General features: G+C 59.6%; 45 protein-coding genes and 1 tRNA gene. 10 read left to right on the plus strand and 36 right to left on the minus strand.

Annotated features, from left to right (window positions below):
• Nucleotides 1-117 precede the first annotated feature (117 nt).
• The 6 genes from CQ018_RS19050 to CQ018_RS19075 form a co-directional block, all read right to left on the minus strand.
• The gene (locus CQ018_RS19050; protein ID WP_181150015.1) at nucleotides 118-1,914 is read right to left on the minus strand and encodes a DEAD/DEAH box helicase; all 1,797 of its coding nucleotides are present in this window, start codon (nucleotides 1,912-1,914) and stop codon (nucleotides 118-120) included.
• Nucleotides 1,915-1,996: 82 nt separating this feature from the next.
• Nucleotides 1,997-2,293, minus strand: coding sequence for a DUF3039 domain-containing protein (locus CQ018_RS19055; protein ID WP_105551597.1), 297 nt, complete (start codon nucleotides 2,291-2,293; stop codon nucleotides 1,997-1,999).
• 123 nt (nucleotides 2,294-2,416) lie between these two features.
• Entirely contained in the window at nucleotides 2,417-3,985 is a 1,569-nt protein-coding gene (locus CQ018_RS19060; protein WP_105551598.1) for a transporter, read from the minus strand.
• Entirely contained in the window at nucleotides 3,967-4,746 is a 780-nt protein-coding gene (locus CQ018_RS19065) for an ABC transporter ATP-binding protein (protein WP_105551599.1), read from the minus strand. The genes CQ018_RS19060 and CQ018_RS19065 overlap by 19 nt, the downstream gene beginning before the upstream one ends.
• A 335-nt stretch (nucleotides 4,747-5,081) precedes the next feature.
• Entirely contained in the window at nucleotides 5,082-6,005 is a 924-nt protein-coding gene (locus CQ018_RS19070; protein ID WP_258142769.1) for a tetratricopeptide repeat protein, read from the minus strand.
• A gap of 169 nt (nucleotides 6,006-6,174) precedes the next feature.
• Nucleotides 6,175-7,884, minus strand: coding sequence for a hypothetical protein (locus CQ018_RS19075; RefSeq protein WP_105551600.1), 1,710 nt, complete (start codon nucleotides 7,882-7,884; stop codon nucleotides 6,175-6,177).
• 224 nt (nucleotides 7,885-8,108) lie between these two features.
• Between CQ018_RS19075 and CQ018_RS19080 the strand changes: the two genes are divergently transcribed.
• Nucleotides 8,109-9,479 (plus strand): AI-2E family transporter, encoded by a 1,371-nt coding sequence (locus CQ018_RS19080; RefSeq protein WP_374954223.1) that lies wholly within the window; start codon nucleotides 8,109-8,111, stop codon nucleotides 9,477-9,479.
• Between the two features lie 109 nt (nucleotides 9,480-9,588).
• On the opposite strand, the gene CQ018_RS19085 is transcribed toward CQ018_RS19080, so the two are convergent.
• Nucleotides 9,589-9,939: a hypothetical protein gene (locus CQ018_RS19085; RefSeq protein ID WP_105551602.1), complete on the minus strand. Its 351-nt coding sequence runs from the start codon at nucleotides 9,937-9,939 to the stop codon at nucleotides 9,589-9,591.
• 142 nt (nucleotides 9,940-10,081) lie between these two features.
• Between CQ018_RS19085 and nucS the strand changes: the two genes are divergently transcribed.
• The 3 genes from nucS (at nucleotide 10,082) to CQ018_RS19100 (ending at nucleotide 12,655) form a co-directional block, all read left to right on the plus strand.
• Entirely contained in the window at nucleotides 10,082-10,777 is a 696-nt protein-coding gene (nucS, locus tag CQ018_RS19090) for an endonuclease NucS (protein ID WP_105551639.1), read from the plus strand.
• Between the two features lie 227 nt (nucleotides 10,778-11,004).
• A complete protein-coding gene (nagA, locus tag CQ018_RS19095; RefSeq protein ID WP_105551603.1) occupies nucleotides 11,005-12,240 on the plus strand; it encodes an N-acetylglucosamine-6-phosphate deacetylase in 1,236 nt (411 codons plus the stop codon).
• A 211-nt stretch (nucleotides 12,241-12,451) separates the two neighbouring features.
• Nucleotides 12,452-12,655: a cold-shock protein gene (locus CQ018_RS19100; protein WP_068735141.1), complete on the plus strand. Its 204-nt coding sequence runs from the start codon at nucleotides 12,452-12,454 to the stop codon at nucleotides 12,653-12,655.
• 147 nt (nucleotides 12,656-12,802) lie between these two features.
• Here the strand turns inward: CQ018_RS19100 and CQ018_RS19105 are convergent, their stop codons facing one another.
• The 21 genes from CQ018_RS19105 to argS all read right to left on the minus strand — a co-directional run bounded on the left by CQ018_RS19105 (nucleotide 12,803) and on the right by argS (nucleotide 34,760).
• Nucleotides 12,803-13,240, minus strand: coding sequence for a DUF2550 domain-containing protein (locus CQ018_RS19105; RefSeq protein ID WP_258142772.1), 438 nt, complete (start codon nucleotides 13,238-13,240; stop codon nucleotides 12,803-12,805).
• Nucleotides 13,241-13,247: 7 nt separating this feature from the next.
• Nucleotides 13,248-13,532, minus strand: coding sequence for a F0F1 ATP synthase subunit epsilon (locus tag CQ018_RS19110; RefSeq protein WP_105551604.1), 285 nt, complete (start codon nucleotides 13,530-13,532; stop codon nucleotides 13,248-13,250).
• 2 nt (nucleotides 13,533-13,534) lie between these two features.
• A complete protein-coding gene (gene atpD, locus CQ018_RS19115; RefSeq protein WP_105551605.1) occupies nucleotides 13,535-14,992 on the minus strand; it encodes a F0F1 ATP synthase subunit beta in 1,458 nt (485 codons plus the stop codon).
• 60 nt (nucleotides 14,993-15,052) lie between these two features.
• A complete protein-coding gene (locus tag CQ018_RS19120; protein ID WP_105551606.1) occupies nucleotides 15,053-15,946 on the minus strand; it encodes a F0F1 ATP synthase subunit gamma in 894 nt (297 codons plus the stop codon).
• A 78-nt stretch (nucleotides 15,947-16,024) separates the two neighbouring features.
• Nucleotides 16,025-17,662 carry a F0F1 ATP synthase subunit alpha gene (atpA, locus tag CQ018_RS19125; RefSeq protein ID WP_105551607.1) on the minus strand — a complete coding sequence of 546 codons (1,638 nt, stop codon included), beginning with the start codon at nucleotides 17,660-17,662 and terminating at the stop codon, nucleotides 16,025-16,027.
• Nucleotides 17,663-17,777: 115 nt separating this feature from the next.
• The gene (locus tag CQ018_RS19130; RefSeq protein ID WP_105551608.1) at nucleotides 17,778-18,590 is read right to left on the minus strand and encodes a F0F1 ATP synthase subunit delta; all 813 of its coding nucleotides are present in this window, start codon (nucleotides 18,588-18,590) and stop codon (nucleotides 17,778-17,780) included.
• Nucleotides 18,590-19,144 (minus strand): F0F1 ATP synthase subunit B, encoded by a 555-nt coding sequence (locus tag CQ018_RS19135; protein ID WP_105551609.1) that lies wholly within the window; start codon nucleotides 19,142-19,144, stop codon nucleotides 18,590-18,592. The genes CQ018_RS19130 and CQ018_RS19135 overlap by 1 nt, the downstream gene beginning before the upstream one ends.
• Nucleotides 19,145-19,219: 75 nt before the next feature.
• Nucleotides 19,220-19,435 carry an ATP synthase F0 subunit C gene (locus tag CQ018_RS19140; protein WP_105551610.1) on the minus strand — a complete coding sequence of 72 codons (216 nt, stop codon included), beginning with the start codon at nucleotides 19,433-19,435 and terminating at the stop codon, nucleotides 19,220-19,222.
• Nucleotides 19,436-19,525: 90 nt separating this feature from the next.
• Nucleotides 19,526-20,332 (minus strand): F0F1 ATP synthase subunit A, encoded by an 807-nt coding sequence (gene atpB / locus CQ018_RS19145; protein ID WP_105551611.1) that lies wholly within the window; start codon nucleotides 20,330-20,332, stop codon nucleotides 19,526-19,528.
• 91 nt (nucleotides 20,333-20,423) lie between these two features.
• Nucleotides 20,424-20,657: an AtpZ/AtpI family protein gene (locus CQ018_RS19150; RefSeq protein ID WP_105551612.1), complete on the minus strand. Its 234-nt coding sequence runs from the start codon at nucleotides 20,655-20,657 to the stop codon at nucleotides 20,424-20,426.
• Nucleotide 20,658: 1 nt separating this feature from the next.
• Nucleotides 20,659-21,222 (minus strand): hypothetical protein, encoded by a 564-nt coding sequence (locus CQ018_RS19155; RefSeq protein WP_105551613.1) that lies wholly within the window; start codon nucleotides 21,220-21,222, stop codon nucleotides 20,659-20,661.
• Nucleotides 21,223-21,287: 65 nt separating this feature from the next.
• Nucleotides 21,288-22,421 (minus strand): MraY family glycosyltransferase, encoded by a 1,134-nt coding sequence (locus tag CQ018_RS19160; RefSeq protein ID WP_105551614.1) that lies wholly within the window; start codon nucleotides 22,419-22,421, stop codon nucleotides 21,288-21,290.
• Nucleotides 22,418-23,287, minus strand: coding sequence for an L-threonylcarbamoyladenylate synthase (locus tag CQ018_RS19165; protein WP_105551615.1), 870 nt, complete (start codon nucleotides 23,285-23,287; stop codon nucleotides 22,418-22,420). The genes CQ018_RS19160 and CQ018_RS19165 overlap by 4 nt, the downstream gene beginning before the upstream one ends.
• Nucleotides 23,288-23,372: 85 nt before the next feature.
• Nucleotides 23,373-24,245 carry a peptide chain release factor N(5)-glutamine methyltransferase gene (gene prmC, locus CQ018_RS19170; protein WP_105551616.1) on the minus strand — a complete coding sequence of 291 codons (873 nt, stop codon included), beginning with the start codon at nucleotides 24,243-24,245 and terminating at the stop codon, nucleotides 23,373-23,375.
• An 8-nt stretch (nucleotides 24,246-24,253) separates the two neighbouring features.
• Nucleotides 24,254-25,336, minus strand: a complete 1,083-nt coding sequence (prfA, locus tag CQ018_RS19175) for a peptide chain release factor 1 (RefSeq protein WP_105551617.1) — start codon at nucleotides 25,334-25,336, stop codon at nucleotides 24,254-24,256.
• 134 nt (nucleotides 25,337-25,470) lie between these two features.
• On the minus strand, nucleotides 25,471-27,813 hold the full coding sequence (gene rho, locus CQ018_RS19180; RefSeq protein ID WP_105551618.1) for a transcription termination factor Rho: 2,343 nt from the start codon (nucleotides 27,811-27,813) through the stop codon (nucleotides 25,471-25,473).
• 344 nt (nucleotides 27,814-28,157) lie between these two features.
• A complete protein-coding gene (gene thrB / locus CQ018_RS19185; protein ID WP_105551619.1) occupies nucleotides 28,158-29,132 on the minus strand; it encodes a homoserine kinase in 975 nt (324 codons plus the stop codon).
• A gap of 166 nt (nucleotides 29,133-29,298) precedes the next feature.
• Nucleotides 29,299-30,399: a threonine synthase gene (gene thrC, locus CQ018_RS19190; protein ID WP_105551620.1), complete on the minus strand. Its 1,101-nt coding sequence runs from the start codon at nucleotides 30,397-30,399 to the stop codon at nucleotides 29,299-29,301.
• A complete protein-coding gene (locus CQ018_RS19195) occupies nucleotides 30,400-31,686 on the minus strand; it encodes a homoserine dehydrogenase (protein WP_105551621.1) in 1,287 nt (428 codons plus the stop codon). It lies immediately after the preceding gene.
• Between the two features lie 8 nt (nucleotides 31,687-31,694).
• A complete protein-coding gene (lysA, locus tag CQ018_RS19200) occupies nucleotides 31,695-33,116 on the minus strand; it encodes a diaminopimelate decarboxylase (protein ID WP_105551622.1) in 1,422 nt (473 codons plus the stop codon).
• A 3-nt stretch (nucleotides 33,117-33,119) separates the two neighbouring features.
• Nucleotides 33,120-34,760 carry an arginine--tRNA ligase gene (argS, locus tag CQ018_RS19205; protein WP_105551623.1) on the minus strand — a complete coding sequence of 547 codons (1,641 nt, stop codon included), beginning with the start codon at nucleotides 34,758-34,760 and terminating at the stop codon, nucleotides 33,120-33,122.
• A 290-nt stretch (nucleotides 34,761-35,050) separates the two neighbouring features.
• Here argS and CQ018_RS19210 point away from each other — a divergent pair, with 290 nt between their 5' ends.
• Nucleotides 35,051-35,878: a slipin family protein gene (locus tag CQ018_RS19210; protein WP_105551624.1), complete on the plus strand. Its 828-nt coding sequence runs from the start codon at nucleotides 35,051-35,053 to the stop codon at nucleotides 35,876-35,878.
• A 139-nt stretch (nucleotides 35,879-36,017) separates the two neighbouring features.
• On the opposite strand, the gene CQ018_RS19215 is transcribed toward CQ018_RS19210, so the two are convergent.
• The 3 genes from CQ018_RS19215 to CQ018_RS19225 all read right to left on the minus strand — a co-directional run bounded on the left by CQ018_RS19215 (nucleotide 36,018) and on the right by CQ018_RS19225 (nucleotide 38,619).
• A tRNA-Arg gene (locus CQ018_RS19215) sits at nucleotides 36,018-36,093 on the minus strand.
• Nucleotides 36,094-36,440: 347 nt separating this feature from the next.
• Nucleotides 36,441-37,124 (minus strand): response regulator transcription factor, encoded by a 684-nt coding sequence (locus CQ018_RS19220; protein ID WP_258142777.1) that lies wholly within the window; start codon nucleotides 37,122-37,124, stop codon nucleotides 36,441-36,443.
• A 67-nt stretch (nucleotides 37,125-37,191) separates the two neighbouring features.
• Nucleotides 37,192-38,619, minus strand: a complete 1,428-nt coding sequence (locus CQ018_RS19225; RefSeq protein WP_181150017.1) for a sensor histidine kinase — start codon at nucleotides 38,617-38,619, stop codon at nucleotides 37,192-37,194.
• Between the two features lie 361 nt (nucleotides 38,620-38,980).
• Here CQ018_RS19225 and CQ018_RS19230 point away from each other — a divergent pair, with 361 nt between their 5' ends.
• The 3 genes from CQ018_RS19230 to cls all read left to right on the plus strand — a co-directional run bounded on the left by CQ018_RS19230 (nucleotide 38,981) and on the right by cls (nucleotide 42,842).
• Nucleotides 38,981-39,502, plus strand: coding sequence for a D-alanyl-D-alanine carboxypeptidase family protein (locus CQ018_RS19230; RefSeq protein WP_181150019.1), 522 nt, complete (start codon nucleotides 38,981-38,983; stop codon nucleotides 39,500-39,502).
• Nucleotides 39,503-39,620: 118 nt separating this feature from the next.
• A complete protein-coding gene (locus CQ018_RS19235; protein WP_105551628.1) occupies nucleotides 39,621-41,093 on the plus strand; it encodes a carboxylesterase/lipase family protein in 1,473 nt (490 codons plus the stop codon).
• Between the two features lie 225 nt (nucleotides 41,094-41,318).
• The gene (gene cls / locus CQ018_RS19240; protein WP_105551629.1) at nucleotides 41,319-42,842 is read left to right on the plus strand and encodes a cardiolipin synthase; all 1,524 of its coding nucleotides are present in this window, start codon (nucleotides 41,319-41,321) and stop codon (nucleotides 42,840-42,842) included.
• A gap of 184 nt (nucleotides 42,843-43,026) precedes the next feature.
• On the opposite strand, the gene CQ018_RS19245 is transcribed toward cls, so the two are convergent.
• The 3 genes from CQ018_RS19245 to CQ018_RS19255 all read right to left on the minus strand — a co-directional run bounded on the left by CQ018_RS19245 (nucleotide 43,027) and on the right by CQ018_RS19255 (nucleotide 45,859).
• On the minus strand, nucleotides 43,027-43,818 hold the full coding sequence (locus tag CQ018_RS19245; protein ID WP_105551630.1) for an ABC transporter ATP-binding protein: 792 nt from the start codon (nucleotides 43,816-43,818) through the stop codon (nucleotides 43,027-43,029).
• A complete protein-coding gene (locus tag CQ018_RS19250; RefSeq protein WP_105551631.1) occupies nucleotides 43,811-44,728 on the minus strand; it encodes an ABC transporter permease in 918 nt (305 codons plus the stop codon). Before CQ018_RS19250 ends, CQ018_RS19245 begins: the two co-directional genes overlap by 8 nt.
• A gap of 108 nt (nucleotides 44,729-44,836) precedes the next feature.
• Nucleotides 44,837-45,859, minus strand: coding sequence for an ABC transporter substrate-binding protein (locus tag CQ018_RS19255; protein ID WP_105551632.1), 1,023 nt, complete (start codon nucleotides 45,857-45,859; stop codon nucleotides 44,837-44,839).
• Between the two features lie 922 nt (nucleotides 45,860-46,781).
• Between CQ018_RS19255 and hrpA the strand changes: the two genes are divergently transcribed.
• Both hrpA and CQ018_RS19270 read left to right on the plus strand, forming a co-directional pair.
• Nucleotides 46,782-50,753: an ATP-dependent RNA helicase HrpA gene (gene hrpA / locus CQ018_RS19265; protein ID WP_105551634.1), complete on the plus strand. Its 3,972-nt coding sequence runs from the start codon at nucleotides 46,782-46,784 to the stop codon at nucleotides 50,751-50,753.
• Nucleotides 50,754-50,859: 106 nt separating this feature from the next.
• Nucleotides 50,860-51,096, plus strand: a complete 237-nt coding sequence (locus tag CQ018_RS19270; protein ID WP_105551635.1) for a hypothetical protein — start codon at nucleotides 50,860-50,862, stop codon at nucleotides 51,094-51,096.
• 89 nt (nucleotides 51,097-51,185) lie between these two features.
• On the opposite strand, the gene CQ018_RS19275 is transcribed toward CQ018_RS19270, so the two are convergent.
• Complete coding sequence (locus CQ018_RS19275) at nucleotides 51,186-51,614, minus strand: HIT family protein (RefSeq protein ID WP_105551636.1); 429 nt, start codon at nucleotides 51,612-51,614, stop codon at nucleotides 51,186-51,188.
• The coding region (locus tag CQ018_RS19280) for a zinc-binding dehydrogenase (RefSeq protein ID WP_146111961.1) at nucleotides 51,611-52,160 on the minus strand (550 nt) is incomplete at its 5' end. The genes CQ018_RS19275 and CQ018_RS19280, both read right to left, overlap by 4 nt.

The raw sequence follows: 52,160 nt of genomic DNA on the forward strand, positions 1-52,160 counted from the left end.
GAACTACTTTTACGCATGAAAAACTCCCCGAAAGTAAGGAACTGAATTAGTCAGTCCAACTTTCGGGGAGCAGTTCAAATAGTGTTCCTTTAGCGCCAACCCCCTTCGGCCAGTGAACTACTTCTTACCGATGAACCAGCCCTGCAGCTTGTTCAGGCGCGTTTGCAGCTGTTCGGCATTTGCCTGGGCCACGGCCGGCCCACCGCACACCTCACGCAACTTAGTGTGAATAACACCGTGCGGGGTTCCGGTTCGCGCACTCCACGCCGAAACGTTGCGGGAGAGCTGCGAACGCATGTCAAGCAACGCTCGGTGATCAATCACCGGTGCCTCGGGCGCAGCTTCCGCGTCCTTGCGCACCTTACGTCGGGTCACCTGATCGGCCTGCCGCTGACGCAACAGCACACCCACCTGCTCGGCATCTAGCAGCCCCGGGATCCCCAGGAAGTCTTGTTCTTCCTCGGAGCCCACCGCACCACCGGTGCCAAATTCGCCACCGTCAAAGAGCACCCGGTCAAAGGAGGCCTGCGAGTGCAGTGCCTCAAACTTTTGTTTGGTCAGCTCATCGCTGGCCTTTTCCTCCCGATTGGCCTCAGCCATCAGGTCCTCTTCCGGGTTGTAATCCGGGTCATCGAGGTGCTTCTCGGGCCGATCAAGCGCGTGGTCGCGTTCGGCTTCCATCTCATTGGCCAACGCCATCAAGATTGGCACCGAAGGCAGGAATACGCTGGCGACTTCGCCGCGCTTACGGCTTCGCACATAACGGCCGATGGCCTGGGCGAAAAACAGCGGGGTGGAAGTGGAGGTCGCGTATACGCCAACGCACAAACGCGGGACGTCAACGCCTTCGGACACCATGCGCACCGCTACCATCCAGCGCGAATCACCGGCGGAAAAATCATCAATCTTTTTTGATGCTCCGGAGTCATCGGAGAGGATAGTTGTCACCTTTTCCCCGGTGATCTTCTCCAGCTGGGCGGCATAACCGCGTGCGTCCTCGTGGTCGGTGGCGATCACCAGCCCACCGGCATCGGGCACCGTGCGGCGGACCTGAGTCAGCCGTTTATCGGCGGCGGCAAGTACCGAGGGAATCCAGTCTCCCCCGGGGTCGAGCGCGGTACGCCAAGCGTGCGCCGTAACGTCCTTGGTGAAACCCTCGCCCAGCTGGGCTTCCATTTCTTCACCGCTGCTGGTCTTCCAACGCATATTGCCCGAGTACGCCATGAAAAGCACCGGTCGCACCACATGGTCTTTGAGCGCATTGCCGTAACCGTAGGTGTAATCGGCCTTGGAACGACGAATCCCATCGGCCCCTTCGGCGTATTCGACAAAGGGAATCGCCGCGGTATCGGAACGGAACGGGGTGCCGGTCAGCGCCAAGCGGCGGGTCGCCGGCTCAAAGGCCTCACGGATTCCATCGCCCCAGCTCAAAGCGTCACCACCGTGGTGGATCTCATCGAGGATTACCAACGTGCGGGCGGCCTCGGTCTTGGCGCGGTGCAGGATGGGCTTGGAGGCCACCTGAGCGTAGGTGAGCACCACGCCGATGTAGCCATCGCCGTGACGTCCATCGGCGTTCTTAAAGTTCGGGTCAATCGCAAGCCCGACGCGGCCCGCGGCATCGGCCCACTGCTTTTTCAGGTGGTCGGTGGGGGCCACTACGATGATGCGATTGACGGTTTTGGCGTCGACTAGCATTTTGGCCAGGCGTAGCGCGAAGGTTGTTTTACCTGCACCGGGGGTTGCCACGGCCAAGAAGTCCCGCGGCTGGGTGGCAAAATATTTATCCAGCGCTTCTGCCTGCCAGGCACGTAGCTTGGGCCCGGTACCCCAAGCGGCTCGTTCGGGGTACGCCGGAGGAAGTCGATCCTCCATGGGCAGCTTGTCTCCCAAGGAGAACAATGTATCGGTCATGCACACACCCTTCGTGGCGCTCGAAAAGCAACACCCCGCGCGCAGGCACGGGGGTAGCTAGGAACTTGGTTGGTGTGTTGTATTACTTCTTGCCCTTGTCTCCGCCACCGGAAAGGGATTCGTAAATCTCCTTGCACTCGGGGCAGACCGGGAACTTGTTTGGATCGCGGCCAGGTACCCAGACCTTGCCGCACAGCGCGATCACTGCGTCGCCGGTAAAGGCGGACTCCATGATCTTTTCTTTTTGCACGTAGTGGGCAAAGCGTTCGTGGTCGCCGGCCTCTACTTCTTGGGCCAGTTCGGTGCGCTCCAAGGTGGTGGCACCGCCACCGGAAGTTGTGCGCGGGTCATCTGTGAACGGATCAAGGGGCATGCTCATAGCTCCAAGTCTAACAACCATCGCAAACAAACGGTGGGCGAATCTGAGGTGCGGTAAGTCGCACCCAAATCCGCCCACCGGCTCTGGCTCAATTGCCCGCCATGGGGTAGAGCCACACAAGAGCTACTTATTAACCATGACCGCTTGCATCAATTCCGGCATCCGGTTTTCCATCCAGCGTCCACCTAAGCGGATACCGATGAGCAAAAATACGCTTCCCAGTACGATGCCAACACCCAGCGCCAGCCAGCCAAAGAGCTCATTACCGGTCACCATCTGCGCAATGGCGAGTCCTATCACGGGAATCAGCAGCACAAACATGATCCCGAAGGTCGCCAACTGGGTTACCGCCATGCGGGCACCGGCACCGGGAGGCGTCTTGAACGGGCTTTCTCCGGGCAGCGGCACCGAGTAGGTGAAACGTGCCGAGGCCACCGAGGAAACTCCGAGCCCGCCGAGTAGCGCGCATAGCGAGATACCAAGCAGCAGGGGCAGCATGTACATTCGGTCGAGGAATACCGGTGGCAGAATTGCTGCCAAGAGCGTGACCGGCAGGGCGATGAGCCCACAGGCAATCACGCGTCCGGTCCTGTCGGCAACACCGCTGACCCCGGTCAGCACGTGAAGCGAGAAAGCCGTTGAGTCATAGGAAATATCGGCCGAGATTGAGAACGCCATCAGGATCGCCAGCATCGGCCCAAGCCACATCATGATTATGGTGCTGCCGGTATTGACCGAAGCAAAGTAGATGATCACCGGTAGCAGCGGAACAATCACGATGCTCGCCGCATAGCGCGGGTCCTTGAGCCAGTAGGTCATGGTACGTGCAGCCACCGCACCGGTGGGCGTCGAGGGGAAAATATTGAACATTCCCATGCCCACGGCCTTGGCACTGGTCTTCGGTGCCATCGGGTTTTCCATGGCCTTGTGCAGCCCGCGTTCCCATGCCCACACCACCAGTGCCAAGTAACCAAGTCCAAGTACGAAGCGTGCAAGCCCTACCAGCAGCGCACCGCTTGCAAGGTCTCCGGGAACCGCAGCAAAGGCACCCAGTGGGGTCCACCCCAGCACCGCGGAAACCGTCGGTAGCCAGTCGAGTGCAGATTCAAATCCACCCATAGAGGTGCTGATGATCGGGCCCAGCAGAATCAGTGGAATGATCGCGATGATCCCGGCAACGTCCTTGAATTTACGTGATCCGGTCAGCTGCGTCATCGAGGTTGTCGACCAGCGCGCCAGCGCCAAGCACATCAGTGCACTGAGCAAACCACAGATCACGGCAGCCACCATGGCCGCAATATTCGCGCGCCAGGCCAGTGTCTGGCCAAGGAGCAGTAGCAGCGTCAAGACACCGGGGATTCCGATGAATCCGGAAAGCAAAAGCCCGGTAGCAAGCTTGGGCCGCGAGAGCGTAAAGGTTGTAAAGCGTGCCGGGTCTAGCGTCAGGTCAACGCCGAAGGCGACAAGCGGGATAACCGTCCAACCAAGGGTAATCAGCGAAACCGCAAGCACCAGGTACATGGCAATTTCGTTTGGTTCCCGGGTGCCTAGGTAGAAGAGTCCAACGCCGAGCATCGCGATGACACCCAACCCGTAGAGCCCACCGATAATGACCCCAACCAGCTGCCAGGGACTGCGTTTGAAGGAGTTGCGCAGCAGGAGAAGTTTGAGTTTTAGGAGGTGTGCAACCATGACAAGCCCTCATTTGTGCCGCGTCCGCCCACCAGATCGACGAAGCGATCTTCGAGCGACTGGTCCCCGCGGACCTCATCGACGGATCCGGCTGCCAGCAAGTTGCCATTGGCGATCACCGCAACGTGCGAACACATGCGTTGGACCAGATCCATGACGTGGGAAGAAACGATGACGGTGCCACCGTGCGAGACATAATCGGAGAGAATGTCACGAATATTTGCTGCGGAGACCGGGTCTACTGCCTCGAATGGTTCATCGAGCACCAGCACGCGTGGCGAGTGGATCAGCGCGGTGGCCAAGGCAATCTTCTTGGTCATACCCGCCGAGTAGTCAACGACGAGCTTGCTTCCGGCATCATCTAGGTCAAGGACGCGCAAGAGATCTTCGGTTCGCTCATCGACCGTCGCCCGGTCCATGCCGCGTAACAGTCCGGAATAGGTGACAAGTTGGCGTCCCGAAAGCCGATCAAAGAGCCGTACCCCATCGGCGAGCACACCAAGTGAGGCCTTGGCCCTCATGGGTTCTGCCCACACGTCGATTCCATGGATCCACGCTTGACCAGCGTCGGGGCGCATCAGCCCGGTCGCCATCGATAAGGCCGTCGTTTTGCCGGCGCCATTTGGCCCCACCAATCCAAAAAATGAACCGCTGGGCACGTCAAGTGAAATGCCGTTGACTGCGACCTTTTCACCAAAGCGCTTGCCCAGGGAGCGAATCGACAAGGCTGCCGTGCTGGGGTCTAGATAAGAGTTGCTCATACGTAAAAAATATCAGCGCACTTGGGCAAAAGTAGTCATCATAACGGACTAATCTGCACCGCTAAGCTCAAACTTTTGCCTCCGCTGGTTCAGCCCTAGGGCACGAATTCGCTCCGCTCACGTGGCCAGCTCCCCGGGCGGTTCCCCCGGAATTGCGCCGGAACCGTTGCCCGGGCTTGCCGAGGTGCTAACCCACCCATGGCAAGGGGCACCATCTCGCCTCGGTCAACTTCAACATGCGGCCAAGACTCGTCGCAGTCTCAAAGCACATTGGGTTCACCTGAGATGAGATGACGCCCCAAAAAACTCATTGCCACATGGGCACGGGACGTGGATTAGAAGAGCACCCGAGCCAGCTTCTGCCGCGAAGCTACAACTCGTTCATCGTTGGTGCCAACAATCGAGTACAGCTCCACCAGACGCGCCCGTGCAGCCTCACGCTCATCACCAAAGTTTCGCCCGATGAAGTTCACCAGACGGCCGAAGGCGTCCTCGACGTGTCCGCCCATGACATCCATGTCGGCAACGGCAAGCTGCGCGTTGAGATCATCGGGATTCTGCGCACCCGTGGCGCGCACCGCAGCAAGATCCTGGTCCTGGGTGCGGATCAGCAAACGCACCTGATTCAGCCCGATGGCGGCATCGGTATCATTTGGCTTCTCATTAAGCGCGTGCTTGTAGGCGATTTCCGCCGCCGTGTAATCTCCGGCTTCGATGGCCTCGAGCGCGGCCTGGTGCAGCGGAGGCAACGGTACCTCGGCCGGAGCCTGGGACCCGGTGCTAAATGGTGGCACGGTGCCTGCAACCCCATGCTGGGCACCCAGGGATAGCAGCTCATCGAGAAGCGACTGAATCTGACTGACCTCGGCACTGCCCTGGAACATCGGCACCGGCTGGCCGTTGATCAGCGCGATGACCGAGGGCACCTGCGTGACCTGGAAGGCCTGCGCAATTTGCGGTTCAGCCTCAGCATCGACGGTTGCCAGCACCGCGGTACCCGCCTTGGCGTTGATCACGACGGCTAACAGCTCATCTAGTTGGACCGAGGCCGGGGACCGCGGGCTACCCAAGGACACGATCACGGGGACCTGCTGCGAGAGCGCAACAATCTCCGGGAAGAGTTCCTGATCAATCTTCCGGACCCAGCTGGGGGTACCGGCGGTGGTTTCAATTGGCTCGGGTGCGTTCTTTTTCAGGGCGCCCAGGTCGATGGCGCCGCGCGAGGAAGGTGCTGTGGGTTCAGGCATGCTGGTGGTCATGCTTCTACTTTAGGCCGAGCCACCCCCGGGGGCGAAAACTCGCAGGTACGCAGAAGGCGGGATTTCGCGAATTTGATAATCGCTAAATCCCGCCCTAGCTCATTGCTACTTGCCGCGCTTGAGAACTGCTGCGGCGCTCAGGTTCTTCACACGCCCTTGGGCACCGTGCCTATTTCAGCAGCTTGGCGCCCTTGGTAATGACCTCGGCAGCAACAACACTGATCTTGTCCTTTGAATCCGCCGCCGGGATGAAGATCAGCATCGGCTCTCCGTAGCTGATCTCAATCCCCTTCGTGGTTTCCTTCTCACCGGTGATCTTCGCCGTCACGTCATCTAGTCCGATGGTGCCACCGGTTTCCTTCGGCTTTGCGGTTGTCACGGCCGTGAAGTTACCTGAAACGAGGGCTCCACCACCGGGCACTGAAAGCACTACAGTGTCCTTCTCGTTGACGGTGCGCTTGAAGGTGATCTTTGCATCCTTGTTCTTGCTCACCAGATCCGTTTGACCCTTGGCGCTCAAGGTCAGGAATGCCGACTTGGTGAAATCATCGCTGTTCTTTGACTTCGCATCGTCCATCACACCGGCAAGTCGGCTCAAGGCCTCTTTCGGGGCGACGCTCAGGCCCGACGCATCGGCCTTTGACATCTGCACATCGGGGTCTCCCACGGCAATGCCCGGGAAGGTGGACCCTGGGAGCATCGGGGTTGCAAACACGAGCTTGTAGTTATCTCGGGGGTTTTCCTGAGTCAGCGTCAACGCCATCGGGATGGTTGTGGCTTCGGTGTCCTTGGCGGTTACCACCATGATGGAGCGTGGGAATTCGGCGTTCTCTTGGGCGGGAACGGCCGCGGAACGGATCACCGAGGTATCGATCCCCAGCGGTCCATCTAGTTTGACGCCATCGGCGCGCAACTTGTAATTTTCGCTGCGCAAGACCTTCAAAGCACCGGCCGTGCGGTCTGCGAGATCGGCTTCCTTGGTGGATTTATCAGCAGCTGTCACCGAATTTGCCGTCGCCTCAAGGATGCGTTCAAGCTGCGTTTGCAACACTACCGGGAACACTTGAGGTGTTTCGCCCGGTGAGTCCGATGCCGCGGGACTGGCCGGGGTTTCACTTGCGGCAGCAAATGCTGGGCCCGAAGGAAGCGCGACCATGGCAAGCACGCCGAGGGTTGCAACGCTCTTTTTCAAGGTGCCCGGGTTCTTTGGCTCGGCTACCTGTGGCAGGGAGCCGGTGTCGGTACCCGGTGCCCGGCCTGCGGCGCGGCGACCGGTCCCGGATCCCCCGCGTGGACGTACCGCTGCAGCGGCCAAACCGGCAATGAGCAATAAGGCGCCGATGATCATCAGCGGCATCGAGTAGGGGGTTGCGGTATCCCCGGCCCACGTCACCGAGATATCGGTGGGGGCTGCCGCCTTACCATCGGCAGCCAAAAGTAGCGTCCAAGACCCGTTGTCTGGGTTGGTCCAGTGGTAGGTCATTTCCTGATCGGCTTTCTCGGTGGCCTCAAAGATGTCCCCGCCCACCGGGTTTGGCACGCTTTCCTCACCGGTGACTGCCTGAGCGTCGAGCACCTGGTCAGTTGCGTTGACCCCTGTGATGTTGGTGTGGGCGGCCTTGCCAACCCACGCTTGTGCATCGGAAGACCGGATCAAAGAGGCGCTAAATTCGCCCTCGCCCTTGATGGAGATTGTCGATGGCTGACCATTAACGGCACCGACACCTGCCTGGATGAGCGTCACGGGAGCGGGCGCTGGAGGCTGGGAGAAGGAAGCGGTCAGCGTCTCGGGCGGAGCCCAGATGGTTCGCTGACCGATGCCCACTACCAGGGCTGCAAGCCCTAGAATGATCGCGATCGCTGAAAAGATCTTTCGCACAATTACACCTAACGGAACGGGGGTCGAGATTCGGCCTCAGTGTGCCAACGGATTCACATTCCAGATGTCGGCACGCATTCAGTCTAACGAGTCCACCTAACAAAGTGTTCCGATCTGTTAGCAGAACCACCATCTTTTATGCACTAAAGCTTAATCACATTACTTATCGGCGACTATGCCCGATGTGCACCGGTAATGTCGGGCACTCGTATTATGCTCGGGCTGTGACTACAGACAATGGCGATGAAACACGAGAACCGGGGCCAGCAGGTGGGCCCGCGGAAGGTACAGCTGCCGGGGATATAGAAATTCCCGGGAAACTCACGGGCAAGGAATCTGTGAAAGGTTCGCTTCCCGCTGCCGATGCCGCACGGGCTGCTGCCGCTGCCCAGCGAAATTCCGCACCCCAGCAACGCTCATCTAGCACTCCCCTCTGGCGCAAGCTCGTGGGCCGCACGCAGCGTAGCTTCGATCTGCGCATCAAGCCGCCGGCCGACTTCGGCTTCCCGCCGGTCCCCCCGCACGATCCAACCCAAGAACCGGTGCCGGCAGCATCCGGACCGCAGGCACATCCCGTGGCCTTCGGCTTCCTCTTTACGGTGGGTGTTGGGCTAGCACTACTTGGCTACTTCCTGCTGACAAATGTTGGATCCCTCGTCATCTGGATTGCCGTGGCACTGTTCATTGCTCTGGGCCTTGACCCGATTGTGCGGTTCTTTATTGCTCGCGGGCTGTCACGCACCGTCGGTGTGCTGATCACCATCGTCCTGCTGCTGGGCGTTGCCGGCGGGCTCATCGGCACCATCATCCCCACCATCGTCACCCAAACCTCACAATTTATTGAGCGCGCCCCAGAAATTGTTGATGGATTTTTGAAATCCGAGTTCTTTGTCAATCTCGACAAGCAATATCAGGTCTCCGATCGCATCAGCGAGGAAATCACCAAGTTCTTTTCCGATACAGGTGCCGTCGGTGGCATTTTCGGCGGCGTGCTGGGTGTGGGCTCAGTGGTGGCTCAGGGCATGTTTGGCGCACTGATCGTCCTGGTCCTTGCGATCTACTTCCTGGCTTCGCTACCGGCGCTCAAAGCCTTCGGTTATCGGCTGGCTCCGCGCTCTAAACGCGAAAGTGTACAAAAGCTCGGCGACACGATCACCCGATCGGTGGGTAACTACGTGATGGGTCAGGCCTTTGTTGCACTGCTCAATGCCGCAGTTGCGCTGACCTTGATGAGCATCCTCAAGGTGCCATTCGCCGCGCTGCTGACCATGTTCGTGGCCATCTTGGCCTTCATCCCGTTGGTAGGCGCCGTCATCGCCGGCATCCTCGTGTCGCTGATTTCCTTGACATTGGGCTGGCAGAGCGCTGTCATCTACGCCGCCTGTTACTTCTCCTACCTACAGCTTGAGGCGTATTTTGTCTCCCCTCGGGTCATGCAAAAGGCTGTATCGGTGCCCGGCGCCGTCGCGGTGATTTCGGTCATTGCTGGCGGAACGCTGCTAGGTGTTGCCGGCGCGTTAATGGCAATTCCCACGGCTGCCGCTGCAATGCTCATCTTGCGCGAGGTATTCATCACCCGACAAGATCAACGTTGAGCCCCCGAGGGCAACGCTTAGGGCCGCACACACGGCCCGGAGCGTTGCCCCAGGCCGTAGTTGACGCGCGCGGCCACTAGTCGTTAGCGACCGCCTCAAAAGTAGCCAATCAGTACTTATAGGAACGGGAATCCCAGCACTTGGGATGCCAATGCCGACGCGCCTGAGCCGAGGCATCGTCACCCGACCAATGATCGGCACGCCACGCAACAAGATGTTCGATGCCCGGCTTGATAAATTGTCCGCACCCCGGGCACTTGTACGTCTTGGCGGCACTCGTTGCCGAAATTTTACGCACATGCCATTGTCCATCGGGTGCGTCCTGCAAGCGCTGGACGCCGTAGCGTGCCTTTTCCAACCATGGTTCATCGGCGTCAAGACTCGGACGGGTCCACTTATTGGTCCGTCCCCCACGGGTTGCCGGGGTACTTGAGCGACGGGGACGGTTCGAACGGGCCATATGATCAATTCTCCCTCACATTTTCCATGCCCGCGTCAGCGTACGCTTCCGCGGCGTGCTCCCCCTCCTTAACCGCGATGCCGCAGCACCGAAAGGATGGCACAAGAATCTTCCCTCGGTAAAAACCGGTAGAGTGCTCGTTGTGCGTTTAGTGATTGCCAAGTGTTCAGTTGATTATGAGGGCCGCCTGCGAGCCCACCTCCCCCTAGCGACCCGTCTGTTGATGGTCAAGGCCGATGGTTCGGTGCTGGTGCACTCCGACGGCGGCTCCTACAAGCCGCTGAACTGGATGAGCCCGCCCGCCGTGATGCGCGTGGTGGAACCCGATGAGGAGCAGGCAGCCGAGGGTGATATTGAGCTCTGGCATGTTGCCCATCAAAAGTCAGATGACCGATTGATCGTGCACATCCATGAGATCATTCACGACACCGAGCACAACTTGGGTACCGACCCCGGGCTCATCAAGGACGGCGCCGAGGCCGATCTGCAGCGCCTGTTGGCCGACCAGATTGAAACAGTTGGCACCGGCTACACGTTGATCCGCCGCGAGTACATGACGGCCATCGGCCCGGTCGACATTCTTGCCCGCGATGCAGGTGGCGCCACGGTGGCCATCGAGCTGAAGCGCAATGGCGATATCGACGGCGTCGAGCAGCTCACGCGCTACCTTGAACTGCTCAACCGTGACCCACTGCTCAAGCCGGTGCGCGGCATCTTTGCAGCACAAAAGATCAAGCCGCAGGCCCGCACGCTGGCCACTGATCGCGGCATCGACTGCCTGATTCTTGATTACGATGCAATGCGCGGGGTCGATGACAGCGCCTCACGCCTGTTCTAACCTCACCACCGGTCATCGATGGCCCCACCCCCGTTGACCGGTGGTGGGCCCCTCATTGGCTGCGGTGCTAGTGGACTGGGCCGTTGAGCACGAAACCGGCCGAGCGAACATGACTACGTCTCCAATGCTCTCTGCCGGGTTGCGATAAGGCGGATCCGATGGGGCACCTGCGCAACATCTTCGCCAGCTTAGGGCCCTATGTGCCGTGCCCCACTAGACTGGGGTCTATGAACTCCACAGCTTCCCCCGCACGCTTTGCCTTTACCGCTCGGCTAGTCTCCCACGGCACCGAAATCCCCGAGGGCGTCATCGCCATCGATGGCAACCGCATTGCATTTGTGGGTAATTCAACAGAGTTCGCCTTCCTCGAGGATTCTGAATCCTTTGAGCTGCGCCACACGAAGCCAGGAACCATCATCACCCCCGGGCTGATCGACCTGCACTGCCATGGTGCCGTCGGTGCGGATTTCCCCTCGGGTGACCCAGTTGCCATCGCCAAGGCCATCGATTTTTTGCACCGCGCCGGAACCACCACGCTCCTGGCTTCGCTGGTGACAGCCGATCGCGATGACATGCTTGCCTCGGCACGTGTGCTCTCCGAATTTGCGCAGCGCGGAGATATTGCTGGTATCCACGCGGAGGGCCCCTTCCTTTCCGAGGTGCGCTGCGGTGCCCAGGATCCTGCCTTCCTTTCCGATCCCCAGCCGGACTTTGTTGATGCGCTGATCGATGCCTCCGCCGGACAGCTACGCACCATGACCTATGCCCCGGAGAGGGCAAACGCCGATGCGCTGGTTGAGCAGCTGGTCTCCCAGGGAGTCGTCCCCTCGCTAGGTCATACCGATGCCTCTGCAAGCACCGTCACCGCCTCCTTGGAGCTGGCCCGTGAGGAACTCTCAAGTGCCGGCGTCGACGGCTTTACCGAGCGCCCCACCATCACTCACCTCTTCAATGGAATGCCCCAGCTTCATCACCGCGCCCCCGGACCGGTTGCCGCCTGCCTAGAGCTTGCAGCCGCGCACAAGATCATCGTTGAGTTGATTGCCGATGGCGTGCACCTTGACCCCGTCACCGTGCGTACCGTCTTTAATCTGGTGGGAGCCGATTCGGTGGCGCTGGTTACAGATTCTATGGCTGCGGCGGGACTGGCGGATGGCCAGTACTCGTTGGGCCCGGCCCAGGTGACGGTGTCCAACGGTGAGGCCCGTCTGGCAACTAACGGATCGCTGGCCGGGGGCACTGCGACAATGCTCGATGTACTGCGTCATACCGTCAGCGCAGGTGTCCCACTTGCAGAAGCGGTACTCTCGGCAACTAAGGTTCCTGCCGAGGTGCTGGGGCTTATCGACGAGGCGGGCCGCTTGCATCAGGGCTTCACCGCAGACCTGCTGATTCTCGATGAGACACTGAATTTGCTGCAGGTAATCCGTAACGGCGAATCAATTTATGAAGCTTCTGTTTAGCGCCCGACACAAAAGTGTTGACCCAGATCACATCCACATGTGATGCTTGACTCAGTCTTTGTGTTGGTTAGTCATACCCGCCAAAGTCAGGTTGCGGGTGTTTGGGGACTGAAACGGTTCATTCCGGTTCAGTATTCTTCTCACTGCTTTACCACTCACGGCCGATACACGGTGTGTCGGCCAGTTTTACGCACTACATGAGGAGAAATACATGGCTCAGGGAACCGTGAAGTGGTTCAATGCCGAAAAGGGATTCGGCTTTATCACTCCGGATGGCGCCGAGGCTGACGTGTTCGTTCACTACTCGGAAATCCAGACCAATGGTTTCCGCACGCTGGAAGAAAACCAGCGCGTGGAATTCGAAGTTGGCCAGGGTGCCAAGGGTCCACAGGCTACCGGCGTCGTCGGTCTCTAAAGGACTTCACTTCAGTCTCTTTGAACCCCCTGAGTCGATGAACCCGCTGGCGGGAGTATCGAGGCAGGATTAGAGCACAAAAGCAGTGGGTCGGGATGAATAAAATCATCCCGACCCACTGCTTTTTGCTGTGAAACTTGGTTGTGCTTAGTCTTGCCGCCAGGTGCCGACACCCGCTACGGGTCCGGCCTCCAGCCAGGCCGAGAGACCGTTGTAGGTCTCATAGTCCATGGCAAGGCGTATTTCTCGGCCCTCGTACGTCATCAGCACGATGACATTTCCGGGCTGCACCAGGTGCTTTTCAGTGTCTTCCGGCTTACGCCAGCCATTGATCTCAATGGAGGAACGCAAGAACTTGTGCACCGGAATTGGGGAAACGGAAAAGAGCTTGAGAAACTCAAGCTCTCCGGGACCATAACGAGCGATAACCATCATCCACTTCCCGGGGGTCGTGGAGATGGAACCGTCGAAAGTGCCAAGAGTGCGCCGTAACTGAATACGGCGCACTCCCATGGCACCCAAAAACATCACTACCAGCACCAAGAGTGCCAGAACGATGAGTACGGGAATGCCGAGTTCGTTCAAGGCAGGACTATCGAGTTCCCGCCGGGGCTGATTCCGCCATGACGGCGTTATCGGCAACGATCACCACACGGTTGGCATCAACGGAGAAGAACCCGCCGTCAACCTGGACGGTGAACCGGGAGCCGGAAACCGGATCGATTTCCATGTCCCCGGCAGCAAGCACGGCCAACATCGGGCTGTGACCGGGAAGGATCCCGATCTCACCCTCGCTGGAACGTCCCTTGACCAGTTTTGCCGCACCGGACCACACGAAGTGATCGGCTGCAACAATTTCGACTTGGAGTTCGGCCATGATTACTTGGTCGATTCCTGGATCTTGGCCCACTGGCGTTCGACATCGTCCATGCCGCCAATGTTGAAGAATGCCTGTTCGGCGATGTGGTCAACGTCGCCGTTGCAGATCGCGTTGAAGCCTTCGATGGTGTCCTTGATGGCAACCGTCGAACCCTCGACACCGGTGAACTGCTTAGCAGTGTAGGTGTTCTGGGACAGGAACTGCTGGATGCGACGTGCGCGCGATACAACAATCTTGTCTTCTTCGGACAGTTCGTCAACACCGAGGATGGCGATGATGTCCTGCAGTTCCTTGTTCTTCTGAAGGATCTGCTTGACGCGCACCGCGGTGTTGTAGTGGTCGTGACCAACGTACTGCGGGTCAAGGATACGCGAGGTTGAAGTCAGCGGATCGATGGCCGGGTACAGACCACGGGAAGCGATTTCACGGGAAAGTTCCGTGGTCGCGTCCAAGTGGGCGAAGGTCGCTGCCGGGGCCGGGTCGGTGTAGTCATCGGCAGGCACGTAAACGGCCTGCATCGAGGTGATCGAGTGGCCCTTGGTCGAGGTGATGCGCTCCTGCAGGAGGCCCATCTCGTCGGCAAGGTTCGGCTGGTAGCCCACTGCGGAAGGCATACGACCCAGCAGGGTCGAAACTTCCGAGCCGGCCTGGGTGAAGCGGAAGATGTTGTCGATGAAGAGCAACACGTCCTGGTTCTGCACATCGCGGAAGTATTCCGCCATGGTCAGCGCCGAGAGTGCAACGCGCAGACGGGTTCCTGGCGGCTCATCCATCTGACCGAACACCAGTGCGGTGTCCTTCAGAACGTTGGCTTCTTCCATTTCGACCCAGAGGTCATTACCTTCACGGGTGCGCTCGCCAACACCGGCGAATACCGAGGTACCACCGAAGTTACGTGCAACACGGGTGATCATTTCCTGGATCAGAACCGTCTTACCCACGCCTGCACCGCCGAACAGACCAATCTTACCGCCCTTGATGTAGGGGGTCAGAAGGTCAATCGACTTGATGCCGGTCTCGAGCATTTCGGTCGAGCCTTCGAGGCTCGCGAAGCTCGGGGCCTTGCGGTGGATTGGCCAGCGCTCGGTGATTTCGAGTTCCGAAGCTGCAACGTCGAGCGGTTCGCCCAAGACGTTGAAGATGTGACCCTTGACGACGTTGCCGACGGGTACGGAAATCGCGGAACCAGAATCGAGCACCGAGGCACCGCGGACAAGTCCGTCGGTTGCCTGCAGTGCGATTGCACGAACCATTGAGTCACCGAGGTGCTGGCTGGTTTCGAAGGTGATGGTCTTGGTTACGCCGTTGAGGGTCAGCTCAGCGGTCAACGCATTGTAAATTGCAGGCAGGGAGTCGGCGGGGAATTCGACGTCGACAACCGGGCCGATAACGCGTGCGATACGACCGGATGCACCGGTCGAAGCAGCGGTACCCTGCTCGTTAAGTTGGGCAGTCATCTCTCTCTCACTTCATTTGTGTAGATGGCGTGGATGTAAGTGTGTGGGAAAACTCTGAAATTAGCCGTTCAGCGCGTCAGCGCCGGCAACAATTTCGGAGAGTTCCTGGGTAACCTCGGCCTGGCGGGCGTTGTTACGAAGACGCGTGTACTTCTTGATGAGCTCGTTGGCGTTATCACCAGCGGTCTTCATGGCGCGCTGGCGTGCTGCGAGCTCGGAAGCCGCTGCCTGCAACATAGCGTTGAAGATACGTGACTCGATGTACCGCGGAAGCAGTGCATCAAGCACCTGCTCCGGTTCCGGCTCGTATTCGTAGAGCGGCAGCAGCTCATCGGCAGGAGTTTCTTCTTCCTGTTCGACGACCTCAAGCGGCAGCAAACGAATGACCGTCGGTTCCTGAACGACCATCGACTTGAACTGGGTGTAAACAACATGGATTTCATCCACGCCGCCCACTTCAAAATCATCGGCAAAGTCCTTGAGCAGGACCTGGCCAAGCTCGCGTGCGGTTTCAAACTCCGGGGCGTCGGTTCCACCGGTCCACACCTTCGCGTAATCGCGTCCGCGGAATTCAAAGTACGCCTGAGCCTTGCGGCCGACCAGGTAGGTCTTGACGTCCTTGCCTTCTTCACGGAGCAATTCAACGAGGTGCTCTGCCTGCTTCAAGACGCTGGCGGAGTAGGACCCGGCGAGTCCGCGGTCCGAGGTCATGACCAGCACTGCCGCGCGACGGATTGATTCCGGCTCGGTGGTCAGTGGGTGATCGATCTCGGACTGTGACGCGACGGCAGTAACAGCACGGGTAATCGCATTGGCGTACGGCAGCGATGCCGAGACACGCGCACGTGCCTTGCCAATACGGGAAGTAGCGATCAGTTCCATCGCCTTGAAGATCTTGCCCATCGACGTTGTCGATGCAATCTTCTGGCGGTAGACCCGAATCTGGGCTCCCATGTTTGTCCTTTCCTTATCCCTTTGTAGGGGTTGCCGCGCCGCGCTTGGCGGCGCGGCAACCCTTACTCAAAGGTGATGTCAGCGCTTTTGCTTGACGATCTTTTCCTGGTCGACGGACTCTTCAGCCAAGGCTGCGAATTCTTCGCGGCCTGCGGCGACGAGCTGGTCGTCACCCTCACCGAAGAAGCCGGCCTTGAAGGAGGCGATGTTCGACTTGAGCGATTCGACGGTTTCGTCTTCGAGCTTGCCGGTTTCAGCAATTACCGTCAGCACCGAGGTGCGGTGACGCAAGTGCTCAAGGAAGCCTGTTTCGAAGCGGCGAACGTCTTCAACCGGGACGTCGTCCAGGTAGCCGTTGGTACCGGCCCACACGGAAACAACCTGGTTCTCAACCGGGAACGGTGCGTACTGTCCCTGCTTGAGCAGTTCCATCAGGCGTGCACCACGGGTCAGCTGCTGCTTGGAAGCGGCATCAAGGTCCGAGGCGAACATGGCGAATGCCTGCATGTCGCGGTACTGAGCCAATTCAAGCTTCAAGGTACCGGCAACCTTCTTCATGGCCTTGATCTGTGCCGAACCGCCCACGCGGGACACCGATACACCCACGTCAACAGCTGGACGCTGGTTGGCGTTGAAGAGGTCGGACTGCAAGAAGATCTGACCATCGGTAATCGAGATGACGTTGGTCGGAATGAAGGCCGAGACGTCGTTTGCCTTGGTTTCGATGATCGGCAGACCGGTCATCGAGCCTGCACCGAGCTCGTCGGAGAGCTTGGCACAACGTTCGAGCAAGCGGGAGTGCAAGTAGAACACGTCGCCCGGGTATGCTTCGCGTCCTGGCGGACGGCGCAGCAGCAGGGAAACAGCGCGGTAGGCTTCGGCCTGCTTGGACAGATCATCAAAGACGATCAGAACGTGCTTGCCGTCGTACATCCACTGCTGGCCAATGGCCGAGCCGGCGTACGGTGCCAGGTACTTGAAACCAGCCGGGTCAGATGCCGGTGAGGCAACGATGGTGGTGTATTCGAGTGCACCGTGATCTTCAAGGGTCTGGCGCACCGCAGCAATGGTCGAAGCCTTCTGACCAATTGCTACGTAGATGCAGCGAACCTGCTTGTTGGTGTCACCCGAGGCCCAGTTGGCCTTCTGGTTGATGATTGCATCCACGGCCAGAGCGGTCTTACCGGTCTGACGGTCACCAATGATCAGCTGACGCTGGCCACGGCCGATCGGGATCATCGCGTCGATGGCCTTCATACCGGTCTGCAGCGGTTCGTGAACCGACTTACGCTCGGTCACGCCTGGAGCCTGAGCTTCCAGTGCGCGACGTCCGGTGGCAGCAATCGGACCCAGGTCATCAATTGGCTCGCCCAGCGGGTCAACAACGCGACCCAGGAAGGCGTCGCCCACCGGAACCGAGAGGATCTCGCCGGTGCGCTCTACGCGCTGGCCTTCTTCGATGCCGGTGAAGTCGCCAAGGACAACAACACCAATATCGCGGGTGTCAAGGTTCTGGGCCAGGCCCAGGGTGCCGTCTTCGAAGCGAAGCAGCTCATTTGCCATGACGGAGGGAAGACCCTCCACCTTGGCGATACCGTCACTTGCCGTGGTTACGCGGCCGACCTCGGTGCGCTCTGCTTTGCCCGGTTCGTAGGACGCTGCGAACTCATTCAAGGCATTGCGGACGTCGTCGGCGTTGATGGTCAAATCGGCCATCTGCAGTCCCTGCTCTCCTAAGTTGTGATTACCGCGGTTCTATCGTGTGCGGTAACCGAAAATTGATTCAGTCTATGGTGACTGGCTGGCAGGCAGACCCTTTTAGGGGGTCTACCTAGCCTGCCAACTGGCGGCGAAGATCCGACACGCGGGTAGCGATCGAAGCGTCAACCACTTCATCGCCTACCTTCACGCGGATACCGCCGACTAGTTCAGGGTCGATGTTGATGTTGATTTTCAAGTCTCGACCGTAAAGGTTATTCAGGCCTGCCTGCAGGCGCGTGAATTGCTGCGCGGTAAGGGCACGAGTGACGCTTACCTGGGCAATCCAGCGATCCTGACGCTTAGCCACCAATTCCACGAAGCGCTCCACGAGTGCAACGGGCTTGAGCCCGCGCGGTGAAGCGACGGCCTGGCGGATCAGCAGTGCAGATGCGTCACTGGCATTCGGGACAAGCTTCAGCGCCAGAGCGCTTTTGGCTTCCGTCGTTGCCTGAGCATCATCAAGTGCACGCTGCAGATCATGACTGGACTCAACAACACGGATGAACGCGAAGAGGTCTTCTTCGAGCCTCTCCAGGCCAGCGGAACCGCCATCACGCTCGGCGACCATGATTGCCGCGTGAGCAGCAACGGTCTCCAATGCATCGCCAATGTCTCGTGCCGAGCTCCAACGCGAGGTGGCAAGCGATGCGACGGTAGCCTCGGCGTCGGCCGAAACCTTTCCGCCGAAGAGCTGGGTTACAAGCCCGGCCTTCTCAGTTGCCCCGCGTGCGGGATCAGTCAGTGCGCGACGTAGGCCTGCATTACTATCGACGACCGAAAGGACATCGAATAGCTGTGAGGACAATTCCAAGGACGCGTGTGCAAGCTTGGTTTCCAACGACGCCAGCGCCGCGGCGAGTGACTCGCTCGATACACCTGCCATTAGTTCGATGCACCTGCGTTCTGCTGGTTTTCCAGATCGGACAGGAACTTATCGACCACGCGGGAAGCGCGCTCGTCGTTCTCAAGAGCGTCATCGACGATCTTGCTGGCCAGTGATGTTGCCAGCGTTCCAACCTCGGCGCGCAGCGAGGTAACTGCTGCAACGCGCTCGGCTTCGATGGCGCGGTGTGCCTGCTCGGTAATGCGAGCCGACTCGTCTGCTGCCTTGGCCTTCAATTCCGCAAGGATCTGGGCACCTTCGGTGCGTGCATCTTCACGGATGTTGTTGGCTTCGGTGCGTGCTTCCAGCAGCTGTGCCTTGTACTGAGCCAGGATGGCGTCGGCTTCGGCCTGTGCGGCCTCTGCCTTCTCAAGTCCACCCTCGATGGCCGTGACACGGTCCTGGTAGGACTTCTCGAATGCCGGGGCAATCTTCTTGACCACGATGAACAGCAGGACAGCGAAGCCTGCAGCGGTGACAAGAATTTCCCACGGGTTCGGAAGCAGCGGGTTTGCGCCCGCACCTGCAGCGAGGATCAATTCGTTGCTGATCATTCTCACTCTTCCTTATCTCTTAGGTTTCCAATTGCAATAGCCCTGCGACAGTGGCAGGGCCACTACCAAGGGAAACTAAGCGCCGACGACGAAGGCGAAGACCAAGCCCAGGATGGCCAGTGCTTCTGCAAGGGCGAAGCCAAGCATGGCGATTGGCTGCAAGATGCGGCCTGCTTCTGGCTGGCGTGCAACGCCGTTGATGTAGGCAGCGAAGATCATGCCCACGCCGATGGCCGAACCGATAGCAGCCAGGCCGTAGCCGATCATGTTGAGGGAGCCGTGGAGTTCCATTTCGTTCCTTTCAAGATACCGACACTTTGTCGGCAGGTTGTGAGGTCATTCCCTTTTTGAAGGGGAAGTATTTGGGGGTTTTGCTCTTACTTAGTGAGCGTCTGCATCCAGGGCACCCTGGATGTAGATGGCGGTCAGCAGGGCGAAGACGAACGCCTGCAGGACCATGATCAAAAGTTCAAGGAAGTACATTGCTACGGAGCCAACGATCACCAGCACACCGATGCTGTTCATGGCCAGGGATTCCTGCACCACAATCAGGTGACGAGCACCAGTAGCAGCAAGCATGACGATGATGTGGCCCGAAAGCATGGTTGCCATCAAACGCAGTGAGTGCGTCAGCGGGCGAACGAGGAAGTTCGAGATGATTTCCAACGGCACCATCAGCGGCATGATCCAGCCCGGAACACCGGAAGGAACAACTGCGAGCTTGAAGTAGCGAATACCGTGATTCTTCACGCCTACGGCAATCCAGGTGCCGTAGATGATCAGGGCCATTGCATAGGCCGAGCCTGCATGGGAGAAGGAAGGAATCTGAAGGAACGGGATAATCCCGAACAGGTTGTTCAGCAGGACGAAGAAGAAGGTAGCGAAGAGCAACGGCACCCAGGGGCGGAAGTTCTTTTCGCCAATGATGTCGCGGCCAATGGAGTTACGTACGAACCCGTAGGCGCTCTCGGCAAGGAACTGAGTCTTGCCCGGGACCAACTTCGGGTTCTTGATAGCGGCCTTGAAGAACCACGTGATCAAAATGATCGACAGGATGATCATGATCATCTGCTTACCAAAACCGGTACCGTACTCAGCCATCCAGGGAAGGACTTCTGGAAGGTGGGTATCGCTAATGGTTGGCGGTACGTAGGGTTCTGAGGCCGTCGGAAGCGCAAACGCGGTCAACGCGCTGTCCTCTCTGCAGTTTCGGTCATGGGGCAAAGTCGGTGATTTGGCGCAGGGCGCCGTTCACCGGGTGAAGTTCTGGTGGTCGATCTCATGTGGAGGTGTCCTCGCGGCTTCGGCGCCGCTGATGATGCCGCGCCAGAAAGAAACCAGCGATTGCACCAAGAAGGGCACCAACGATTAGTAGCCATCGGGTGTCCAGTAAAAGATCCAAACCCCAGCCTATCAAACCCCAGGCGATGAGCCCGCCAATCATGTAGTTGATTGACTCGCGCACCGGGCGTTCGTGAGACAGTTTGTCGGGGTGTTGTGCGTCAGGTTCCATGTTACTTTCGCGCACCTCCGGACTGGCTTGGATCTTCATCGGCAAATACCGGGAGCCGCGCCTTAGAAAAGGCGCGTATCTCCCCGATCTGCCAGAGTACAAGTGCGCCGATGGCACCGTACATAAACGTTGGTCGGTGCACCCAGTCAGGTAGCCCCGAAAGCAGCACGAGGAAGCCCATTCCAAAGATCTTGACCACGTAGGTGAACAAGAACGCGGGAAGAGCCCACGAGCTATCGATGCGGCCGGCACCCTCGGCAATCAGCAAGCTAATTCCGAAGAAGAACACGACTATTGCTGTGGCAAAGGCGATGGATCCGGCGATCTGCGTACCCAAGAGGGGCCACGCTGCCAGGGAAGCAAGTATTCCCGCGCCAACCGTGTAGGTGGTGCAGGTCTTCAGGATGCCCATCCATGGGGAACGCGGAGCCGACGAGGCGACAAGCGCACCGTTGGCCTTTGAGCCGCGCACCGGCTTGGTCATCTGCATCCTGTTCCCTGTGTATACAGTGCTTTGGCGCAGGGGGTACTGCGCCGCAAAGTTTGTGATGGGGTTGACCTCCATGGCGGAAGCCTCTTGAATTCTACACGAGATAGAACGGGGTCACGACCCGGGGTGCCCTGAGTGGTTCAAGAACTCGAACGGCCTCTGGCGCGCTCCGCATTGAACTGCTCGATGCGGTGCCGCACCGTCGGCCCCCACGTGATGAACCCCACAACAATGAGTGCTACTGAATAGATGGGAACGAAGATTGCGCGGTCAAGGAAACCGAAGGCAACAACGCCGGTGGCGCATAGTGCCGACCACAAGTACATCAAGATGACACTCTTTTGCACGCTGTGTCCACCCTTGACCATTAGGTGATGCATGTGGCCCTGATCTGCTGCGAATGGTGACTGGCCACGTGAGAGCCGGCGGATCACCGAAAGCCCCAAATCCAAGAGTGGCAACAAGATGACGGCCGCCGGCAAGATGACTGGCATGTAGGCCGGGACGTTACGGAAGCGGAAGGCATCCTCGCCGAGCACATCCCCGGTGACTGCTATAGAGGCGGTAGCCATCAGCATGCCGATGGCCAGCACACCTGTCTCCCCCATGAAGATCGATGCGGGATTGAAGTTATGTGGCAAGAAGCCCAACGTCGCGCCCAGGAGAAGTGCGCAGAGCATTGCAGAGAAATTCGAGTAGTCTTCGGCGCTGACCCGGGTGGCAAGCATGTAGCTGTATACAAAGAAGGTGGCTGCACCTATCGCCGAGACTCCGGCGGCCAGCCCATCGAGCCCATCCATAAAGTTAATGGCATTCATGATCAGCACCACCAGCACTACCGTGATACCAATTTGCACGGCGTGCGAATCAAAGTGGACGCTTCCCACCGGCAAGGCCTTGATCACGATGCCATGTCCGGCAATGATCAGCCCGATAAACGTTTGCCCAATAAATTTGAGCCACCACTTCATGTCGAACAGATCGTCAATCACACCCATGACGACGATGAGCGCAAGAGCAAGCGCCACACCGCGAATCGGTTCGGGATTCTTGAAGATCCCATCGAAGAAGGGGATCTGGCTGGCCATGCCGAGGCCCAAATAAACGGCACCTACAATTGCAACCCCACCGAGCTTGGGTGTTGGCACCTTGTGCATATCGCGATCGCGAACATTGTCCTGAGGTAAAAACCTCACGCCAATGGGGCGTATCAGCGGGGTGAGCAGATACGAGGTCACAAAAGCGACCCCGATCAGCAGGAGATAAATTCTCATGAGGTGGCGTTGGTACCCGCGGCTTTGTTTGCAGCCGTTGCTTCATCAGCTGCGTCTGTCGCATCGGCGTCATGCGACTCAAGGTTAGGCGCAATATCTTCGACGCTCGGCGTTGCTGCGGGCTGCGCATCGTTAGGTGCCTGCGCATCGGCCGGGGCAACGGGTCCTTCACCGTTAGACGCATCGTCACTTGACGCATCGTTAATATCTAGTATCTCGGGTGCGATTTCACGCAATTGTTCAATACCCAGCGCACCGACACGGACCACGCGGGGCGGGGTAAGCGTGCAGTCAATAATTGTTGAGCTGAGCGTTTGGCCGCCGGCCACGGGACGGGGCCCGGCCTCAAGATAGACCTCGACCGACTCGCCGAGCTGGTCAAAGGCCTGCTGGGCGGTGCTTGCCGCGGGCTGACCCGTGCGATTTGCCGAGGAAACAGCCAACGGTCCGGTCAACGCAAGTAATTCCAGGGCCACCTCATCATCGGGAACCCGTAAGGCAACCGTGCCTCGAGTCTCGCCCAAATCCCAGGTCAACGAGGGCTGGGCATGCAGGATCAGGGTCAGTGCTCCGGGCCAGAACTCATCGGCAAGCGCGCGCGCCGATGCCGGAACATCGATGGCAAGCCCATCCATGGTCTGCACCGAGGGAATCAGCACCGGTGGTGGCATGTTCCGTCCGCGGCCCTTACTCGCCAGCAAGGTGGAGACAGCCTGGGCCGAAAATGCGTCGGCGGCAATGCCATACACCGTGTCGGTGGGCATGACGATGCAGCGTTGGGCGGAGATTGCACCCTGGGCGGCCTGGAGTCCGGTGGTCCGAGTCGCTGGGTCGTTAGCATCAAAACGTGAAGTCACGCTGTCCATTCTTCCATGTGTAAGGGCCATTCTGGGCGCTATAGGTGCTCCGTGGCCGGTCGATGAGATCGCGTACGCGCTGGCCGCGGCTCTCTTAGCCGCGGCGGATGGCGCTTGTTGATCGATCGCGTCCGGTCAGATCGAGGTTTGTGGTGATATTTTCCCACGCACCGGACTCTTGGAACATCTTGCGCATTTGTGCCGCCTGAACTTCCGCGTGTTCCATCACGAAGAAGCCGCCGGGGCGCAACAACCGTGCCGCGGTGGCCTCTGCGGCACGCGGCATGATCATCCCATCGGCTCCTCCCCCATACAGTGCCATGTGTGGGTCGTGCTCCCGGGCCTCGGGTTCACGCGGAACGGCATTTGCCGGAATATACGGCGGATTTGAGACAACCACATCGCAGGAGCCGTTCAGCTCGCCGAAGGCCTCACGCATATCCCCGTGTACCAGGGTGACGCCCAGCGGTTCGAGGTTTTTGCGTGAATACGGGTAGGCATCATCGGAAAGTTCAACCGCATACACCCGTGCCGTGGTGTTCTCATGGGCCAGCGAGCCGGCGATGGCACCGGATCCGGTCCCCAGATCCACCATGAGCGGGCGCTGCAGCGGTGCAGCAAAATCCAGTGCCAGCTGCACCACCGTCTCGGTTTCCGGACGCGGCACAAACACCCCGGGACCCACCGCCAGATCAAGATAACGGAAATGGGCGATGCCGGTCAGGTGTTGCAACGGCAACCGGGTCACCCTGGCCGCGATGAGCCGCTCAAATTCCGGGCCATGTTCGGCACCGAAGGATTCACCCATGAGTTGCAGCATGGTGAGCCTGCCGCGAGATACGCCCAATACGTGAGCCGCCAGGAGCTCGGCGTCGACCATCGGGGTCGGAACCCCGGCGGCCGCTAACCGTGCAGCGGCATCGGCCAACACCTGGCCCAGGGGTTGGCCGAAACCTTTGTACGTCATCGTGCGTCTTAGTCCTTGTCCCCGCCGATGGCGTCCAGACGCTGCTTCTCATCGAGCTCGATGCAGGAGGTGATCAGCGGCTCAAGTTCGCCGTTCATCACGGCGTCAAGATTGTAGGCCTTGTAGCCGGTGCGGTGATCGGCAATACGGTTTTCCGGGTAATTGTAGGTGCGGATGCGCTCTGAGCGGTCCATGGTACGCACCTGTGACTTGCGGATATCGGAGTTTTCCGCGTCGATGATGGCCTGCTGGTGAGCCAGCAAACGCGAGCGCAGCACGCGCATTGCCGCTTCACGGTTCTGGATCTGCGACTTTTCGTTCTGCATGGCAACCACGATGCCGGTAGGAATGTGGGTCACGCGCACCGCGGAGTCGGTGGTGTTTACCGATTGCCCACCGGGGCCCGAGGAACGGTACACATCGACCTTCAGGTCATTGGCGTGGATGTCGACTTCTTCGGGCTCGTCAACCTCGGGAAGCACCAGCACGCCAGCGGCCGAGGTGTGGATGCGGCCCTGAGATTCGGTCTGCGGCACGCGCTGCACGCGGTGCACCCCGCCCTCAAACTTCAGGTGCGCGTAAACGCCCTGAGCCGGGTCGTTCGACTTACCCTTAATGGCAACCTGCGCATCCTTGTAACCGCCGAGGTCGGACTCGTTGAAGGAGATCATCTCAACCTTCCAGCCCATGTGCTCCGCGTAGCGGGTGTACATGCGCAGCAGGTCGGCCGCGAAGAGCGCCGCCTCATCGCCGCCTTCACCGCCCTTGACCTCAAGGATGACATCGCGCGCGTCGTTGGGGTCGCGCGGGATCAGTAGACGGCGCAGCTTTTCGGCGACGGCCGGCAGTGTTTCCTCAAGCGTGGCGACCTCTTCGGCAAAGTCCGGATCCTCGTCGGCCATTTCGCGGGCCGTCTCAAGGTCGTCGTTCATCTGGCTCCAGCGCTTGTACGCCTCGACGATGCCGTTGAGCTGAGCGGAGCGACGGCCGAGCTTCCGGGCCAGGGCCTGGTCTTGGTATACGGCGGGGTCCGAGAGCTGCGCCTGAATGGCTGCGTGCTCATCGAGTAGTCCCTGGACTGACTCAAACATATTGGTTCTTCCTTCACGACGACTAGTTCCAGTGTAAGGAACTGAAATTGGTTTTGGGTATTAACGACCAACGCCCAGCCTCACCTTGTGCACCGGAAAAATCCGGGCACGGTGAAACTGGGCGTATAAGGTAGCTAGGCGTCGTTCTTGGAACCCAGCGTGGTCTTGTTGATGAGCATCAGGAACTCGGCGTTGGAGCTGGTTTCACGGATCTTGCCCGTGAGGGTCTCCAGTGCCTGCTGCGTATCGAGGCCCGAGAGCACGCGGCGCAGGCGCCACATGATGCGCACCTCGTCCGGGGAGAGCAGGTTCTCTTCGCGGCGGGTGCCGGACTCGTTGACGTCGACCGCCGGGAAGATGCGCTTGTCCGCAAGCTTGCGGGACAGACGGAGCTCCATGTTGCCGGTGCCCTTGAACTCTTCGAAGATGACCTCGTCCATCTTGGACCCAGTCTCCACCAGCGCTGTTGCAAGGATGGTCAGCGAGCCGCCGTTTTCGATGTTGCGAGCAGCACCGAAGAAGCGCTTCGGCGGGTAGAGCGCCGAGGAATCGACACCACCGGAGAGGATACGACCGGAGGCCGGAGCCGCCAGGTTGTACGCACGGCCCAGACGGGTCATCGAGTCAAGCAGGACCACGACGTCCATGCCCATTTCCACCAGGCGCTTGGCGCGCTCGATGGCGAGCTCGGCAACCGTGGTGTGGTCATCTGCCGGGCGGTCGAAGGTCGAGGCAATAACCTCCCCCTTGACGGTGCGCTGCATGTCGGTGACTTCTTCGGGACGCTCGTCAACCAGGACCATCATCAGGTGTACTTCTGGGTTGTTGATGGTGATGGCATTGGCGATCGACTGCAAGATCAGCGTCTTACCGGCCTTCGGCGGGGAAACGATCAGGCCACGCTGGCCCTTACCGATCGGTGCTACCAGGTCGATGACACGTGGGCCGATCAGCTTCGGATCGGTCTCCAGGCGCAGACGATCCGTCGGGTAGAGCGGGGTCAACTTGGAGAACTCAACGCGGTTGGTGTTCTCCTCCGGGGACTTGCCATTGATCGCGGTGAGCTTGACCAGTGCGTTGAACTTGGCACGGGTGTTGGCGTTCTCGTTTTCGCGCGGAGCACGAATGGCACCGACTACCGCATCACCCTTGCGCAGGTTGTACTTCTTGACCTGGTTCAGCGTGACGTAGACATCGTTGGGGCCGGCAAGGTAACCGGTGGTGCGGATGAACGCGTAGTTATCCAGCACGTCAAGGATGCCGGCTACCGGCAGCAGTACATCCGAATCGCTGAACTCGGTGTCATCGACATCCGGCTGGTTGCGGTTGCGGCGGTTGCGCGAGTTACGGTCCGTGCGATCATGACGGTCGTTACGGTCGTTACGGTCGTTGCGCTCAGGGCGATCGCCACGGTCGTTGCGCTCGGAGTTGCGGGCCTCGTTGCGTTCGCGGTTACGCTCACGGTTACGCTCATTGCGCTCACGGTTGCGTTCGCGGCGGGCAGCTGCACGCTCTTCGGCAGTTTCGCGGGTGCGCTCGTTGCCTTCAGAGGCGGATTCGGCGTTGTTATCCGAAGCGTTATCCGAAGCATTAGCCGAATCCCTCTCGGGCTGGGCCGGTGCCTCGGTGTGCTCGGTCGAATCGGTGTTCTCGGAGGATTCCGAGTGCGAATCGCGACGATTGCGGTTACGGTCGCGACGATTGCGGTTGCGCTCGTGGCGGTCATTGCGATCGTTACGCTCGTTGCGGTGCTCGGAGGAATCGGTGCGTTCTGCATCGGTACCCGTGGCCTGCTCTTGGGCCGGAGCCTCGGTAACGTTCTGTGCCGCCGGTGCCTGCACTACCTGCTCGGTTGCCGGTGCAACGGTTGCCGATTCTGCGCGGCGGTTACGTGTATTGCGGCGCGGCGCCCGATCCTCAACCGGAGCCGCAACGGCTTCGGTGGTTTCGATGATTGCTGCCGGGGCGGTGGCGGTACCGGTGGATTCGGCACGACGTGAGCGGGTGCGGCGCGGTGCAGCTTCCTCGGCTACCGGCGCAACATCTGCTACTGGTGCCACCAGTGGGGCTTCGCTGGTGGCTTCAGCCTTGACCGGAGCCTTGGTGGTGCGACGAACCGGGGCCTTCTTCTCCGCAGCGGCAGGTGCCTGCGTGGATTCGGCCTTGGCTGCACTCTTGGCAGGTGCCTTGGTGGCGGCTGCCTTGGTAGCAGGTGCCTTATCGGCGGCCTTAGCCGGAGCCTTGGCTTCGGCCTTGGGCTCTGCCTTGGCCTTAGCGTCACGATCGGCAACTGAGCCGCCGCGTTGGTGATTTGAAATCGCGCTGACAAGATCGCTCTTGCGCATACGTGATCCGCCGGTGATACCCAGCTGGGACGCAAGTACCTGCAATTGTGCAAGTTTCAGGCCAGCGAGTCCGCCGCCCTTGGTTGCGTTTGTTTCTTCCACGCCTGCATTTAGGCTGGTGGTTTCGGTCACGAAGGTTCCTTCCCCCTCGTCGGGCGGATCGATAGAGTAATCCGCGACGTTTGACTTCCCCCCTTTGTCCGCTTCAGATGCGAAGAAAGGGTATTACCGCTCACCGGCTACCTCAAGGGTAGATCGGCATCACGGTTGATTCGTGCGTGAGACACATCAACGCGGCTGTTGCTCATCACGAAGGACGAACTGATGCTTGTGGTTGGTGTGAGGGTGCTTGCAGCTGTCGGCCAAGCATGGTTTGGCGGCGGTCATCCGCACCCACGTAAGGGCGGCGGCTGAAGGTTGCACGAAACGCGTTGAACCGGACCCAAGATCTGGGCAGGTCCGCTAAGAGACTTGTGCTAAAGCACTTCTACTCTAACACCGCTTGGGGCAACACGCGGAATCAGGACACGCCACGAGGCTTGCGTGTGCCCTTGAGCATGAGTATCGATGGCCGCGGCGACCTGTTGTGCAGCATCCTGCCCATTACAGAGCACCAGCACCGTGGGGCCGGCACCGGAAACTACCGCGGCAAATCCCTGCGCCCGTAGATCTTGAATCAACGCGGCGCTCAACGGCATGGCCGGGGCACGGAATGACTGATGTAAGAAGTCCTGGGTGGAAATCAGCAGGTTGGCCGGGTCGTGTGCCAGTGAATGGATCAGCAGCCCGACGCGGCCACCGTTGGCCGCGGCCACGCCGTGATCCACGCTGGCCGGCAACAGCCCGCGGGCGGCGTGTGTGGAGAGTTCGAAGTCGGGGATGGCAATGACCGGAACAATGTCCGGGTGCAAGACCCCCTGCACGGTACCGAAACCGGCGCTTGGCTCGTCGGTGACCCAGGACAGCGTCAATCCGCCATAAACGGCAGGTGCAACATTATCCGGGTGACCTTCCCAGCGTGCCGCGGCCTGGAAGATCTCTTCGAGTCCCACCTGGGCATTGTGGGGCAGCAGCGCGTTGGCTGCCGCTAACGCGCTGACGATTGCCGCGGCGCTGGAACCCATGCCACGGCCGTGCGGAATGTTGTTGGTGGCTTCGATGAGTAGACCGGATGGCTCAAAGCCGGCCTCGGCCCAACGTTCAAGCATGGTTTTGGCGATCAGGTGGGTTGCGTCCTTGGGCAGGAAGGCGGCTCCCTCACCGGTAATTTCAACCTTCACTCCCGGGGTTTCAAGGGTATGTACCGTGAGGGTGTCACACACCGAAAGTGCCAGGCCCAAAACATCAAAACCAGGCCCGAGGTTAGCGGTGGTCGCCGGCACGTGTACGGCGATTGACTGGCCTGGCTGGATTTTTGCCAACTGCTTCTGGGCTACCGGTTTGATCACCATGATCGCGTGTTATTCCCTCAAGTTTTTTACTGATGATGTATCGGCCAGACACCGAACCGTGTGGCATGTCTAAACGCTATGCCACACGGTTCGATGCTGGCCGTTGCTACTTGGCCGTCAATGCCTGGGTACCAATTGCGGGCACCAAAGCATGTTGAGCGATTTTTTAGGCGAGGCCGAGCGCGCCGGCGACAGCGACGACGTCGAAGGCGACCTTGGTCGGTGCCACGTCGGTGCCATCTGCGGTCTTCAGTGCCCAGTCGGGGTCCTTCAGGCCGTGGCCGGTCACCGTGATCACGATGGTCTTGCCGCTTGGGACATCACCCGCCGCATGGTGCTTGATCAGGCCCGCGACGCCCGCGGCGGAGCCCGGCTCCACGAAGACGCCCTCGCGGGAAGAAAGCCAGCGGTGTGCGGCGAGGATTTCCTCATCGGTCACCGAGTCAATGATTCCGCCGGAGGCATCGCGCGCTTCCTCGGCCTTGGCCCAGGAGGCGGGGTTGCCGATGCGGATGGCTGTGGCAATGGTGTCGGGTTCGGTCACCGGGTGGCCCAGCACGATGGGGGCCGCGCCGGCTGCCTGGAAGCCCCACATGATCGGGGTCTTGGTGGACACCGGGGCCAGCACCGCACCGGCCTGGTTGGTGTACTGCGAAGCGTACTCCGTGTACCCCCTCCAGTAGGCGGTGATGTTGCCCGCGTTGCCCACCGGCAGCACGTGGTAATCCGGTGCATCGCCCAGGAAATCGACGACCTCGAAGGCACCGGTCTTCTGGCCCTCGATGCGTGCCGGGTTTACCGAGTTTACAAGGAATACCGGGTAGTTTTCGCTCAGCTTGCGGGCTACCTCGAGGCAGTTATCGAAGTTGCCATCGATCTGGATAATGTCGGCGCCGTGCGCGATCGCCTGGGACATTTTGCCCATGGAGATCTTGCCATCCGGAACCAGCACCGCGCACTTGAGCCCGGCCTGGGTCGCGTAGGCGGCCGCGGAGGCGGAGGTGTTGCCGGTGGAGGCACAGACAACTGCCTTGGCACCGGCGGCAACCGCGGCGGTCATCGCCATGGTCATCCCGCGGTCTTTGAAGGAGCCGGTGGGGTTCATGCCCTCGACCTTCAGGTACACGGTTGAACCGGTCAGTTCGCTCAGCGCCGGGGCGAACACCAACGGGGTGCCACCCTCACCGAGGGTAATGACCTTGGTATTTTCGTCAACGGGCAGGCGATCGGCATATTCGCGGATGACTCCGCGCCACTGGTGGGCCACTTAGTTTCCTTCAACTCGCAGGACAGAGATTACTTCTTGGACGGCATCCATGTGGGCAACGGTTGCAACGGTTGCTGCAAGCGCGGATTCAATGGAGCGGTGGGTGACGATGCGCAAATCGGCGACACCCGGTGCGCCATCGGCGCTGGCGCCCTGGCGCATGGTCTCGATGGAGACACCATTTTTCGCGAAGATCGCGGTGATTGCCGCCAGCACGCCGGATTCGTCGGTGACCCGCATGCCGATGGCATAGCTGGTGGCGATACGCGCGAAATCGAGCACCTTGACCGCCTGCTGGTTGGCGATGGCCGGCAGTGGACCGCCGGAGACCACGCGGCGCGCCACGGCGACCGTGTCACCAAGTACCGCCGAGGCGGTCGGGGCTCCCCCGGCGCCGCGACCGTAGAACATCAGTTCACCGGCGTTTTCGGCCTCGATAAATACAGCGTTAAACGCTCCGTGGACCGCGGCCAGTGGGTGCGTGCGCGGAAGCAGTGTGGGGTGCACGCGTACGCCGATGCCTTCGTCGGTGCGTTCGGCGATGGCCAACAGCTTGATGACCATGCCTGAGTCCTTGGCTGCGGCAACATCGTCCGCGCTGATCTTGGAGATCCCCTCACAATGCACATCCGCGTAGGCGAAGTTGGTGTGGAAGGCCAACGAGGCAAGGATTGCTGCCTTGGCTGCGGCATCGTGACCCTCAACATCTGCCGTGGGGTCGGCTTCCGCATAGCCCAATGCTTGGGCTTCGGCCAATACCTCACCGAACTGGGCGCCGGTGGTGTCCATGGCGTCGAGGATGAAGTTGGTGGTGCCATTGACGATGCCCATGACCTTGGTGATCGTATCCCCGGAGAGAGAATCAGAGATCGGACGCAGGATCGGGATGGCCCCGGCCACCGCGGCCTCGTAACGCAGCTGGGCGTTATTGGCGAAGGCCAGCGCGTTGAGTTCCGCGCCATCGGCGGCTAGCAGTGCCTTATTGCCGGTGATCACCGAGGCGCCACGGGTCAGTGCCCGGCGAATCAGCGCGCCTGCGGGCTCCAGGCCACCGAGTAATTCAATGACGATGTCGGCGCCATCAACCAGGGTTTGCGCGTCGGTGGTGAAAAGCTCTGCAGGAATCTCTACATCGCGCTTGGTGGCGGTGTTGCGTACCGCGATGCCGGCAAGTTCCAGACGAGCGCCGGCGCGGTCTTCGAGCACCGCCGCATCGTCGAGCAGAATGCGTGCCACTTGGGCTCCCACATTGCCGCAGCCAAGCAGGGCTACCTTCAGTGTTTTCACGTGTTTTTCTATGCTCCCAAATCGCGGGCCAACAGGTCGGCTTCGGTTTCCCTGCGGATGATGGCGCGTGCCGCGCCGTTACGTACAGCAACTACTGCCGGGCGACCCAGGTAATTGTAGTTACTTGCCAGGGCCCAGCAATACGCGCCGGTGCCCGGAACGGCCAAAAGATCGCCGGCGGCAACATCCTCGGGCAGGTAAACGTCCCGTACGACTATGTCACCGGATTCGCAGTGTTTGCCAACCACGCGGGAAATAATCGGGTCACTTGCCGTCACACGGGAGGCCAAAACGGCCGAGTAATCTGCATCGTAGAGCACCGGACGGGCGTTATCGCTCATCCCGCCATCGACCGAAACATAGCGACGTGGGGCAAGCTCACCAGCAGTCGATTCCACGTGAACGGTTTTACGCACACCTGTCTCATAGAGCGTGAAGGTCGAGGAACCGGCAATCGCGCGGCCCGGTTCGATGGAGATCCGTGGGATCTTGATGCCAAGCTCGGTTGCCGTCTGCCAGACGGTAGCCGCCATGGCCGCCGCCAGGGTCACCGGGCTGGACGGGGTATCAACCTCGGTATAGGCAATGCCGTAGCCGCCACCCAAATCCAGCTCCGGAAGCTCGACGCCGTGGATCGTCTTGATGTGCGCCAGGAAGCCCATGAGCTTCTGCGCTGCCAGTTCAAAGCCCTCGGCCTCGAAGATCTGCGAACCAATGTGGGCGTGCAGACCCAGCAGGTTCAGTTCCGGGTGTTCTAGAGCAAAGCTGACCGCCGTATCGGCCGGAGAATTTTCATCGCCCACCCCGATCATGGAGAGGCCAAACTTCTGGTCCTCGTGCGCGGTGGCGATTGCCTCATGGGTGCTTGCATGCACCCCGGGGGTCAGCCGCAGCATCACATTTGCCGTGCTGCCCAGCTGGCTGGCCAGGGCGCCCACGCGCTCGAGTTCATCAAGTGAGTCAACGACGATGCGTCCGACACCATTTTCGATGGCCGTGGTGATCTCGGAGACCGACTTGTTATTCCCGTGCAGGGAGAGATTTTCTGCCGGTACCCCGGCGACGCGGGCCACCGCCATTTCCCCGCCCGAGCAGGTGTCAAGGCGTAGCCCCTCGGCGGTGACCCAGCGGGCCACCTCGGTGCTCAAGAAGGCCTTGCCGGCGTAGTAGACATCTACCCCACCGCACAAATCCTTGAATGCTTCATCGAAGGCCTGCTTGAAGCCGCGGGCACGGGCACGGAAATCGTCCTCATCGAGCACAAAGAGCGGAGTACCAAACTCCTGGGCCAACGCCGAGACCGGGATTCCCTGGACCGCAAGTTCGCCGCTTTCGGCACGGGCAACCCCTGCCGCCCACTGGTTTGGCACCAGCGCGTTGGCGTCGGCCGGGAAGGAAAGCCAGCTAGGAGCAAGTGGTGAAATAGCCATAATTTACATCTTCTCCGGTGCCGAGACGCCCAGCAGGTCAAGCCCGTTGGCCAAGACCTGAGTGGTTGCGTCGTTGAGCCACAGGCGGGTGCCGTGGATTGCTTCGATCGGCTCATCGCCGATCGGGGTGACGCGGCAGGCGGCATACCAGGAGTGGTAGGCGCCGGCCAGGGCCTCGATGTGGCGGGCCACGCGGTGCGGTTCGCGGAAGGTTGCGGCCTGAGCGACGACCGAGGGGAACTGGCCCAACGCGGCGAGCAGATCGTTTTCGGTCTCGTGGGTCAGCAGGCTCGCATCGAAGGAGGCGCGGGTGACGCCCTTTTCCAGCGCATTGCGGGATGCGGCGCAGGAGCGTGCGTGGGCGTACTGCACGTAGAACACCGGGTTGTCGTTGGTGTTCTTCTTCAGCTGCTCCGGGTCGATGGTCATCGGCGAATCCGCCGGGTAGCGGCCCAGCGAGTAACGCAGCGCATCGGCACCGAGCCAGTTGATCAGATCGCGCAGCTCGATGATATTGCCGGCGCGCTTGGACAGGCGGGCACCGTTGACCGAGATCAGCTGGCCGATCAGCACCTCGATGTTCTTGTCCTTGTCGTCCCCCGCGCAGGCCGCGATGGCCTTGAGGCGGTTGACGTAGCCGTGGTGATCCGCCCCCAGCAGGTAGATCTTCTCGCTGAAGCCGCGGTCCTTCTTGGACAGGTAGTAGGCGGCGTCGGCGGCAAAGTAGGTGGGCTCCCCGTTGGCACGGATCAGCACGCGGTCCTTGTCATCCCCGAAGTCGGTGGTGCGCAACCAGACGGCACCATCGGTGTCATCGATGTGGCCCTGCTCGCGCAGACGTGCCACGGCATCTTCAACGGCTCCCCCGGCATGCAAAGCCTGCTCGGAGAAGAACACGTCGAACTTCACACCGAAGTCATCAAGGGTGTCCTTGATGTCGGCCATCTGCGCAATGTAGGCGGCCTGGCGCACGATCGGCAGTGCGGCTTCCTGGGTCAGGTTGCGGATATCCGGGTGATTGCGAGCCACGGTATCGGCAAGATCCTGGACGTAGCCACCCGGGTAACCACCCTCGGGCACCGGCAGGCCGTGCAGGCGGTTGTAGACGGAGAGAGCAAAGATATTCATCTGATTGCCGGCGTCGTTAATGTAGTACTCACTGGTGACCGATGCGCCGCTGGCCTTCAGCACACGGGCGATCGAGTCGCCCAGCGCGGCCCAGCGGGTGTGACCGATGTGCAGCGGGCCGGTGGGGTTCGCCGAGACGAATTCCATGTTGATTACGTGCCCAGCCAACGCATCGTTGGTGCCGAAGGATGCTCCGGCCTCCACGATGGTCTTGGCGAGCTCACCGGCGGCGCCGGCCTCTAGGGTGATGTTCAGGAAACCGGGTCCTGCGATCTCTACCTTTGCAACACCGGCGGCATCTGCCAAGCGGGTGGCAAGGATCTGGGCGAAGTCGCGCGGGTTCATTGACGCCTTCTTACCCAGCTGCAGGGCGATGTTTGTGGCCCAGTCGCCGTGCTCGCGACTCTTCGGTCGCTCCACACGCACACTATCGGGTACATCGACGGAAATCTGGCCTTCGGCGACTGCATCGCGGAGGCAAGCGGAAATGGCTGTGGAGAGTTCTTCAGGAGTCACCCCTCAAGGATAACCGGGGGTGGGGCCCTCTTTTGTCGATGTGACGTGGCGACGTCGCACACATCAAGCACAGTTAACTCTTTTGCGTGCACCGGGGAGCCGCTACGAGAAATTCTCATACCCACCAGGCAGCACCGCACCATAGGGCTTTTGACTCCTCTCACCGACCAGCTGGAAGCTCACCATTGAAGCGTCGCAGGCATTGCGTGGGGCGTCCCCGGCGAGGTTGTGGCAGGACGGCTACGGTTCCGTTTGCCAGCCGTTATCCGTTCATGGGCTCAGGAGGAGTCATGAGTGTAAGCATCGTAATCTACGTGCTAGTTATTCTGTTGGTGCTGGTTCTTAGCAGGCTCGCGCTTCACGTGGTTAAGCAATATGAAATGGGCGTTGTCTTCCGGCTGGGCAGGGTCATCGGGGTCAAAAAACCGGGCTTGGTCATGATCATCCCGGTGATCGATCGCCTGCACAAAGTTTCGTTGCGGATCGTCACCCTGCCGATCCAATCGCAGGGCATTATTACTCGTGACAATGTCAGTGTGGATATTTCGGCTGTCGCATACTTCCGGGTACTCGACGCGGTGAAATCGGTGGTTGTCATCGAAAACGTGTATGCGGCGATCGACCAGATTGCCCAAACAACGCTGCGCAAGGTGGTGGGACAACACACGCTCGATGAGACGTTGGCGGAGACCGATGTGATCAATTCCGGCATCCGCGAAATTTTGGATGTGACGACACTTGAGTGGGGTGTTGAGGTCACGCTGGTTGAGCTCAAAGACATCCAATTACCCGAGAGCATGAAACGGGCGATGGCCCGCCAGGCGGAGGCCGAACGTGAGAAGCGGGCAAAGATCATTGCCGCCGAAGGTGAATCCTTGGCCGCCGCGGCCTTGGGCAGCGCCTCGGACACCGAGATGGCGCACCCGCTGGCCCTGCAACTAAGAAATTTGCAGACACTAATGGAAATCTCTGTCGATAAGAATTCGACAGTCATCTTCCCAGCACCGCTGATGAGCACCATTAGTGAGCTTGGCGCGTTTCTTGCCCATGAGGCCGAGGCAGCGCTACGTTCCGCGGCACCACCGACTAATGAAGCAGGTCATCATCTAGCTGCCTGAGCCGATAACACAAGGTGCAAGCTCTCCGATGTGGCACGGCATTCAAATACCAAAATGGGGGCGCCTGTTTAGCGGGTGGCGGAGCAAAGGAAAACTCCCCTGCTTCTTCGTGAAAACACTAGGATGCAGGGGAGTTTCTTGGTGCCCTCGGCGGGAATTGAACCCGCGGCCTTTCGCTTCGGAGGCGAACGCTCTATCCCCTGAGCTACGAGGGCGTACTGGTCGTAAAATCTAAATGCTTCGAATTTTCTACGTTTTCCAGCTGGGAACGTAGAAGAGCTTAGCAGGTGAGCCTCGTGGAATCACAAATTGCGCCAACTGCTGTGTCTCCTTGTGCTTTAAGTTAAGCAGCCCCCGTGGTGACGGCGAATCTCCACGGGGGCCTAACCTCTACAGTCCTCGAGAAAAGACGTATCGGCTGATAGGAACAGTACAGGGGTTCACCGGTTTGTTCCGCATTTTCACCACGTGATCCTGCCTACAGCGTCAAGCACTTCGCTAAATTTGTCCATACTCCCGGTGCGGGGTGAGCCACAATCGGGACTGTTTTCGACACTACGTGCTAGCGAGAAATCTTGTTCTCATAGGAGTAGACGACGATCTGTACCCGGTCACGTAAATCTAGTTTGCGAAGGATCGCGCCAATGTGAGTCTTGACGGTGGATTCGCTCAGGAACAATTTGGTGCTGATCTCTTGATTGGTCAGCCCCAGTGAGACGGTTGCGAAAATTTCCTTTTCACGTTCGGTGAGCTGGCAGAAGGCCGCAGGAACCTCGGGTACCGGAACCGGTTCAGAGTCTAAGAGCGCTGCAAGGTTCTGTGGTGCGATGACCGAGCTACCCGAATGCACGGCACGGATTGATTCGCACACAAATTCCGGGGTGCTGTCCTTGAGAATAAAGCCGCTGGCTCCGTGACGGACGGCCGAGGCCGCATGCTGATCCCAGTCAAAGGTGGTGAGCATGATGACCTTGGGCAGTGGCCGCGCTTTAAGCAAAGCCGCATCCGTTTGGGCGTAGAGTCTGCGGACCGCTTCCACTCCATCCATGGGACTCATCTGAACATCCATCAGCACAACATCGGGCGTGTGGGTGGCGATAAGTTCAAGGGCTTCGGTTCCATCGGAGGCCTGAGCCACCACCCGCATGTCGGGTTGGGCGCCGACGATGATGGCCAGTCCGGAGCGGAAGAGCTGCTGATCATCGACGAGCAAGACCGAAATTTTGTGCTGCGTTGAGGTGTTCAACGAGGTGTTCAGCTCCCTGAGGTTGGATGTGTTGGTGGTGAAAAGGGTGAGCAATCTTGCTCGATGCCTAGGTGTCCAAGAAGTCCGCAAGACGTCCATGTTCGGGTGCATCGTTAGGGTCTCGGGCCTCATCCCGGCCGTGGGCATCGTTGCGGAAGGTTTTATCAAGTGGAAGCGTGGCGGCGATGGTGTATTTACTGGGTGCCGGCGCGGCGCCTTCGTCGGTATCAATACTCAGCGTTCCAGCCACCGAGGCCAACCGTTCACGCATGCCACTAATTCCGGTGCCCCTACGCACGCCTTGCGCATCGGGCCGGAAATAGTTTGTCACGCTCAGGGTATAACTAGTAGTTCCCCAGTAGTGCCGTACATCAATAGGGGTGGCCGCAGTTCCATGATGCAGCGCGTTGGCGAGCATTTCTTGAATGATCCGCCGAATGACCGGCAGCAGGGCCGCGGGTAGCCCTTGGGGCTCCCCCAGAGTTTCCTCGGTGACCCGATATCCGGTGGCGCGCACATTGTGCAAGATCGCCGAAATATCCGAAGTTCTTGGCGGTAACAGGCCAAGTTGAGCCGTTTGCAACGCCTCGCCGGTGGAATTTGGCGCGAATTGCTGCGTTGCGGGATATACCGGCTGTTTGGCCCCGAAGGTTGTTGTCTCGGCGGTCTGCGATAGCACGTGGCGGACCTCACCCAGGGAGCGACGAGCGGCATCGGCAATGGTCTGCGTGGTTTGGCGGATGCGGGCCACGTCGTCATCGGGAATATAGGCAATCGAGTCGGCTTGAGCGATGATCACTGCCAGCGAATGGCCCACAACGTCGTGGACATCGCGCGCTAACGCGGCATTTTCCGCACGCAACCGGGCCAAGTCTAGGGCACCAACGGCTTCCTCACGGGCCTGGGCAGTTGATTGAAGGGCCGATTGTTTTCCGGCAAAGAGCCGGAGCATCAACCCAAAGAGCCATGGCAGTGCCAAGACGCCGCCGGCAACCACAAACACCGCAATCAGATGATTAGTGGGCCAGGGATTCTGCGCATCGGCCGCGGTGGTGGCCCGCACGATGGGCCCGAGTAACCAGGAATCGATCCGGCTCATATACAAGGTACCCAGCGCCGCACCGAGTGGAATTGAGGCCCCGGAAACCAAGACCCAGCGCCGCGAACCAAAGCGTGCCGCCATCCCCACCACGTAGAGTGCGGCGAGTTGGCAGAGCAGAATGTCGAAGCGCTCATTGAGCTGGATCAAGGTGGAAAGCCAGATCAGCGCCAATGCCAGCCCTGGCAATGATCGGGCAATGGCGACAGCGATAATCCCTAGCAGCAAAAATGGTACAGCTGCGGCAGAATCGCGAAATACGTTATACCCACTTGGCCAGCCATAAAGGGTTTCCTGCCCCACCACGGCGATGGCGATAAAAAAGATGGTGATCAGTGCGTCGGTCTGCCAGCGTAGGCGTACCCGTGGCGCGTTTGCCGCTAGTGGTTTCTTCATCGGTCGCCGCCTGAGGTGTACCCAGCGCTCATGCAGAGCAGCCAGGGTCGGGCATCCTGAGTTGTCTTCAAGAACCGCGCGGTGGATAAGGATTCGGTGGAACGGGCCGCCTGGGCACGCGCCGGTGCGGGCCTGAGGCATCGCGGGTCGGAGAACTGCATGCTTCCACGTTAGGCGCAGTGCACACCGAGTTGCATCGCACCATGGTCTTCGTCGTCTCATACTTAGGTACCATTTGCGCATTTTTCTTCGCTACCGTGGCCTGATGTGTGCTTTTGTGAAAACGCGAATGATTGAATGCATGATGAGTTTTCCTTCACAAACACAGCGTTCACCGTTTTCCCGTTTTCTGCGGATTGGTGTGCTTCTCACTTGTGTGCTGATCTTGCTGGCCTCGATCGCCGGATTCGCTTACGCGCTGTGGCCGCAAAAGGACCTCGGTAGCTTCGGTTATGCCGGTGCTCCCACGGCACAGAGCGTGAATGTGCAGCGGCAGGACTCCCGAGCGCTCGGTGAGCATTATGGGAACGGGCAGATTCCGCTTCTCGAGCTGCAGCAGATTTCCAAGGGCCACTTTTTGGTGCCCGCCGCGGCCGAAGAATTTGAGCGGCTGCAGGCGGGGCTGCGCGCTGCCGGTCATGATCTAAAAATCAACTCGTCGTACCGCACGCTTGCCGAACAAGAGGGGCTGATCAAGCGTTATGGGTTGCTGGAGAGCGGTGGAACCGCTGCACCTGCCGGGCAGAGCGATCATGGGCTGGGGTTGAGCGTTGATGTGAAGCTCGATGGAAATGCCCTGCGCTGGATGAGCGATAACGCAGCACGGTACGGATTCGAGAACACGGTAACCGGTGAGCCGTGGCATTGGACGTTCACCGGGTGAAATACCCATGCGGGGGGTGCTGGTTTCTCACACGAGCACAGCCCTGCCAATGCGCAACGGACGTCGCTAATCTTGACTTAACAACTAGCGCTTTCGGCCGGCAGGAGGTTAGCCCACCATGACCAGCAATGATCAACGGCCGAAAACACCTGTCATTCGACGCACGCTCTCCGGCCCGGTGCAAGGGCTATCCGGTGGCGGGATTGAAAGGTTCTTGGGAATTCCCTATGCGGCGGCCCCCGTGGGAGAGCTACGTTTTGCACTTCCCGCGCTTCCCGAATCATGGAGCGCACCGCGTGCCACTCAGAACTTGGGCCCCACTGCGCCGCAGGCTCCCTACCCCGGTGTGCTTGGGAGGTTGTTGCCCACGCGCAACATCATCGGCGATGAATTTTTGAACCTCAATATTTATGCCCCGGTGCCTGTGCCAGGTGCTCTGCGCCCGGTGCTTGTGTGGTTTCATGGCGGATCCTTGGCACACGGGTCAAATGCCATCGAACTTTACGACGGCAGTGCCTTTGCGCGTGACGCAGTGGTATTTGTTTCGGTTAATTACAGGTTGGGAGCCGAGGGGTTCAGCGTGCTTGAAGATGCCCCACTAAATCTTGGATTGGCGGATCAAATTGCGGCACTTGAGTGGGTCAAGGCGAATATTGAAGCCTTTGGCGGGGATCCGGAGCGGGTGAGTATTTGCGGCCATTCCGCCGGTGGAAACACTGTTGCAGCCTTACTTGTGCATCCGCGTGCCTCAACACTATTTTCCCGGGCCATCATTCAAAGTGCACCGCTGCACGCCGTGCCGGTGGCCCAGGCGCGGCGGATGACCCTGCGCATAGCCAGAGACTTAGGAATTGGGGCCACGCGCGAGGAGTTCTCTTCGCTGTCATTCCAAGCCTTGTTGGCGTCTCAGGAACGCGTGAACGGCGGCAAAAATGGTGCAAGTCCGCTAAATTCGGTGGGGTTCGCGCTAGCACTTGATGAGCATTTGGTTCCCGTTGATCCTTTTGAGGCGCTTCTTGCCGGGGCTGCGCAGGATATTCCGCTGCTGATCGGTACAACCTTAGATGAGGCACGGTTGTGGTTGGTACCCACCGGGATTGCAGCGAAGATCAACAAATTCCGGCTGGCCGTGGTGCGGCGCAAATTGGGGATCACGACCGCGGCGGTGCGCCTCTTTGCCCAGCATCGCCCGCAGGCAAGTCCCGGGGAGGTACTTGCGGCATTGGCCGGGGATAAGTTATTGCGTGTCCCCCTTTATATGATTGCCGATGCTCGGCATCGGGTCCAGGGGCAAAGCTTTGTCTACGAGTTCGCGTGGTCTTCCCCGGTTGAGGGGTTGGGTGCCGCGCATGGGGTGGATTTGCCGTTCGTCTTCGACACTCTTGGCACCGACGATGCGCGCGCCGTGGTAGGTGGTACCGCCCCACAATCGTTGGCCGGGGCCATGCATGAGGCGTGGGTGTGTTTTGTTTCGATGGAAGTTCCTGGATGGCAGCCCTGGGATCTAACCTGGCCCGTGAAGACCTTTGATGGAAAGCAAAACCCGGTGGTGTGTGCACCACGGGAAGATGAGTGCGAGGTCCTGAGCTAAACGCTGCATTTTCGGTGCGTTGGAGGCGTGTTGGCGCTACGGGGAGCCTGCATTGTAGACATCAGGACAAATACCGAACGCGTGGAAATAGGTGTGTGTTCAGGGGTATGAGTGCTTGATGACGCGCCATGGCACAACATGAACATCAAGAAGCACGTTTTAGCGTGGCGCATCGACTAGCGTAATCACTACGAGCACAACTGGTTGCGGGGGAAAAAGACACGCATGTTCAGCAACGAACTGTTCAACAACGCATTATGGTGGGCCATCACGCTCATCGTCATCGATCTCACCATCCGCGTTCTGGCGGTCATCGTGGTGCCGCGCAATCGCAAACCAACCGCCGGGATGGCTTGGCTGCTGGCAATTTTCTTGTTGCCCTACATCGGCGTGTTTTTCTTCCTGCTCATTGGCAGCCCCAAGCTACCGCGTAAACGCCGCGAGCTACAAGACGAGGTCAACGCGTTTATGCGCGCGGTCTCCGCGGAGGAGCGGCGCACCCAAGATCTCTCCGGAAACCCCGCGTGGTTTAATTCGTTGGCGGAAATGAACACCAATTATGGTGGACTACCGCTACTGCATGGCAGCCGTGGGCGCCTACTTGAAGACTACGATGACACCATCAAGGTGATGACCGAAGCCGTGGATCAGGCCACCGACTACGTTCACGTGCAGTTCTACATTCTGTCACTCGATGACTCGACCGCCGAGTTTTTTGATGCCCTTGAACACGCAATCCAACGTGGGGTGCGAGTGAATGTGATGCTCGATCATTGGGCCTCGCGCACCAAAAAATTCCATAAGGAAACCAAGGCGCGGCTGGATCAAATGGGCGCCAGCTGGACATTCATGCTGCCACTGCTGCCGTTTGAGGGTAAGTTCCAACGCCCTGATTTACGTAATCACCGCAAGATCTTGATTGTTGATGGGCGCGTTGGTTACATGGGCTCGCTGAACATGATCGACCGGACCTACAACGTGCCAAAGAACATTAAGCGCGGGCTCAAATGGCAGGAACTGGTCGTTGAGCTGCGCGGCCCGGGGGTTGCGGCACTTGATGCGGTGTTTATTTCCGATTGGTATTCGGAGACCGGGGTGGTGCTCACCGATGGTGTACGGCGTGCCGAAAAGGTTGCCCAGGGCGATTCGCTACGCGGGCTTGGCGCCTCGCTGATAGACCACAGCGAGGATGAGGGAACAATGCTTACCCAGGTGGTGCCCTCCGGCCCGGGCTTCGAACGTGAAAATAACCTCCGCCTCTTTTTGGGCATGATTCATGCGGCCCAACAACGCGTCATCATCACCTCGCCGTACTTTGTTCCCGATGAGGCGCTGATGTATGCGATCACCTCCGCTGTGGCTCGCGGGGTCCCTGTTGACTTGTTTGTTTCCGAGATCGGGGACCAGGCACTGGTCTATCACGCGCAGCGCTCCTACTATGAAGAGCTATTGCGTGCCGGGGTACGGATTTACCTGTATCCGGCGCCGTACATCCTGCATGCCAAGCATTTCACCATTGATGACGATGTGGCATTGATCGGCTCCAGCAATATGGACATGCGCTCCTTTAGCCTCAATATGGAGGTCTCGATGTTGGTGCGCGATGTAGATTTTGTGCATCAGATGCGCGAGGTTGAGGACCATTACCGGGAGATTAGCCGGCTGCTAACCCTTGAGGAATGGCTCAGGCAGCCGCTGCGCTCCACGGTGCTCGATAACCTTGCCCGGCTCACCTCCGCACTGCAGTAACGCAACACATGACGATGCGCCCCGCGCGCGCGTAGTTCCAAGGTCAGCACAGTGCACCGCTCTCAGCTACCGGTTAAAAGCGCAGGAGCCACCCCTAAGGGGCATGGCTCCTGCGCTTTTAACCTACTGTGGAGTGTCACTGAGTGCTCACAACTTGCTGCATTCGATGAGGAACACGGCTGGATTACTGCAGCATGGTGCGGTCATCGAGCTGGGCACCCTTGATCTTTTCGAACTCGTGCAGCAGATCGGGCACCGTCATCTTGGCCTTCTGCTCCGAGTCAAGATCCAAGATGATCTGCCCATCGTGCATCATGATCAAGCGTGAGCCCAGGCGCAGCGCCTGTTCCATATTGTGCGTGACCATCAACGTGGTCAGTTTGTGGCGTTCGACGATCTCCTCGGTCAGCCGAGCTACAAGGGCCGCCCGCTGCGGGTCAAGAGCCGCGGTGTGCTCATCGAGTAGCAAGATCTTGGGCCCGGAGAAGGTTGCCATGAGCAAGCTCAGTGCCTGACGTTGACCACCGGAGAGCAACCCGACCTTGGACTTCAGGCGGTTCTCGAGGCCAAGTTCAAGCGAGGCGAGTTCGTCGACGAACTGATCGCGTTTGCGCTTGGTCACTCCGGAGGCCAGCCCGCGGAATTTGCCCCGGCCCAGGGCCAGTGACATATTCTCCTCGATCGACATATTCGGCGCGGTGCCGGCCATCGGATCCTGGAAAACCCGACCAATGTACCTGGCCCGGGCGTGGTCTGGAAGCCGGGTGACTTCTTTCCCGTCGATGCTCACGGTTCCGGTGTCCGGGCGCAGCTTGCCGCCGACCATGTTCAGGATCGTCGATTTACCCGCGCCATTGGAACCGATGACCGTGACGAATTCGGCTGCCGCAAGGTTCAGGTTGATATCGCGTAGCGCCTTGCGCTCATTGACCGTCCCGGGGAAGAAGGTCTTATTGATGCTCTTGATCTCAAGCATTGGTCTTCACCGCTTCTTCCTTGGATGCGCTCTTGCCGTTAATACGGATGCGGTTTCCGAACTTCGCGAAACCCTTCCATTGCGGCAGGATCAGTGCCACAACCACCAGCACCGCGGAGATCAGCTTCATGTCATTGACTTCCAGACCGGCGTTCAGCGCCAGCTGGATGACCAGGCGGTAGATGACCGAACCGAAGATGACGGCAACTGCGGCAACCCAGATGAACTTCTGGCCAAAGATTGCCTGGCCGACGATGACCGAGGCCAACCCGATCAGGATCACGCCGATGCCCATGCCGATGTCGGCGAAGCCCTGGTACTGGGCGATCAGTGCGCCGGCGAAGCCGACGAAGCCGTTGGAGATGGCAAGACCCAGGATCTTCTGGTTATCTGTGCTGACGCCGAAGGAACGGATCATTTCTTCGTTGTCTCCGGTGGCGCGCATGGCGAGTCCAACGTCGGTGCGTAGGAACCAGACGATCAGCGCGACGGCCACCAGACAGCCGAGGAACATCAGGCCCACCGAGCCCCAGGTGCCCAAAAGCTTGGCTTCACGCAGCGGGGTCATCACCGTTGATTCGCCCAAAAGCGGGGTGTTGGCCTTGCCCATGATGCGTAGGTTGATTGAATACAGCGCGATCATCGTCAAGATACCTGCAAGCAGGCCATCGATCTTGCCCTTGGTATGGAGCAGGCCGGTGACGACCCCTGCCAGTGCGCCGATGAAGAATGCGAAGATCGTGGCGAGAATCGGGTTGACGCCATTGACGATCGAGATGGAGGCGACGGCCGCGCCGGTGGTGAAGCTTCCATCGACCGTCAGGTCCGGGAAGTCGAGAATGCGGAAGGTCAAGTAGACCCCGAGTGCCATGATTGCGTAAATCAGGCCGAGTTCAACCGCGGTGATCATGGGTGGATCCTAGCGTTTCGAGTGTTGGGTTAATGGCGGTGGCCGGTCAGTCTAGACCGACCGGCCACCTGGGTGTTGTTATTCGGTGATACCGAAGTGCAACGGAGTTTACTTGTAGGTTTCTGCTGCTTCGGAGAGCAAGTCTGCCGGGAAGGTCAGGCCGATCTTTTCTGCCGCGGTGGTGTTCAGGTACAGCTCAACCTTGGTGATGGTTTCAACCGGCATCGTTGCCGCTTGGGTCTCGCCCTTGAGCAGCTTGACGGCCATTTCCGCCGTCTGCTCACCGAGCTTCTCGTAGTTCAGGCCGTAGGTTGCGGTGGCACCACGCTTGACGGATTCACCGTCGGCGGAGATCACCGGGATCTTCTTGTCCTGGGCAACTTGCAGCAGACCTTCGAGTGCCGAAACAACGGCGTTGTCGGTCGGGACGTAGAAGGCGTCGACATTCAATGCCGCGGCCGCCTGCTGTACCTCGGAGGAGGCAGAGATGGCCTTCTCTTCGATGCTCAAGCCCAGCTCGGCGCCGGCTTCCTTGGCCCATTCGACCTGAACCTGGGAGTTAACCTCTCCCGATGAGTAAACGATGCCCACGGTCTTGGCGTCCGGCTTGATCTTCTTGAGCAGTTCCAGCTGTTCCTTGACCGGGTTCTTATCCGAGGTGCCTGTGACGTTTGCGCCCGGCTCTTCAAGGGACTTGACCAGCTTGGCTGCCAGCGGGTCGGTGACCGCGGAGAACAGTACAGGAATGTTGGTGATGGCCTGGGCCGCGGCCTGAGCGGTGGGGGTTGCTACCGCAAGAACAAGCTTCATGTCCTTGTCGGATGCGAATTTTCCGATCATCGCGGTGTTGTTGGCCTGGTCGGCCTGGGCGTTGGCGAAGTCGTACTTGACCTTGTCGCCTTCGGTGTAGCCAGCGTCGGTCATGCCCTTCTTGAACCCAGTGACAACTGCGTCAAGGGACGGGTGCGACACGTACTGGCCGATGCCAATAGTGATGGGGGCTTCTGCTGCCGGGGCGGAGCCGCCCGTGCTGCTGGCCGCCGGGGTGTCGGAACCGCCACCGCAGGCCGCAAGCACCAGCGCGGTTGCGGCGAGGCCTGCAGCGATCTGTGCGGATTTGAAGAGTTTCATGTTTTTCCTTTCACGACGTGCGAGTCTGCCCGGTCTTCGGTGAATGCGTGTGCGCGCATTCGCCGCTTCGGGGCCCGTTCAGGATTTGTACATCCGCGCCAGTGGCTGGAGGTTCTCCTCATGAATCACCTTGATACTACATGTGAATCTACTCACATTTCTTCCATCAACCACTAAATACAAGACGAACGGTGCTTGTTTGCCGCGCTTCGGTGCAAAAGTACTACCTGAAGCGCAAAAGAACTGACAGTTTGTATCTCACCGGTTCAACTTTCAGACGGTAACCAAGCGCCGCTGCGTGTCACGTGATGACAAAAGAGGTCCCACTGAGCGCTAAAAGCACAAGCCACAGCGGGATATCAGAACCAATTTGCCCCCCGGCCGGGTTGCTCGATGGGTGGGTGAGCAGCAACCGTTGCGCCGGTGCTGAAAACCTCTGCCCGAGTTCTCTACTGTCGGCGGTAGCCGGCAGCCTGCCAGCCATTCCCGCAAGGGGGATCATACGGGGAGTGTGCGGATGCCTCTGGGTAAGAATCCATCAATGGCTTGAACACATCTCTGCATTGATCCCACGGTGCGAATTTTTTGACTCCTTCGGTGCGCCGCTTACCTGCGCTGTCTCTTGGGTCCGAGAAATACTGGTGGCGGTTCTTCGGACCGCCCACGTAGCCGAACTTTTCGGCTTACGCCGGGGGGGCAAGATTCTGTGGCCCGCTGGCTAGCTCGCAGCGAGCCGCAATGCTGTGGTGGGCTTCGCCGTGCTCGTGGTTGGGCATTGCACATCGTGATGTTCTCGCATCATCGTTACCAGCATCATCGTCAGCATCAACTTTTGAATCCCGCATAGACGCCATATTTTTGCGTTGTGCCCAGCGAAAAGCTGCCCGCGTCCTTGCAGCGGCTGGCCTAGACTTGGATAATCATGGCCCTGACGATTTCATATCCCGAAGCTCTGCCCGTTTCCGCACGTCGTGACGACATCATGACGGCGATCAAGAATCACCAGGTGGTGATCGTCGCCGGTGAAACCGGGTCCGGTAAAACCACCCAGTTGCCCAAAATGCTGCTCGAACTCGGGTATGGCGAGAAAGGCATGATCGGGCATACCCAGCCGCGCCGGCTCGCCGCCCGCACGGTTGCCGAGCGCATCGCCGAGGAACTTGGCACCACCATCGGGGATGAGGTGGGCTTCCATGTGCGTTTCACCGGTGAGGTCTCCCGCGCCACCAAGGTCAAGGTCATGACCGATGGCATCCTGCTGGCCGAAATCCAGCGCGACAAGCTGCTCAAACGCTACAACGCGATCATTATCGATGAGGCGCACGAACGCAGCCTGAACATCGACTTCTTACTGGGCTATCTACGCCAGATCCTGCCCAAGCGCCCCGATCTGAAGATCGTGATCACCTCGGCGACCATCGACCCGGAGCGCTTCGCACAACACTTTGCGACCCCCGGGGAACCGGGGCAGGAGCCAACACCGGCTCCCATCATCGAAGTTTCCGGGCGTACCTTCCCGGTGGAAATGCGCTATCGCCCGCTGAATCCGGCCGATGGGATGGACGATGACGAACTGGATCCCGATTCGCAGGTCGAAGACCGCGATCCGCTCGATGCCATCGCCGAGGCCGTTGACGAGCTAGCCAAGGAAGCTCCCGGGGACATCCTGATCTTCTTCTCCGGTGAACGCGAAATCCGCGACGCCGCAGAGGTGTTGCGGGCCCGCGTGCAAACCAATAAGCGGCTGGCAGGAACCGAGATCCTGCCGCTCTTCGCCCGGCTCTCACTGGCCGAACAGCACCAGGTGTTTAACCCCGGGCGCAACCGGCGCATCGTTTTGGCCACAAACGTCGCCGAAACCTCGCTGACCGTCCCGGGCATCAAGTACGTCATTGACACCGGCACCGCGCGCATCTCACGCTACTCACACCGCACCAAGGTCCAGCGGCTGCCCATCGAACGAGTCTCACAGGCCAGCGCCAACCAGCGCTCGGGCCGTTGCGGCCGTGTAAGCGACGGCATCGCCATCCGATTGTACTCCGAGGACGATTTCACCTCGCGCCCCGAATTCACCGACCCGGAAATTCTGCGTACCAATCTTGCCGCGGTGATCTTGCAGATGAGCTCGATGGGCGTGGTGCGCTCGGCCCGCGAGGTGGCGGATTTCCCGTTTGTCCAGCCACCCGATGCCAAGTCGATTGCCGATGGTGTGGCGCTGCTGCGCGAACTTGGTGCACTGAGCACCGGTACCGATGCCTCGGTGACAACCATCGGTAAATCCCTGGCCCAGCTGCCGGTCGATGTTCGTCTGGGACGGATGATTGTGGAGGCCGGGCAACGTGGGGTGGCCAAGGAAGTCATGGTACTGGCCGCGGCGCTGAGTATCCAAGATCCGCGCGAACGACCCAGCGAGGAAACCGGCAAACGTGCCCGCGCGGTCGAACTCCACACCCGCTTTATCGATAAGAACTCGGACTTCTCCTCGCTGCTGAATCTGTGGAGCTACCTGCAAGAAAAGCAGAAGGAACTCTCGTCCTCGGCGTTCCGCAGATTGTGCAAGAACGAATTCATTAACTATCTGCGCGTGCGCGAATGGCAAGATCTCTTCGCCCAATTGCGCCAGTTGGCCAAGCCGCTGGGCATTACGCTGTCCCCCGAGCCGGTGGACGCCTCCGCCAACGAGGATGCCATCCACATTTCTCTGCTCTCCGGGTTGCTGAGCCATGTGGGCTCCTGGGATGAACGCAAACGCGAATACGTCGGTGCCCGTGGCACGCGCTTCTCCGTCTTCCCCGGCTCCGCGCTGTTCAAAAAGTCCCCCGAGTGGGTCATGGCCGCCGAACTAGTGGAGACCTCCCGGCTCTGGGCACGCACAGCGGCCCGGCTTGATCCCAAATGGGTGGAGGAGGTGGCCGGGGATCTGCTCAAGGCCAGCTTCTCCGAACCATACTGGTCCCGGAATATGGGAGCCGTCATGGGCTATGAAAAGGTCACGCTCTTTGGGCTGCCCATCGTGCCACGCCGCCGCATCCAATACTCCCGCGTTGACCCGGAACTCTGCCGAGACCTGTTCATTCGCCACGCGCTGGTGGAAGGCGATTGGAAGACCCACCACAAGTTCTTCGCCCGCAACCGCCGCGTGCTCGAGGACATTGAGGAACTCGAAACCCGCATGCGACGCCGCGATCTGCGCGTGAGCGATGAGGATCTCTTTGAGTTTTACGATGCGCGTCTAGGTGCCGAGGTGGTGTCCGAACGGCACTTTGATCGCTGGTGGAAATCCGCACGGCACAAGGATCCGACGCTGCTGGACTTTGATCCCGAGGCAATGCTCGCCGCCGATACCACGGCGCTCGATGAGACCGCCTTCCCGCGCACCTGGCGTCATGGGTCATTGGATCTGGATTTGGTCTACGAGTACAACCCGGCCGCTGCGGCCGGGGAATCGGACGGCGTCTCGGTCCGCGTGCCGGTGCTCTTCTTGAATCAGCTAGATCCGGTGCGATTCCGCTGGCTGATCCCCGGGCTGCGCATTGAACTTGTCACGGCACTGATCAAGTCGCTGCCCAAAATCATCAGGAAGAACTTTGTTCCGGCCCCCGATGTGGCACGTCAGGCAGTCGCCGCACTGGAGACGGATTTCAATCCGGAGACCGACGATTTGGCGGCATCTCTGGAGCTGGTGTTGCGCCGGATTAAGGGCGTGGTGATTCCACCGAACTCGTGGAATTGGGATGCGCTGCCCGAGCACCTGAAATTCTCCTTCCAGGTCATCGATGCCGAGGCAAAGATTCTTGATGAGTCAACGGATCTGGCGATGCTGCAGCAATCTCTTGCCGCGGCAAACCGCTCGGCGCTTGCCAGATCCTTGGGGGTGAAGCCCGGGGGCTCCATGCCCACCGGCAAGGCAGCAAGCAAGGGTGCCGCGTCGGCCACAAACACCAAGGGCGCGCACCCACATCGCGCTGCCAAGGGCGCACCATCGGTGGTGGCCACCACGGTGTGGGAGCGCTCGGGGCTCACCGATTGGGATGCTCAGCTTGGAGAATCCGGTGCCATTGCCCACAAGGTTATCTCCCAGGTTGCCGGGCAACAGGTCAGCGCCTATCCGGCGCTTGTCGATGCGACAACCAGCGTGAAGCTCACGGTCTTCCGCAATGAGTCCGAACAGCTCGCCGCGCATCGGCGCGGAGTCATTCGACTGTTGTTGCTCAAGGTCCCCTCGCCGGCGCGTTACGTGTTGGATCATCTGAACAACCAGGAAAAATTGGTCTTCACGCAGAACCCGCACGGGTCCGTCGAGTCGCTGATTGCCGATTGTTCCATGGCCGCGGTGGACAAGCTGGTGCCCGAGGCACTGCCCTTCAGCAAAGCCGAGTTTGATGCACTCTATGAACGCGTCCGTGCCGAGCTGATCGACACGGTTTTCCAGGTGACGGCCATCGTTGAAAAGGTACTCTCCGGCACCCGGCGCATCAACAAGGAGATCAAATCCGCTGCTTCAATGGCGCTGATCAATGCGCTCAACGATGTAAAGATGCAGCTGAGCCAACTGGTCTACCCGGGATTTGTTGCCGGCACCGGCTACGCGCAACTCGCTCACCTGCCGCGCTACATCACCGCCATCGAACAACGCTTGGAAAAGCTGCGGGCCGGTAATCTGGCGCGCGATAACGTGGCAATGCTGAATGTTCAAACCCTTGAAGATGAGTACGATGCGGCACTTGATCTATTAGTTTCCGGAATGCGCACTCCCCCGCTGTTGGCCAGCGTGAAGTGGATGCTCGAAGAATTCCGTGTCTCACTCTTCGCCCAGGAGTTGGGCACCGCGTATTCGGTCTCCGAAAAGCGCATCCGCACCGCCATCAAGGAAGGGCTCATCGCCGCGCGCTAAGAATTGTTGCCGATATGGCCAACAGGGCGTTGGGCACATACGCTGCGGTGCACCCCGTGCTTTTCCGCTGTTCCATAAGTTGGTGCCGCGGTGCCACAATGGTGCCATGCGTATCGAGGAATGGTGGCCACTACTGGAGCCCGACACCCGGAGTTGGTTGATCGTGCACAATGGTGATGCCATTCCGCAGCCGATCATCGATGAGATTCGCGCGGTGGAGGGTGTAGCCACAGCGGATATGTCATGGGTTGGGGCAAAAATCCCTGCGGGGTTCTTCCTCTCCGATGATGCAGTTGACTGGATTGAAGCGGTGGCCAACGAAGAAACTCCCGAAAGCAGCTGAACGCTCTGCAATGAGTCGTGGCCAGGTGTCCGATCAAAGTGATCGGCCACCTGGCCACTCGTAGTTACAGCGCAGAGCTCAGACGCAGCTTATGCCTCGGGTACCTGATCCACGAAACCGTCCTCGCGCAGTGCGGCGCGCAGCTTTTCGGCATTCTGATCCATGATTGCCGGATCCGGCTTGGGGTCGGCACGGGTGATATCGAAGTCGGCCAGCGAATTGGTGGGCCAGACGTGCACGTGCAGGTGCGGAACCTCAAAACCGGCGATCATCAATCCGGCGCGTTCGGAGCCAAAGGCGCGCACCTGGGCGCGACCAATCTTGCCCGAAATATCGATCAGGTGCGCCATGAGTTCGGCCGGGGCTTGGGTCCACTGATCAACTTCTACGCGCGGGACCACCAGCGTGTGGCCGTGCGTGATGGGGCCGATGGTCAGAAACGCTACCGCGTGTTCATCCTTCCAGATGAAGCGGCCCGGGATCTCCCCGTTGATGATCTTGGTAAACAGCGTGCTCATGCACTCTCCTTGGCGGTGTTGCCCATCGTGTCACCCGCGGGTGCGGGGGAATCCAATGTGGCGAGGTCCAAAACAAATCTATACTTCACATCCGAGGCCACCATGCGGTCCCACGCCGCATTAATGGATGGGGCATCGACCATCTCAATATCACTGGTAATGCCGTGTTCGGCGCAGAAATCCAGCATCTCTTGGGTTTCGCCGATGGAGCCGATGAGCGATCCGGTGTAGCTCAGGCGCTTGAAAATCAGCTGGTGAACATCGAATTCCGGCATGTTTCCGGCGGGAAGTGAGAGTTGAACCAGTGCCCCATCGCGCTTGAGGGTACGCAGGTAGGGGTCGATGCTATGCGGGGCGGAGACCGTGTCGATGATGAGGTTCAGCGTGTTTGCCGCGTGCGCCAAGGCATCGGCATCGGCAGTATTGATCACCTGTTGCGCGCCAAGTTCGGTGGCCGATGCGCGCTTGGCCTCACCGCGAGTGAATACCGTGACCGTCGCTCCCATGGCAACGGCAAGTTTGACGGCCATATGGCCCAGCCCACCC

This window comes from Arthrobacter sp. MYb227 (assembly GCF_002975435.1).
Classification (GTDB): domain Bacteria; phylum Actinomycetota; class Actinomycetes; order Actinomycetales; family Micrococcaceae; genus Paeniglutamicibacter.

What these genes read in the sequence shown, in the direction of transcription:
- CQ018_RS19050 (WP_181150015.1), bottom strand. Translation starts at nt 1,914, where the DNA reads ATGACCGATACATTGTTCTCCTTGGGAGACAAGCTGCCCATGGAGGAT.
- CQ018_RS19055 (WP_105551597.1), bottom strand. Translation starts at nt 2,293, where the DNA reads ATGAGCATGCCCCTTGATCCGTTCACAGATGACCCGCGCACAACTTCC.
- CQ018_RS19060 (WP_105551598.1), bottom strand. Translation starts at nt 3,985, where the DNA reads ATGGTTGCACACCTCCTAAAACTCAAACTTCTCCTGCTGCGCAACTCC.
- CQ018_RS19065 (WP_105551599.1), bottom strand. Translation starts at nt 4,746, where the DNA reads ATGAGCAACTCTTATCTAGACCCCAGCACGGCAGCCTTGTCGATTCGC.
- CQ018_RS19070 (WP_258142769.1), bottom strand. Translation starts at nt 6,005, where the DNA reads ATGACCACCAGCATGCCTGAACCCACAGCACCTTCCTCGCGCGGCGCC.
- CQ018_RS19085 (WP_105551602.1), bottom strand. Translation starts at nt 9,939, where the DNA reads ATGGCCCGTTCGAACCGTCCCCGTCGCTCAAGTACCCCGGCAACCCGT.
- nagA (WP_105551603.1), top strand. Translation starts at nt 11,005, where the DNA reads ATGAACTCCACAGCTTCCCCCGCACGCTTTGCCTTTACCGCTCGGCTA.
- CQ018_RS19100 (WP_068735141.1), top strand. Translation starts at nt 12,452, where the DNA reads ATGGCTCAGGGAACCGTGAAGTGGTTCAATGCCGAAAAGGGATTCGGC.
- CQ018_RS19110 (WP_105551604.1), bottom strand. Translation starts at nt 13,532, where the DNA reads ATGGCCGAACTCCAAGTCGAAATTGTTGCAGCCGATCACTTCGTGTGG.
- atpD (WP_105551605.1), bottom strand. Translation starts at nt 14,992, where the DNA reads ATGACTGCCCAACTTAACGAGCAGGGTACCGCTGCTTCGACCGGTGCA.
- CQ018_RS19120 (WP_105551606.1), bottom strand. Translation starts at nt 15,946, where the DNA reads ATGGGAGCCCAGATTCGGGTCTACCGCCAGAAGATTGCATCGACAACG.
- atpA (WP_105551607.1), bottom strand. Translation starts at nt 17,662, where the DNA reads ATGGCCGATTTGACCATCAACGCCGACGACGTCCGCAATGCCTTGAAT.
- CQ018_RS19130 (WP_105551608.1), bottom strand. Translation starts at nt 18,590, where the DNA reads ATGGCAGGTGTATCGAGCGAGTCACTCGCCGCGGCGCTGGCGTCGTTG.
- CQ018_RS19135 (WP_105551609.1), bottom strand. Translation starts at nt 19,144, where the DNA reads ATGATCAGCAACGAATTGATCCTCGCTGCAGGTGCGGGCGCAAACCCG.
- CQ018_RS19140 (WP_105551610.1), bottom strand. Translation starts at nt 19,435, where the DNA reads ATGGAACTCCACGGCTCCCTCAACATGATCGGCTACGGCCTGGCTGCT.
- CQ018_RS19150 (WP_105551612.1), bottom strand. Translation starts at nt 20,657, where the DNA reads ATGGAACCTGACGCACAACACCCCGACAAACTGTCTCACGAACGCCCG.
- CQ018_RS19155 (WP_105551613.1), bottom strand. Translation starts at nt 21,222, where the DNA reads ATGGAGGTCAACCCCATCACAAACTTTGCGGCGCAGTACCCCCTGCGC.
- CQ018_RS19160 (WP_105551614.1), bottom strand. Translation starts at nt 22,421, where the DNA reads ATGAGAATTTATCTCCTGCTGATCGGGGTCGCTTTTGTGACCTCGTAT.
- CQ018_RS19165 (WP_105551615.1), bottom strand. Translation starts at nt 23,287, where the DNA reads ATGGACAGCGTGACTTCACGTTTTGATGCTAACGACCCAGCGACTCGG.
- prmC (WP_105551616.1), bottom strand. Translation starts at nt 24,245, where the DNA reads ATGACGTACAAAGGTTTCGGCCAACCCCTGGGCCAGGTGTTGGCCGAT.
- prfA (WP_105551617.1), bottom strand. Translation starts at nt 25,336, where the DNA reads ATGTTTGAGTCAGTCCAGGGACTACTCGATGAGCACGCAGCCATTCAG.
- thrB (WP_105551619.1), bottom strand. Translation starts at nt 29,132, where the DNA reads ATGGTGATCAAACCGGTAGCCCAGAAGCAGTTGGCAAAAATCCAGCCA.
- lysA (WP_105551622.1), bottom strand. Translation starts at nt 33,116, where the DNA reads ATGGCTATTTCACCACTTGCTCCTAGCTGGCTTTCCTTCCCGGCCGAC.
- CQ018_RS19210 (WP_105551624.1), top strand. Translation starts at nt 35,051, where the DNA reads ATGAGTGTAAGCATCGTAATCTACGTGCTAGTTATTCTGTTGGTGCTG.
- CQ018_RS19225 (WP_181150017.1), bottom strand. Translation starts at nt 38,619, where the DNA reads ATGAAGAAACCACTAGCGGCAAACGCGCCACGGGTACGCCTACGCTGG.
- CQ018_RS19235 (WP_105551628.1), top strand. Translation starts at nt 39,621, where the DNA reads ATGACCAGCAATGATCAACGGCCGAAAACACCTGTCATTCGACGCACG.
- cls (WP_105551629.1), top strand. Translation starts at nt 41,319, where the DNA reads ATGTTCAGCAACGAACTGTTCAACAACGCATTATGGTGGGCCATCACG.
- CQ018_RS19245 (WP_105551630.1), bottom strand. Translation starts at nt 43,818, where the DNA reads ATGCTTGAGATCAAGAGCATCAATAAGACCTTCTTCCCCGGGACGGTC.
- CQ018_RS19250 (WP_105551631.1), bottom strand. Translation starts at nt 44,728, where the DNA reads ATGATCACCGCGGTTGAACTCGGCCTGATTTACGCAATCATGGCACTC.
- CQ018_RS19255 (WP_105551632.1), bottom strand. Translation starts at nt 45,859, where the DNA reads ATGAAACTCTTCAAATCCGCACAGATCGCTGCAGGCCTCGCCGCAACC.
- hrpA (WP_105551634.1), top strand. Translation starts at nt 46,782, where the DNA reads ATGGCCCTGACGATTTCATATCCCGAAGCTCTGCCCGTTTCCGCACGT.
- CQ018_RS19270 (WP_105551635.1), top strand. Translation starts at nt 50,860, where the DNA reads ATGCGTATCGAGGAATGGTGGCCACTACTGGAGCCCGACACCCGGAGT.
- CQ018_RS19275 (WP_105551636.1), bottom strand. Translation starts at nt 51,614, where the DNA reads ATGAGCACGCTGTTTACCAAGATCATCAACGGGGAGATCCCGGGCCGC.